The sequence below is a fragment of the Gammaproteobacteria bacterium genome, assembly GCA_029882975.1.
In the GTDB taxonomy this organism is placed as follows: Bacteria; Pseudomonadota; Gammaproteobacteria; order SZUA-152; family SZUA-152; genus JAJDNG01.
In genome coordinates this window covers 173,014-230,684 of record JAOUJW010000004.1, presented here as the reverse complement: position 1 = coordinate 230,684, position 57,671 = coordinate 173,014, and the positions used below count along the sequence as shown (strand labels likewise).

General features: G+C 47.5%; 51 protein-coding genes and 2 pseudogenes (1 of these 53 running past the window's edge). 11 read left to right on the top strand and 42 right to left on the bottom strand.

The window, feature by feature from the left end; genetic code table 11:
• The 20 genes from OEY58_05175 to OEY58_05080 all read right to left on the bottom strand — a co-directional run bounded on the left by OEY58_05175 (nucleotide 1) and on the right by OEY58_05080 (nucleotide 19,275).
• Nucleotides 1–1,116: a hypothetical protein gene (locus tag OEY58_05175; GenBank protein ID MDH5324835.1), complete on the bottom strand. Its 1,116-nt coding sequence runs from the start codon at nucleotides 1,114–1,116 to the stop codon at nucleotides 1–3.
• Entirely contained in the window at nucleotides 1,109–1,909 is an 801-nt protein-coding gene (locus OEY58_05170) for a ParA family protein (protein ID MDH5324834.1), read from the bottom strand. Before OEY58_05170 ends, OEY58_05175 begins: the two co-directional genes overlap by 8 nt.
• Nucleotides 1,906–2,949 carry a flagellar motor protein MotD gene (gene motD, locus OEY58_05165; GenBank protein ID MDH5324833.1) on the bottom strand — a complete coding sequence of 348 codons (1,044 nt, stop codon included), beginning with the start codon at nucleotides 2,947–2,949 and terminating at the stop codon, nucleotides 1,906–1,908. Before motD ends, OEY58_05170 begins: the two co-directional genes overlap by 4 nt.
• Before the next feature lie 11 nt (nucleotides 2,950–2,960).
• Entirely contained in the window at nucleotides 2,961–3,701 is a 741-nt protein-coding gene (locus OEY58_05160) for a flagellar motor protein (protein MDH5324832.1), read from the bottom strand.
• A 9-nt stretch (nucleotides 3,702–3,710) separates the two neighbouring features.
• Nucleotides 3,711–4,802, bottom strand: a complete 1,092-nt coding sequence (locus OEY58_05155; GenBank protein ID MDH5324831.1) for a chemotaxis response regulator protein-glutamate methylesterase — start codon at nucleotides 4,800–4,802, stop codon at nucleotides 3,711–3,713.
• 2 nt (nucleotides 4,803–4,804) lie between these two features.
• A complete protein-coding gene (locus tag OEY58_05150; GenBank protein MDH5324830.1) occupies nucleotides 4,805–6,895 on the bottom strand; it encodes a chemotaxis protein CheA in 2,091 nt (696 codons plus the stop codon).
• A gap of 28 nt (nucleotides 6,896–6,923) precedes the next feature.
• Nucleotides 6,924–7,673 carry a protein phosphatase CheZ gene (locus OEY58_05145; protein MDH5324829.1) on the bottom strand — a complete coding sequence of 250 codons (750 nt, stop codon included), beginning with the start codon at nucleotides 7,671–7,673 and terminating at the stop codon, nucleotides 6,924–6,926.
• 40 nt (nucleotides 7,674–7,713) lie between these two features.
• Nucleotides 7,714–8,115 (bottom strand): chemotaxis response regulator CheY, encoded by a 402-nt coding sequence (gene cheY, locus OEY58_05140; protein ID MDH5324828.1) that lies wholly within the window; start codon nucleotides 8,113–8,115, stop codon nucleotides 7,714–7,716.
• A 62-nt stretch (nucleotides 8,116–8,177) separates the two neighbouring features.
• Complete coding sequence (locus tag OEY58_05135; GenBank protein MDH5324827.1) at nucleotides 8,178–8,912, bottom strand: RNA polymerase sigma factor FliA; 735 nt, start codon at nucleotides 8,910–8,912, stop codon at nucleotides 8,178–8,180.
• A complete protein-coding gene (locus OEY58_05130; protein ID MDH5324826.1) occupies nucleotides 8,909–9,793 on the bottom strand; it encodes a MinD/ParA family protein in 885 nt (294 codons plus the stop codon). The genes OEY58_05135 and OEY58_05130 overlap by 4 nt, the downstream gene beginning before the upstream one ends.
• Nucleotides 9,780–11,642: a flagellar biosynthesis protein FlhF gene (flhF, locus tag OEY58_05125; GenBank protein ID MDH5324825.1), complete on the bottom strand. Its 1,863-nt coding sequence runs from the start codon at nucleotides 11,640–11,642 to the stop codon at nucleotides 9,780–9,782. The genes OEY58_05130 and flhF overlap by 14 nt, the downstream gene beginning before the upstream one ends.
• A gap of 58 nt (nucleotides 11,643–11,700) precedes the next feature.
• Nucleotides 11,701–13,764, bottom strand: a complete 2,064-nt coding sequence (flhA, locus tag OEY58_05120) for a flagellar biosynthesis protein FlhA (GenBank protein MDH5324824.1) — start codon at nucleotides 13,762–13,764, stop codon at nucleotides 11,701–11,703.
• A gap of 2 nt (nucleotides 13,765–13,766) precedes the next feature.
• A complete protein-coding gene (gene flhB / locus OEY58_05115; GenBank protein ID MDH5324823.1) occupies nucleotides 13,767–14,900 on the bottom strand; it encodes a flagellar biosynthesis protein FlhB in 1,134 nt (377 codons plus the stop codon).
• Nucleotides 14,901–14,909: 9 nt separating this feature from the next.
• A complete protein-coding gene (gene fliR, locus OEY58_05110) occupies nucleotides 14,910–15,680 on the bottom strand; it encodes a flagellar biosynthetic protein FliR (protein MDH5324822.1) in 771 nt (256 codons plus the stop codon).
• Nucleotides 15,681–15,704: 24 nt separating this feature from the next.
• Nucleotides 15,705–15,974, bottom strand: a complete 270-nt coding sequence (gene fliQ / locus OEY58_05105) for a flagellar biosynthesis protein FliQ (GenBank protein ID MDH5324821.1) — start codon at nucleotides 15,972–15,974, stop codon at nucleotides 15,705–15,707.
• A gap of 16 nt (nucleotides 15,975–15,990) precedes the next feature.
• Entirely contained in the window at nucleotides 15,991–16,740 is a 750-nt protein-coding gene (gene fliP / locus OEY58_05100) for a flagellar type III secretion system pore protein FliP (protein ID MDH5324820.1), read from the bottom strand.
• Between the two features lie 50 nt (nucleotides 16,741–16,790).
• On the bottom strand, nucleotides 16,791–17,378 hold the full coding sequence (fliO, locus tag OEY58_05095; GenBank protein ID MDH5324819.1) for a flagellar biosynthetic protein FliO: 588 nt from the start codon (nucleotides 17,376–17,378) through the stop codon (nucleotides 16,791–16,793).
• Nucleotides 17,375–17,779 carry a flagellar motor switch protein FliN gene (gene fliN, locus OEY58_05090; GenBank protein MDH5324818.1) on the bottom strand — a complete coding sequence of 135 codons (405 nt, stop codon included), beginning with the start codon at nucleotides 17,777–17,779 and terminating at the stop codon, nucleotides 17,375–17,377. The genes fliO and fliN overlap by 4 nt, the downstream gene beginning before the upstream one ends.
• Entirely contained in the window at nucleotides 17,766–18,782 is a 1,017-nt protein-coding gene (gene fliM / locus OEY58_05085) for a flagellar motor switch protein FliM (protein MDH5324817.1), read from the bottom strand. The genes fliN and fliM overlap by 14 nt, the downstream gene beginning before the upstream one ends.
• 1 nt (nucleotide 18,783) lies before the next feature.
• Nucleotides 18,784–19,275, bottom strand: coding sequence for a flagellar basal body-associated FliL family protein (locus OEY58_05080; protein MDH5324816.1), 492 nt, complete (start codon nucleotides 19,273–19,275; stop codon nucleotides 18,784–18,786).
• Between the two features lie 240 nt (nucleotides 19,276–19,515).
• Between OEY58_05080 and OEY58_05075 the strand changes: the two genes are divergently transcribed.
• Nucleotides 19,516–20,541 (top strand): c-type cytochrome, encoded by a 1,026-nt coding sequence (locus tag OEY58_05075; GenBank protein ID MDH5324815.1) that lies wholly within the window; start codon nucleotides 19,516–19,518, stop codon nucleotides 20,539–20,541.
• A gap of 14 nt (nucleotides 20,542–20,555) precedes the next feature.
• On the opposite strand, the gene OEY58_05070 is transcribed toward OEY58_05075, so the two are convergent.
• The 12 genes and pseudogenes from OEY58_05070 to OEY58_05015 all read right to left on the bottom strand — a co-directional run bounded on the left by OEY58_05070 (nucleotide 20,556) and on the right by OEY58_05015 (nucleotide 34,610).
• The gene (locus OEY58_05070; protein MDH5324814.1) at nucleotides 20,556–21,638 is read right to left on the bottom strand and encodes a chemotaxis response regulator protein-glutamate methylesterase; all 1,083 of its coding nucleotides are present in this window, start codon (nucleotides 21,636–21,638) and stop codon (nucleotides 20,556–20,558) included.
• Between the two features lie 10 nt (nucleotides 21,639–21,648).
• Nucleotides 21,649–22,296 (bottom strand): chemoreceptor glutamine deamidase CheD, encoded by a 648-nt coding sequence (gene cheD, locus OEY58_05065; protein ID MDH5324813.1) that lies wholly within the window; start codon nucleotides 22,294–22,296, stop codon nucleotides 21,649–21,651.
• Nucleotides 22,297–22,302: 6 nt separating this feature from the next.
• Nucleotides 22,303–23,130, bottom strand: a complete 828-nt coding sequence (locus OEY58_05060; GenBank protein MDH5324812.1) for a protein-glutamate O-methyltransferase CheR — start codon at nucleotides 23,128–23,130, stop codon at nucleotides 22,303–22,305.
• A gap of 225 nt (nucleotides 23,131–23,355) precedes the next feature.
• Nucleotides 23,356–24,297, bottom strand: a pseudogene (locus OEY58_05055) (methyl-accepting chemotaxis protein).
• Nucleotides 24,298–24,603: 306 nt separating this feature from the next.
• Nucleotides 24,604–26,034, bottom strand: a pseudogene (locus OEY58_05050) (PAS domain-containing protein).
• 26 nt (nucleotides 26,035–26,060) lie between these two features.
• The gene (locus OEY58_05045) at nucleotides 26,061–26,588 is read right to left on the bottom strand and encodes a chemotaxis protein CheW (GenBank protein MDH5324811.1); all 528 of its coding nucleotides are present in this window, start codon (nucleotides 26,586–26,588) and stop codon (nucleotides 26,061–26,063) included.
• Nucleotides 26,589–26,598: 10 nt separating this feature from the next.
• Nucleotides 26,599–28,692, bottom strand: a complete 2,094-nt coding sequence (locus OEY58_05040) for a chemotaxis protein CheA (GenBank protein ID MDH5324810.1) — start codon at nucleotides 28,690–28,692, stop codon at nucleotides 26,599–26,601.
• Nucleotides 28,693–28,696: 4 nt separating this feature from the next.
• The gene (locus OEY58_05035) at nucleotides 28,697–29,059 is read right to left on the bottom strand and encodes a response regulator (protein MDH5324809.1); all 363 of its coding nucleotides are present in this window, start codon (nucleotides 29,057–29,059) and stop codon (nucleotides 28,697–28,699) included.
• Between the two features lie 29 nt (nucleotides 29,060–29,088).
• The gene (locus OEY58_05030) at nucleotides 29,089–29,391 is read right to left on the bottom strand and encodes an STAS domain-containing protein (protein ID MDH5324808.1); all 303 of its coding nucleotides are present in this window, start codon (nucleotides 29,389–29,391) and stop codon (nucleotides 29,089–29,091) included.
• A gap of 108 nt (nucleotides 29,392–29,499) precedes the next feature.
• Nucleotides 29,500–30,936, bottom strand: a complete 1,437-nt coding sequence (locus OEY58_05025; protein ID MDH5324807.1) for a flagellar hook-length control protein FliK — start codon at nucleotides 30,934–30,936, stop codon at nucleotides 29,500–29,502.
• A gap of 188 nt (nucleotides 30,937–31,124) precedes the next feature.
• Nucleotides 31,125–31,577, bottom strand: coding sequence for a flagellar export protein FliJ (gene fliJ, locus OEY58_05020; GenBank protein MDH5324806.1), 453 nt, complete (start codon nucleotides 31,575–31,577; stop codon nucleotides 31,125–31,127).
• A gap of 39 nt (nucleotides 31,578–31,616) precedes the next feature.
• Complete coding sequence (locus OEY58_05015) at nucleotides 31,617–34,610, bottom strand: EAL domain-containing protein (GenBank protein ID MDH5324805.1); 2,994 nt, start codon at nucleotides 34,608–34,610, stop codon at nucleotides 31,617–31,619.
• Nucleotides 34,611–34,724: 114 nt separating this feature from the next.
• Between OEY58_05015 and OEY58_05010 the strand changes: the two genes are divergently transcribed.
• From OEY58_05010 to hflD, 3 genes are read left to right on the top strand one after another with little or no spacing between them, the layout of a single operon-like run.
• Entirely contained in the window at nucleotides 34,725–35,375 is a 651-nt protein-coding gene (locus OEY58_05010) for a pseudouridine synthase (GenBank protein ID MDH5324804.1), read from the top strand.
• Nucleotides 35,351–36,448: a tRNA 2-thiouridine(34) synthase MnmA gene (gene mnmA / locus OEY58_05005; GenBank protein MDH5324803.1), complete on the top strand. Its 1,098-nt coding sequence runs from the start codon at nucleotides 35,351–35,353 to the stop codon at nucleotides 36,446–36,448. The genes OEY58_05010 and mnmA overlap by 25 nt, the downstream gene beginning before the upstream one ends.
• 41 nt (nucleotides 36,449–36,489) lie before the next feature.
• Nucleotides 36,490–37,143, top strand: a complete 654-nt coding sequence (gene hflD / locus OEY58_05000) for a high frequency lysogenization protein HflD (protein MDH5324802.1) — start codon at nucleotides 36,490–36,492, stop codon at nucleotides 37,141–37,143.
• Between the two features lie 93 nt (nucleotides 37,144–37,236).
• On the opposite strand, the gene OEY58_04995 is transcribed toward hflD, so the two are convergent.
• Nucleotides 37,237–38,553, bottom strand: a complete 1,317-nt coding sequence (locus OEY58_04995; GenBank protein MDH5324801.1) for a CsgG/HfaB family protein — start codon at nucleotides 38,551–38,553, stop codon at nucleotides 37,237–37,239.
• Between the two features lie 793 nt (nucleotides 38,554–39,346).
• Complete coding sequence (gene acnB / locus OEY58_04990; protein MDH5324800.1) at nucleotides 39,347–41,908, bottom strand: bifunctional aconitate hydratase 2/2-methylisocitrate dehydratase; 2,562 nt, start codon at nucleotides 41,906–41,908, stop codon at nucleotides 39,347–39,349.
• A gap of 168 nt (nucleotides 41,909–42,076) precedes the next feature.
• Between acnB and purB the strand changes: the two genes are divergently transcribed.
• The 6 genes from purB (at nucleotide 42,077) to OEY58_04960 (ending at nucleotide 47,113) form a co-directional block, all read left to right on the top strand.
• Entirely contained in the window at nucleotides 42,077–43,444 is a 1,368-nt protein-coding gene (purB, locus tag OEY58_04985; protein MDH5324799.1) for an adenylosuccinate lyase, read from the top strand.
• Between the two features lie 648 nt (nucleotides 43,445–44,092).
• On the top strand, nucleotides 44,093–45,268 hold the full coding sequence (locus tag OEY58_04980) for a cupin domain-containing protein (protein MDH5324798.1): 1,176 nt from the start codon (nucleotides 44,093–44,095) through the stop codon (nucleotides 45,266–45,268).
• Nucleotides 45,249–45,686, top strand: a complete 438-nt coding sequence (locus OEY58_04975; GenBank protein MDH5324797.1) for a GNAT family N-acetyltransferase — start codon at nucleotides 45,249–45,251, stop codon at nucleotides 45,684–45,686. Before OEY58_04980 ends, OEY58_04975 begins: the two co-directional genes overlap by 20 nt.
• Before the next feature lie 69 nt (nucleotides 45,687–45,755).
• The gene (locus tag OEY58_04970) at nucleotides 45,756–46,268 is read left to right on the top strand and encodes a hypothetical protein (GenBank protein ID MDH5324796.1); all 513 of its coding nucleotides are present in this window, start codon (nucleotides 45,756–45,758) and stop codon (nucleotides 46,266–46,268) included.
• Nucleotides 46,269–46,313: 45 nt separating this feature from the next.
• On the top strand, nucleotides 46,314–46,598 hold the full coding sequence (locus OEY58_04965) for a hypothetical protein (GenBank protein MDH5324795.1): 285 nt from the start codon (nucleotides 46,314–46,316) through the stop codon (nucleotides 46,596–46,598).
• A 47-nt stretch (nucleotides 46,599–46,645) separates the two neighbouring features.
• The gene (locus tag OEY58_04960) at nucleotides 46,646–47,113 is read left to right on the top strand and encodes a DsrE family protein (protein MDH5324794.1); all 468 of its coding nucleotides are present in this window, start codon (nucleotides 46,646–46,648) and stop codon (nucleotides 47,111–47,113) included.
• Between the two features lie 6 nt (nucleotides 47,114–47,119).
• On the opposite strand, the gene OEY58_04955 is transcribed toward OEY58_04960, so the two are convergent.
• A complete protein-coding gene (locus OEY58_04955; GenBank protein ID MDH5324793.1) occupies nucleotides 47,120–47,515 on the bottom strand; it encodes a hypothetical protein in 396 nt (131 codons plus the stop codon).
• Between the two features lie 337 nt (nucleotides 47,516–47,852).
• Here OEY58_04955 and OEY58_04950 point away from each other — a divergent pair, with 337 nt between their 5' ends.
• Nucleotides 47,853–49,649, top strand: a complete 1,797-nt coding sequence (locus OEY58_04950) for a LysM peptidoglycan-binding domain-containing protein (protein ID MDH5324792.1) — start codon at nucleotides 47,853–47,855, stop codon at nucleotides 49,647–49,649.
• A 20-nt stretch (nucleotides 49,650–49,669) separates the two neighbouring features.
• On the opposite strand, the gene OEY58_04945 is transcribed toward OEY58_04950, so the two are convergent.
• The 7 genes from OEY58_04945 to mutL all read right to left on the bottom strand — a co-directional run.
• Entirely contained in the window at nucleotides 49,670–49,864 is a 195-nt protein-coding gene (locus OEY58_04945) for a hypothetical protein (protein ID MDH5324791.1), read from the bottom strand.
• A 139-nt stretch (nucleotides 49,865–50,003) separates the two neighbouring features.
• Nucleotides 50,004–51,809, bottom strand: a complete 1,806-nt coding sequence (locus tag OEY58_04940) for an ABC transporter ATP-binding protein/permease (GenBank protein MDH5324790.1) — start codon at nucleotides 51,807–51,809, stop codon at nucleotides 50,004–50,006.
• Between the two features lie 114 nt (nucleotides 51,810–51,923).
• Nucleotides 51,924–53,342: a DUF5666 domain-containing protein gene (locus tag OEY58_04935; protein MDH5324789.1), complete on the bottom strand. Its 1,419-nt coding sequence runs from the start codon at nucleotides 53,340–53,342 to the stop codon at nucleotides 51,924–51,926.
• Entirely contained in the window at nucleotides 53,339–54,193 is an 855-nt protein-coding gene (locus OEY58_04930; GenBank protein ID MDH5324788.1) for a DUF6502 family protein, read from the bottom strand. Before OEY58_04930 ends, OEY58_04935 begins: the two co-directional genes overlap by 4 nt.
• A 110-nt stretch (nucleotides 54,194–54,303) precedes the next feature.
• Nucleotides 54,304–55,512 (bottom strand): TraB/GumN family protein, encoded by a 1,209-nt coding sequence (locus OEY58_04925; GenBank protein MDH5324787.1) that lies wholly within the window; start codon nucleotides 55,510–55,512, stop codon nucleotides 54,304–54,306.
• 49 nt (nucleotides 55,513–55,561) lie between these two features.
• Nucleotides 55,562–57,382 carry an ABC transporter ATP-binding protein/permease gene (locus OEY58_04920; GenBank protein MDH5324786.1) on the bottom strand — a complete coding sequence of 607 codons (1,821 nt, stop codon included), beginning with the start codon at nucleotides 57,380–57,382 and terminating at the stop codon, nucleotides 55,562–55,564.
• 151 nt (nucleotides 57,383–57,533) lie between these two features.
• Nucleotides 57,534–57,671 carry the final stretch of a DNA mismatch repair endonuclease MutL gene (gene mutL, locus OEY58_04915; GenBank protein ID MDH5324785.1) on the bottom strand. 1,767 nt of this gene lie beyond the right edge of the window, so 138 of the gene's 1,905 nt are visible here — the last part of the coding sequence; the start codon falls outside the window, past its right edge — the gene reads right to left on this strand; its stop codon occupies nucleotides 57,534–57,536.

The following is a 57,671-nucleotide window of genomic DNA, read 5'->3' as shown; positions in this document are numbered from 1 at the left end:
CTATGAGCCTGAACCTCTGCTCTTGTCTTTTGTTGCATTCATAGCGAATGCTTTGAACAAAGAACTGGCCATGGGATACGCTTGTATTGCAGTTTTTGATGGTTTCGGTCCTGCATGAGTGGATTGAGGATCGGTTTGCCTGCTTTGTGGTTTTGTATCCTGTGTGACTGTTGCAGGTTTTGGTGTCGCGAACAAAGCTTCTACTTCAGGATCTAACTCTACATCCGCCTGTATCTCAACATCCGATTGCTCCTCTAAATCCGGTGACTCAGACTCCCATGAGGTTTCAGCGATTAACTTTGCATCCATTGGTTCAAATGATTGTGCACCATCGTCTTTCAAATCTCCGATCGTGTCCAATGGTAACGGCATAACTTCCTGTGGGCTTGGTCTGGACGAGGGTGCTGTGAAAAGCGCAGCCACTTCAGGATCCAGTTCATCGATTGAAGCATCGGGTTCATCCAAGGGCCCGTGCTTCAGATCATTTGTTGGAACGGGTTCCAACTCCAAATCCAGTGCACCCGCAGAGGCAGCATCACTGTCGGTATCTAAAGGTTCATCATAAGTCTCATTAAAGGCAGCAAGGAAAGATTTCGCAAAAGGCTCGGTTTCAACATCAGTTTCCGGTTCATCTTCCTCAAGTAATAAGGTATGGGGTTCACGGTCTGATATTGGCAATGCCGGTTCATGATCTGCTATCACTGTAGCTTTTTGGCCGTTTTTATCAAATAAAGGCCCGTTTATCTCCTCCATGAAGGATTGCGCAAAAGGATCTGCGCCAAACTCCGCTTCCGGTCCATCCGCTTCATGCAGTGGGGTATCCGGATCTGGCTGAGTAAGCTGTTCCAAAACCTCGGTCATTTCATCAGGGACATCAACGATGTCCCGTGGTGTTTCAATTAAGGAGAGTTCGAACCCGGACAATGCTTCGTTGGCCGGCACAATCAATTGCACTATCGCTTCCGAGTCAAGTGATACGACAGATACGTCTTCCCGGTCTGCATCTGAAGCAGTACCAACCGACGGTACTTGATCCGGATTGTATTTCAACAGATCACGCAAGTAGACATCTATGGCCTGTTCTTGCGCCAACACGGTGTATGCCCGCTTAACCATGCTTCAACTGCACCGATGGTAATTGCAGTTCCTGCCGTAAATCATGTAACAATTCAGCATACGCCTGTGAACCTCGATCGTTTGGCACCCGAAGTGTTAACGGTACGCCCAGCCTGCTGGCCTCACGAAACAAAGTATCCACCGGCACCACTTTATTCCACAAGGTCGTGGGATAAGTTTCCTGCAGTTTCTTCAATGTAGTACGTGACGCCCGGGTTCGGACATCATACATCGTTGGTAAAATAGTATATTGCAGATCTTTTTGTAGTGCTTTGCCCACCATCAACAGAGTTCGCATCATTCGTTCCAGGCCCTTAAGGGCAAGGAATTCCGTTTGTACGGGTATAATCAAGTGTTCACATGCCGCCAATGCATTTACCATTAATATTCCCAATTGAGGCGGACAATCAATAATGGCATAGTCAAACTGCTGCTCCACTGCCTGCAACGCCTGCAGCAAAACCAACCCCATACCTTCTTTGGCTCCCAATTGCCGATCCAGTGTCGCCATTGCAGTGGATGCCGGTAGCAGGAACAAATTTTCGAACTTAGTCTGTATTACCAGCTCTTTTACCGATAGCGGTGTCTGTGAGGATTCTTTGCGAAACAGTTGATACAAGCTGTTTTCTATGGAATCAGGGTCCAGTCCAAAGTAGGCGGTCATGGAACCGTGAGGATCCATGTCAATTAACAAGGTTCTTGCGTTTTCTGCACACAAGCACCCACCCAGGTTTACGACCGTGGTGGTCTTACCCACTCCACCTTTTTGATTGGCCACTGCCCACTTAATCACGGTTGCGACTCCTTTATCGTAGGATCCTTGGTTTGTATCTCTGTCTTAGACGGTGTTTCGTTTAAGGGCAATAACTGCGGTCTTGGCAATGTCACCGCCTGCCTTGGTTCTACCGGGATGGCTTGTGGTAAAGAAGTCACCGGGTTGACCAGGGAATCGTTCTGAAGCCTCCGACTACCCAATGCATTGTTGTCCAGCACTCTATTAATCACTGCTTTCTCGATTTGTGAACCAATTTTATTGGTTTCACCACGGTTCAATGCCCGATCCAAGTCCATTAAATTTTGCCTTTTCACGGCAGGTGCATTGCGAACCAAAATAACGACTCGACGGTTTTTCGACCGTCCATTGGTGGTTTCATTGCCGGCTATGGGTTTATGTTCGCCATAACCCACCGCTTTCATCTTGGCCGGATCCACACCATCGCGGGACAAAGCCCGCAACACACTGGCAGCCCGGGCGGCTGATAATTCCCAATTCGAAGGAAATATGGGACTGTTGATGGGTACGTTGTCCGTATAACCTTCCACATGTATTTCGTTCTGTTGGCTGCGTAGGACAGAGGCAATTTCCTGCAACACAACAATGGCGCTTCGAGATAGTGAAGCATCTCCACTGAGAAACAACAGATTCGATTTGATAACGATCTCAACGCCTTCATTGGTTTTGGTAACCCCGATCATATCCTTATCTTCCAATTTACTCAGTTTGCGCAACAACTCATCGGATAATTTCTGCATATCGGCAATTTGCTCCGAACTGGGCATATACGCTCCGGATCTCGAATTGATGGGAACGATAATCCTGGGCACAATGGGGTTCAGACTGCCGCCTTGTTGTTGAAGTGGACTTACCGCCTTAGGCGGATTACTAAAAGCAGAAACCAGTGAATCGGACAACACCCGATACTTGCCTTCGTTAACCGAAGAAATAGCGTACATAACAACAAAAAATGCAAATAATAAGGTAATGAAATCCGCATACGACACCAGCCACCGCTCGTGGTTAACATGTTCCTCTTGTTTGCGTTTGCGGGCCATAGCCAGTGCATCTAACCAACAAATCCCTGCAATTTGGTTTCAATACTTCTGGGGTTTTCACCTTCGGCTATGGAGATAACGCCTTCAACCATCATTTCGCTGACTAACATTTGCTTGCGCACCAAACTTTTCAGTTTGCTGGCGAACGGTAAAAATACAATATTGGCTAAACCCACACCATAAATTGTGGCCACAAATGCCGTGGCAATACCGCCACCCAATTTGCTGGGATCTGCCAGGTTTTCCATTACGTGGATCAAACCCATCACCGCACCAATAATACCAATGGTGGGACAATAGCCTCCCATGGCATCATAGACCTTGGCTGCCTCCAGATCATTCTGTTCTCTGGCATCCATTTCCACTTCCATGATGCGACGAATCACTTCCGGTTCACTGCCATCTACCAATAGTTGCAGGCCTTTACGGGCAAAAGGGTCTGATTCAGTCTCCGCAAGAGTTTCCAATCCCAGCAACCCTTCTTTGCGAGCAATATTGCTCCACGCGATAATTTTTTGAATGATTTGCTCACCACCGCTGCTGGGCGGAAAAAAAACCCATAACCCCATTCGCAGGGAACGCAGAAATATACGAAAGGGTGATTGCAACATGGCAGCACCCAGAGTACCGCCAAACACAATAACCAGCGCCGGCCCGTTCATCAAGGATTGAATATGCCCGCCTTCCAATTGTTGGCCAAGCAAAATAGCGCCCACCCCCAATAGCAATCCCAGTATGCTTAGTCCATCCATAGCGTTGCCTTAAGCCTTCCCGGTAGCCAACCCTGGCGGACGGTCGACAGAAAAAACGCTGCCCATGCTGTCCAAAGTTAGAATAAAATCTGCCAACCCTGCTTCAACCACCGCATGTGGCATACCGTATATCACACTACTGGATTCATCTTGAGCCCATATTGACGCGCCTGTGTTTTTCAGATCGCGCGCACCTTTACAACCGTCCGCACCCATTCCCGTAAGAACAATAGCCAGGTTATTACCCGGATTGTTGCGTGCTACTGACTCAAACAGTAAATCCACACTGGGCTTGTAACTTATTGCAGAGTCACCTTCGGATATCTTAACCACCAAATCCCGTCGTTGACGCACCACGGTCATTTGCATACCTCCGGGCGCAAGCAGGGCCGTGGCCGGTTGCACAATATCACCATCGGCGGCTTCTTTTACTTTGATGGCGCACATCCCATCCAAGCGCTTGGCAAATGCATCCGTAAAAGCCGCCGGCATATGTTGAGCAATCAGTATGGGCGCTTTGAAATCACCGGGTATCTTGCTTAACAGTTTTTGTAATGCAACAGGCCCGCCGGTGGAAGCACCAATGGCCACCAATTTATATTGCTTTTTTGGAACTGCTGCAGCGCGCGATACCCGTGGAGACTGAGTAGCTGAGACGCCGGGCTTCAGGGGTGTTACCGCTGTAGGTTCCTTACGAGTAACTCCCGCACCGACCACACTGAGTACTTTATCGCACAGCATTTTGCGCAATTGTTCCTTATTGCCGGATACATCTTCAAAATTCTTGGGAATGTAATCCAGCGCCCCGGCTTCCAGTGCGTCCAGTGTCGATTGTGCACCTTGTACAGTTAAGGAGGAGAACATAATAATGGGAATGCGACGCTGCTGGAGAATTTTTCGAGTAGCGGTTATCCCATCCATAAAAGGCATTTCGATGTCCATAGTGATAACATCGGGGTTTAAACGCAGAGCTTTTTCCACGGCATCTTCGCCGTTAACAGCGACTCCTATGACTTCAATGCGCCCGTCATGAGACAACATTTCCGTCAAGCGACGACGGAAAAATCCGGAATCGTCTACAACCAGTGCCCGCACTGCCATGGCTAGAACCGTCTGGCGTAACGTTGCATTAAACCGGGAATATCCAGAATCAGTGAAATACGCCCATCGCCAGTAATGGTGGCACCCGCCAATCCTTTCATACCATGTAACAAAGCGCCCAACGGCTTGATAACGACTTCTTCCTGTCCAATAAGACTATCCACCACAAAACCGATCTTTTGCGCCCCCATGCTGACCACAACCACATGACCTTTCTCCGGTACGCCTTCCCGCTCTGCCCCTTTTACCAACCAACGGCGCAAATAAAATAAGGGTAATGCTTTTTCTCGCACCAGTACCACCAACTGTCCGTCGACGACATTGGTCTTGGTTAAATCTAAGTGGAAAATCTCGTTAACATTAGCCAAAGGCAGAGCAAAAATTTGCCGGTTTAACATCACCATTAAGGTGGGCATGATAGCCAGGGTCAGCGGGACTTTGATCGTAATGACGCTGCCCCTACCTTTTTGCGAGTCGATATCCACACTGCCGTTTAACTGTACTATGCGGGTTTTAACCACGTCCATACCCACCCCCCGACCGGAAACATCGGAAATCTCGGTTTTAGTGGAAAATCCCGGAGCGAATATCAAGTTAAAGCAATCTTTGTCTTCCATGCGTGCCGCTGTTTCAGCATCAACAATTCCTTTACTAATTGCGGATTGTCGCAATTGATTGGCATCCATCCCTTTACCGTCATCTTGAATGGTTAAAAGAATATGATCACCTTCCTGTTGTGCGGCCAAAATTACGGTACCGACTTTCGGCTTACCAACTTGCTCCCGTTCCTCCGGCGTTTCGATACCATGGTCCACGGCATTTCGAACTAAATGTACCAATGGATCCGCCAGGGCTTCCACTAGGTTTTTATCCAGATCCGTCTCTTCACCTTGCAGCTCCAGATTGACCTGTTTATTGAGATTTCTGGCTAAATCACGTACGACACGTGGAAACCGACCGAATACTTTTTTGATAGGCTGCATCCGGGTTTTCATTACTGCGGCCTGTAAATCCGCGGTCACCAGATCCAGATTCGCTACAACCTTGGACATTTCTTCATCGGTTGAGGAGGTCTCCAGTGTGGCCATACGGTTACGGACCAACACCAACTCTCCCACCATATTCATAATGTCATCAAGACGTTTGGTATCCACCCGCACGGTGGTTTCTTGGGAAACGTCTTTTGATTTAGCATCTCCTTTCGCGTCGTTCTTTTTAGTATCCACCTTGGGCGCTGCTGCGGGCCGAACCGGTGTCGCTTGTTTGTCTGTGGGAGACGTGGCGGCTGGAGTTGCAACTGGGGTTGCGGTTGAAGTTGTGGGTTCTGCTGCTTTCGGTTCAGCTTGAGCCTGCTTGTTCCCGGCTTTACCATGCAACTCGTCTAATAGCGCTTCAAACTCTTCGCTGCTTATGACATCAGGATCCTCTGCAGGAGAAGACCTGCCCTGTGTTACAGGCTGTACTTCTACGGAACCTTGTTTCTTCTGGGCATCCAGATCGTCCAGTAATCTTTCAAATTCTTCTTCGGTGATTTCTTCGGTTGTAGAAGACTTACCAGGGGACTTTGAGACTGTGGCGGGCTTGTCGGCCAGTGAATCCAATAGGTGTTGAAACTCCTCCTCGGTAATCTCATCATCACCGCTCTGTGCAGGAACCTCGTCCGGTACAGGTGCTGTCACCGCAGGCGCTACCTGCCCAGGCGTTGAGTCTTGTGGTTTGGCCAATTGATCCAATTGTTGCAATAAACCGGGATCTGCTGATTCCGGTGCATCTCCCATACCTAAAGCATCGAACTGATTGTTCAATACATCCAAAACCGGTAGGATGACATCCATAACGTGAGCATCAACGGCACGTTCACCATTGCGTAACACATTGAAAACATCTTCGGCACGGTGGCACAAACCCACCAAGGGATCCAAACCCAGGAAACTGGCACCACCTTTGATCGTGTGAAAACCACGGAATACGGCGTTAAGCAGTGCACTATCGTCCGGCTGGTTTTCCAGATCAACCAGCTGCTCACCTAATTTCTCCAGAATCTCCCCGGCTTCAACCAGAAAATCCTGTAACAGTTCCGCATCATCATCCATAATTGATCGCTGCCACTGACTCTATTAGTTAAAATCCTAAACTGGAAAGCAAATCATCCACTTCATCCTGGCTGGAGACATTTTCCGAAACTGCTTTTGTACCGGGCACATAGGGTCCTTCCGCCTCAATTGCCGAGACCGAGCCCTCGTCCGCTGATTCCGGTTTACCGAACATACCACCGGTAAGACGCATCAGCTCCACCAGATTTCCTTCTACCTCTTCCACCAAGTCGATTACTTTCTTGAGTATCTGACTGGTTAAATCCTGAAATTCCTGAGCCATGAGTACTTGATTCAAATTTTGTTTCATAGCACCAGCGTCAGTTTCAATATCTCCAAGGAACTTTTCAATGGTTGAGCTCAACTCGCGAAACTGATCTACAGACAATTCTCGTCGTTTAAATTTTTTCCAGGCACTACTCAGTTCCCCCGCCTCTGTCGCAATAGACTCGGCCAAAGGCATACTGTTTTCAACAGCTGAAAGCGTTTGATCCGCTGACTTTTGAGTTAATTCAATCACGTGCAGCAAACGTTGCCGGGCATCGGGAATATCTTGCGCTGTCATACTGTCCAGGCGTGCATCCTCACGAAATCCCTGTAAGCTATTATGCAGTTGCCGAGTCATCTTCCCTACTTCCTGATACAGTAAGGATTCTCTTATGGATCCCAACTGCGCCAGCACTTGCGCGGTTTTCTCTTCATTACCCTCTTGCATTTCCATGATCAGCTGTTCTGCTTGATCAAGGACCTGCTTGGATCTATCGTCCGCATGTTCCATTAATATTCCCCGGCTCCCTTGGTCGCATTAACACGAATCCTCAGGCAGCTTCGATTCGTTCCCAGATTTTGTCAATTTTTTCTTTCAAAGTTTGCGCGGTGAAAGGTTTAACAATGTAACCATTCACACCCGCTTGCGCAGCTTCTACAATTTGTTCACGTTTGGATTCCGCCGTCACCATTAATACCGGTAAGTTCGCCAACTTTGCGTCAGCACGAACGGCTTTTAGAAGATCAATCCCTTGCATACCAGGCATATTCCAGTCCGTTACCAGGAAATCAAAGTCTCCGGCTTTTAACATAGGTAAAGCCGTAGCACCGTCATCCGCCTCGGATGTGTTGTTGAATCCCAGATCCCTAAGTAAGTTTTTGATTATCCGACGCATAGTGGAAAAATCATCCACAATGAGGATTTTCATATTCTTGTCCAAAACTACCTCCAGCCCGTTTCCGTACGATAGGATAAAACTTTTAAGCCATTGAATTACTGTAACTCAGCGCCTCCCTATTTGCCGACCCAGTGAGCCATGCGGGACTGTAACCGAATTACCGCCTGGCTGTGTATCTGGCAAACTCTGGATTCGCTTACCCCTATAACGGCACCAATCTCCCGTAAATTTAGCTCTTCATCGTAATAAAGTGACATAACCATTCTTTCCCGTTCCGGTAGCCCGGCGATGGCATCTGCCAGTCCCTTTTTAAAATCTTCATTTTGCAGTCCGTCCAAAGGACCCCGGTCTCGCTCCGAAATTCCAGCCACTCCGCCTTGAGACTCTACATCCAATTCTTCGTAACTAAATACCCTGTGCCCGCTGGCATCCTGTAACAGTTGGTGATAATCGTCCAGTGACATGTTTAGGGCTTTGGCAATTTCCACATCTCTGGCATCTCGACCGGTATTGTTTTCAATTTCGCGAACCACTTCCGCTACCATCCTGGCCTTGCGATGCACTGATCGGGGTGCCCAATCATTCTTACGAATTTCATCGAGCATAGCGCCCCTGATACGAATACGCGCATAGGTCTGAAAGCTGGCTCCTTGACTTGCGTCATAATTTCTCAATGCTTCCAGTAATCCTATTAGACCTGCCTGGATCAAATCGTCTTGCTGTACGCTGGGCGGTAACCGAGACATCAGATGGTAGGCAATTCTTTTCACGAGCGGTGTGTACGTCTCGATTTGTTCATTGTCGCTCACATCTGTTTTATGGGTTTCAGCGTAAATGGCCATACCATTCATATCGCAACTCCTGTTTCTCGCCGACTAGCCAATATGAGTTTTTCTACGAAAAACTCGATACGGCCACCGGCGTTTCCGGATAAAGGCCAAGCATCGGCTTTTTGGGCTAATTTTTTAAATGCTAATGAAGACTTGCTACGCGGGTAGGCGTCTGAAACAGCTCTTTGTCTCTGTACGGCTTTTTTGAGCATTTCGTCGTGTGGAACCATACCCATAAAATCCAGGGACACATCCAGAAACCGATCCGTAACTGCTACAAACTTTTGATACAGCTCCCTGCCGTTTTGAATACTTTCGACCATATTGGCCAAAATGCGAAATCGGTGGATTCCATAATCCCGGTTTAACAACTTAATCAACGCATACGCGTCGGTAATCGATGTGGGTTCATCACAAATAACCACCACTACCTCCTGAGACGCTTTGGCATAACTCACCACACTGTCCGAGATTCCGGCTGCGGTATCAATTAACAACACATCAGGAGAGCTGGTCATCTCGCTGAAAGCTCGAATCAAGGTACCGTGTTGCAGCGGTCCTAATTCTGCCATGGCCTGTAAGCCGGAAGCTGCCGGAATAATGCGTAAATTTTCCGGACCTCGTATCGCTATTTGATCCAATGATTTTTCGCCTTTTATAACATGGGACAAATTGTACTTGCCGTGCAATCCCAACATTACGTCCACATTAGCTAGACCCAAATCCGCATCCATGAGCATGACTTCGCGTCCCATTCTCGCCAAACCGATACCCAGGTTAACGGAAACATTGGTTTTTCCAACTCCCCCTTTTCCACTGGTGATGGCGATAACTCTGACCGGATTGTGATATGACATACGTCTTAAACCGGTTGCCTGATCTATCAAGTTACGCACTAGCATAGTTGTTGCCACCGCCCAGCGTGTTTTCCTGCGCCACTCGCGCCTGATGCATTTTGCGCGCGATAACCAGGGCGCGGTTAATCAGCATGTGCGCTCTGGCCAAATGCAGGTCTTCAGGTACTTTTTGACCGTCGCTGATATAAGTCACCGGTAGCTTGTGCTTGGAAACCACGGATAACGCACAACCTAAATTTGTGGTTTCATCCACCTTAGTAAGAATGGTACCGGTAATATTAATATTGCTAAAAGTACGAATAATCTCATCCAACGCAGCACCTTGTGTGGTCGTAGACATGACCAGGTAATTTTTTACATTAGAAACACAATCCTTAATTAGGGAAAACTGTTCCATCAAGCGCGAATCTCTCTGACTCATCCCTGCTGTATCTATCAAAACAAATTTCTTGTGTGCAATTTGGCGCAGATTCTCTTCCATCTGGCGTTTGTTATTGGCAATCTTTACGGGTATCCCCAATATCTTGCCGTAGGTTCTCAACTGCTCTAATGCACCTATTCGGTAGTTATCCGTGGTGATCAATGCCACATTCTCCCGACCGTGACGTAAAGCATAACGCGCGGCCAACTTGGCAATGGTCGTAGTTTTACCTACGCCAGTAGACCCGACCAACGCGACGATTCCACCCTGCGCCACCAAGTCATCGTCACTAATGGGAATCAAACGAGCGAAAGTCGATAATGCCGCTTGCCAAGCACCATGGAAATCCGCGTCCGGTGCGATGGAACCGACTACTTGGTCAATGATCGGTTGACTCACTTCCATTTCCGTTAACTGACGGGTGACTCTGGCTTGAATACTGGTACCGCCGGGTTTGGCTATACCACCGGAGACGCCATGCCGGTCTGGATTGGCCTGACCGTGGCTTGACTGAAATCCAGCTTTCTCCGTACCAAAAGCCGTTAATTCGGGAATGCTGTTGCTTTCGCTTAGACCTGGACGAATCGACTGATTCGGAGTCGGTATTGCGTTCTCACGCACGGGCCTGGGATTTTGTTCCAGGCTTTCGGCCGCTCTACTTTTCAGTCGATCCGTAATCGGCCTTGGCGGACTGCTGCGAAAGTGTTTGGATTTGGGTTTCGCTTCAGATATAAAATTGGAAAAAGATTCCGCATCAATGATAGGCATGTCCAAAGAATCGTTCTCTACCGATACCGGCCAGTCTTCCATTGTGGAGTTATCACCAATTTTGTATTTCAGATAGGGCGACCGTGACTGTCCTCCCGCTGGTTTGAAAGCATCATCAATTTTGTTTTGTGGACGCCTGTTTTGTTGTAAATGATTCACCGAGGGATTTATTAAATCGTAGGCCCAGTTTTCCTCGTCGGTTTCAAACTCCGAATCATATTCCTCATCGTCATAGACGAACTCAGGAGCGCTCTCCTGTATTCTGGGTTCCTGTATTCTGGGTTCCTGTATTCTGGGTTCCTGTATTCTGGGCTCTTGTATTCTGGGGGCTTGTTGCTTGGAAGCCGCTACTGGCGATACAGGTGGTTCCGGTATGCTTTTTTGCACACGTGATGCAGTCGGAATCGTTTGCTGTGGCCGCGCCGACGGCGATTTAGCTTTAGACGCTTCTGGTGATTGTGGCTGATGCAAATCAAACTGCACAGCTTCCACGGATTCACTGGACTCAGACGCTTGTGCTCCCACCTGAGTCTCATAAACGTTGTCGGTGTCAAACAGGGATTCATCGTAGTCTATCGCTGCGACCACTTCTATGCCACCGCTGACTTTGTTGTTAGATAGAATCACCGCATCCGGGCCAAGCTCGTCCCGAACCATGCGTATGGCGCTTCTCATATCTTGAGAAAAAAAGCGTTTTATCTTCATGTTCACACCTCAGACCGGAGTCTTTTCAGCCTGCAAGCATTAATGGAATCTAACCACATTACATTGCACCGACCGTCGCCGTAATTTTAATCTGCTTGTTATCCGGTATTTCGTTGAAAGCCAACACGCGCAAATTAGGAATGCTGTGACGAACAAACCGTGCTAACATTGCTCGTATGGAAGCTGCTACAAGTAATACGGGTGTGTGACCAGAGGCTTCCTGTCTTTGGGACTGTTCTGCCAGTGACTTAATTAGATTATCCGCTAATCCTGGTTCCAAACTCGGTGTACTATCAGCTCCACCTGAAACGCTCTGATGCAATATGTGTTCCAAATTGGGAGCCAGGGTCATCACGCCCAATTCTCCCGTACCCGCCACCTGTTGCACGATACTCCGCCCCAAAGCAACCCGCACAGCAGCCGTAAGCATGCCAGCGTCTTGACTGGCTGGAGCATACTCCGCCAGGGTTTCGGCTATGGTGCGGATATCCCGAATGGAAACACCTTCTGCAAGAAGGTTTTGCATGACTTTTACAACCACGCCCAGGGGTAAAACTTTTGGCACTAGATCTTCAACCAGCTTGGGCGCGAACTTGGTCAAATTGTTCAATAGGTGCTGCACTTCCTCATGGCCGAGTAGTTCATCCGCGTGAGTTTGCAACAACTGACTCAGGTGGGTAGCAGCCACCGTACTGGCGTCGACGACGGTATAACCTAGGCTTTGTGCCTGCTCTTTTTGACTTGCTTCCACCCATACCGCTTCCAGACCAAATGCAGGATCGCGACTGGCTATTCCCTGCACCACCCCAAAAGTTTGTCCCGGATTAATGGCCATATCCCTATCCGGATGTAATTCTGATTCGCCAATGTTGGCCCCCATGAGAGTGATTCGGTACTGATTGGGTGCCAAATCCAAATTGTCTCGGATGTGCACCGGTGGGATGAGAAAACCCAATTCCTGTGATAGTTTTTTGCGTACACCTTTGATTCGAGTCATGAGTTGCCCACCCTGGTTTTTATCCACCAGAGGAATCAAACGATACCCTACTTCCAGCCCAATTAAGTCGACGGGCGTCACATCATCCCAACTGAGTTCTTTTGGCTCTTGTGGAGCTTCTACCGGAGCAGCCCTCTCGGGTAACTCCGCCTGCTGCAGTTGTCTGCGACTGCGCCAATAAGCCCCGTATCCACAAGCCCCTGATAACACTAGGAAAGCCAGATTTGGCATACCCGGAATCAGACCCATCGTACCCAGAATCGCCGCGGTAACCGCTAAGGCTTTAGGATTGTCAAACAACTGACTGACGACTTGGGCGCTCATATCCTGCGAAGAGGACACTCGCGTCACCATCAGACCTGCTGCCGTGGATAAAAGTAAAGAGGGTATTTGCGCCACCAGACCATCCCCAATGGTCAGTAAGGTGTATTTTTGAATGGCGTCACTGAAATCCAGGCCGTGTTGCAGAATCCCCACCCCCAGACCACCGATGACCGTGATGATCAAAATAAGTATGCCGGCTACCGCATCTCCTCGAACAAATTTTCCCGCACCATCCATGGAACCGTAAAAATCCGCCTCCTGAGCGACTTCGTCTCGTCTTTCCTTGGCTTCTTCCTGGGATATGGTTCCTGCATTCAAGTCAGCGTCTATGGCCATTTGCTTACCCGGCATGGAATCCAGGGTAAATCGCGCACTGACCTCTGCCACACGGGTAGCTCCTTTGGTCACCACCACAAAATTAATAATGACCAAAATCATAAATATCACCAAGCCGACGGCTGTGTTTCCGCCCACAACAAACTCGCCAAACGCCTGAATCACTTTGCCGGCTGCGTCTGTGCCGGTGTGGCCTTCCAACAATACCACCCGAGTAGAAGCGATGTTTAAGCTCAATCTCAACAACGTAGCCAACAATAAAACAGTGGGAAACACAGCGAACTGCAGTGGTCGCTGCACATATACACCAGCCAGCAATATCACCAAAGCCAGGGAAATATTGAAAGAGAACAATATATCCAGCAAGAACGCGGGCAAAGGAACCACCATCATGGCCAATATGACAATCACCAATATGGGCGTACCTAAACCGTTTTGTAGAAAGTGGCGTATGGCTGGTATCATGGCTAATCCGTCCTGAATTCATCGGGTATCGGTAAATCATCCAGAGCGTTGGGCTTGTTTGCCCCCTTTTCCTGGTGCTGTCGCAGTTGGTAGATATAAGCCAGAACCTGGGCCACGGCCAAATACAAACCCGCCGGGATTTCTTCATTTATCTCGGAATGATAAAACAGCGCCCGTGCCAACACGGGTGATTCCAGTATTGGAACATCATTGGCTGTAGCAACTCGTCGAATTTGCAAGGCAACAAGATCAGCGCCCAGTGCGACAACCACAGGCGCAGCCATATTTAAGGCATCATATTTCAAAGCGACGGAGAAATGGGTGGGATTGGTGATGACCACATCAGCTTGCGGCACCATATCCATCATACGTCGCATGGATATTTCACGTTGCACACTGCGCTGTTTACTTTTTAATTCGGGATTACCTTCCGTTTCCTTGTGCTCATCTTTCAGCTCCTGCCGGGTCATTTTCTGCTGACGTTTGTAATCCCACATTTGAAACGGTACGTCCACCAATGCGACTACTATTAAGGTGCTACTAAGAAGGATAAACACCCAAATGAGTTCTTCGCCGGCTTGCGCCAATCCTTGATTAACCGGTTGCTGCCCTAAACCTAAAAACGATTCTAATTTGGTCTGCAACAACAAATACCCAACTGAAGCTACAATAACAAACTTTGCCAATGACTTGAGCAGCTCCACCAACCCTTTCCAGCCGAATATGCGTCCTAATCCCTTAATGGGATCCATTCGCTCCAGCTTCGGAATCAAGGCATCGTTGCTGAAATTCCAACCGCTTAACAGCAAGGGCGAAACCACTGCAGCAATTAACAACATGCCCAGCAAAGGTGAAATGGTTAACAACGATTCCTGAATACTATCCCATAAACGCGTTGCCATGACCCCCGGATCAAACAGTATTTGTCGCTCCATAACAAAGTTACTGCGCAACACATCCGCCAAACGGGCAACCATGCTCTGCCCTACCAGCAACAACCCAACACCCGCCACCAGTAACATGATGACGGTATTAAGCTCTCGAGAACGCGGTACCTGCCCTTTGGAACGAGCTTGTTGCAGCTTACGCGAACTGGGTTCTTCGGTTTTTTCCTGACCGCTGCCTGACTCTGCCATGGATGACTCCTAGCTCACCAAAGCCCGCATCAATGCAAAGGCAGACTCTAAGTAGGTATTGATATGTGACACAACCGTACTTAAAGTCATCATGATGACAAAAAATCCCATCATGATAGTTATAGGAAAACCGATGGAAAAGATATTGAATTGGGGCGCTGAGCGCGTCACCACCCCAAACGTCAAATTGATTAGCAATATGGATGCAATAGCAGGCAGCGCTATTTGCATGGCCCCGGAATACATTTGAGCGCTCCAGTGAATCAATGCCCAATAACTGTCACTGTTCAAGCCGCTGGTACCCAGGGGCATACTGACGAAACTATCGGCCAGAACCTGGACCAGCGCCAAATGACCATCAAAACTAAAAAACACCAGCGTCAACACAATGATGTAAAACTGGCTCACGACAGGAACCTGCATTCCCGATTGAGGATCTACCATTTGAGAAAATCCCAAACCCATCTGATAAGCAATGATTTGACCACCGACCACAAACATGGCAAACACCAACTGCAAAGCAAACCCCATCGCTATGCCGATCAATACTTGATGCAATGTAACGAACAGAGCCATTCCGCTTAATGGATCTATCGCCGGAGCCTTGGGTATAACCGGCACCAACACCAAGGTCAGCGCAATCGCTATACTCAGTTTGACTTTAACGGGAATGGTCCGTGAACCCAGTACCGGTGCAGCTGTAATCAAGGCCGTGATACGAATCAGAGTCCACATATAGGAACCAACCCAGGACCCGAGCATCTCTCCACTTAGCAACATCAGCAAAATCCACCCATGAAGTCCTCAGCCCAACACGCCGGGAATGGAATCAATCATTCCGCGAGAAAACTCCACCACCAGTTGCAACATCCAGGGGCCTGCAATGATTAAGGTGATAAAAGTGATCATCAATTTCGGAATGAAACTAAGTGTTTGTTCGTTGATTTGAGTGGCCGCTTGAAACATACTGACGATCAAACCCACCGCCAGGGCCGGTAAAAGAATCGTACTGGTTAGTATCAACGCCAACTTGACAGCTTGCTGTGCCAGGGTAATAACGAATTCCGGGGTCATGGCTAATTACTCCCGCTTACACGTAGAAACTGGAGGCCAGGGTACCCATGATCAAAGCCCAACCGTCCACTAGAACAAACAACATGATTTTGAACGGTAGCGAAATAATCATGGGCGACAGCATCATCATCCCCATAGCCATGAGCACACTGGCAACCACTAGATCGATAACCAGAAACGGAATAAAAATCATGAAGCCAATCTGATAGGCGGTTTTCAATTCACTGGTAACAAAGGCGGGTATGAGCGTGGTAAAACCAATATCTTTGGTACTATCTACGCCCGACTTTCCGGATATATTCAGAAACATACTCATATCCGCGTCCCGAGTCTGATTCATCATAAACTCACGAAACGGTTTTCCTGCAGCTTCCAGTGCAGGCACCAACTCCAATTTCTTATCCAAATAGGGTTGTACCGCTTCGGCATACACCCGATCAAATACCGGCGCCATCACAAAAAAAGTCAGGAACAACGACAATCCAATTAAAACCTGTCCGGATGGTGCCTGCGGTAACCCTACTGCTTGGCGCACAATTGCCAGAACAATAATTATGCGAGTAAAGGAGGTAAGCATCATTAAGGCGGCCGGCAGCAACGTCAACGCGGTCATCACGGCCAGTACTTGCAATGTCAGCGTATAAGTCTGCTCGCCTTTTCCGGAGGTGGTTACTGACAAAGCAGGTACGCCCAGGTCTTGAGCCTGTGCAAGCGAAGTGGCAAAGAAGCACAGAAGCAACACCGAAAGTTTGACTCCAAGCTTCAGCTGCAATTTTGTTTTTCGTTCACACATCCTTGTGATCACTCCAATCATCGCTATGTATCCTGACCTGGCCCTTGCGCTGACCTTTGTGTCAAAGCCGCTTTAAATTTCTCCAGAAAATCCCCCGCGCCTGTTCCACTACCCTGTTTGGGAGTAATGGGTTTTGCCAGCACATGCAGTTTACTGACACGACCAGGAGCTACTCCAAGCAATAGTTGCTCATCCGCCACCTGCACCACAAGTAATCGCTCTCTGGCGCCCAAGGCCAACCCGGCCACTACACGCAAATCACCACCCGCCGTCGAATGAAAATTGCCAAAACGACGAGCAAACCACGCGGCCGCACCGATTAACAACAACACCGCAACCAAACCGGAAGTTAGTTGAATCAGGCTTCGGTTAATATCGGGTTTCGCCACTGTCACTGCCGGGGGTATACGTAACTCGGGTTTACTTGTTTTTGTGCTCATACTCTCTGAAGAGGCAGACCGGCTGTTTTTCCTTGTTTCCTCATCTGTCACCGGAACAACATCAATCCCTACGGATGACTGATCAGAAAAAACCGTTACTGGATTCAAACACAGTGTCGACACTACACTCAGTGTCAATAGCGCTCGCTTTAGCCTGCTGTTCTTTTTCATTTGAGTTTTCGAATCCGCTCAGCAGCACTAATGACATCGGTAAGCCTGATGCCGTATTTCTCGTTAACAACGACAACTTCACCATGTGCAATCAAAGTTCCATTTACCAACACATCCAAAGGCTCCCCCGCCAATCGATCCAATTCAACAACAGAACCTTGATTGAGTTTCAACAAGTTTCGAATACTGATTTTGGTAGATCCTACTTGCATGGAAATAGTCACTGGAATATCTAAAATCACTTCCAGATTTTCGTCCTGCAAGGTAGGACCCACTGCGTTATCCGGCTTCAAGTCCAGCAATTCAGCTTTTGCTACTTCATTACCACCAGGTTCGCTTGCCGCCTGCTCTTCCATCGCTGCAGCCCAATCGTCTGTATTTGCGTCACTATTTTCTTCCATCGCCTACCTCGACTTTCAAACGGCCCTCTTTACTCGGATAAATCACCGGCTCCATCACTTTGATTGCAGCATTTCCCCGCGCGGCGCCATATACCCCTCGAAATACCGGCACATCTTCCACGCAAAGTGTGGCATACTTCGGCATCTCAATAGGTATTACGTCCCCCGGACTCAAACTCAGCATGTCTCTCAAGGACAGTTCTGATTCCCCAATTGTTGCGGATAGATTGACCCAAGCTGTTTCAATTTCATCCCTCAGTGATGTTACCCAACGATCATCAGAGTCCTCTATATCACTCTGCACACCCGCGTCTAACACTTCCCGAATGGGTTCCAACATGGAGTACGGCATAGTGATATGGAAGTCACCCCCGCTATTTTCCAGTTCTACGTGAAATACGGTTACCACAACCACTTCGGTAGGGCTCACAATATTGGCAAACTGTGGATTCACTTCAGAATTCATGTAATCAAAATTTAGATCCATCACCGGTGCCCAAGCTTCTTTTAAATCAACGAATACGGAATCCAACACTTTTTGAATGACCCGAAGTTCAGTGGGCGTAAACTCGCGACCTTCGATCTTAGTGTGGTACCGACCATCACCACCGAAGTAACTGTCCACCACAGCAAATACCAGTTTGGGATCCAAAACAAACAGAGCCGTTCCTCTTAGCGGTGACACCTTCACCATGTTTAAGCTGGTGGGTACAAACAGGCTGTGAATGTATTCTGAGAACTTCAACATTTGTACTCCGCCTACAGCAATTTCTGCACTGCGGCGTAAAAAGTTGAATAAGGAGATACGAAATAGTCGCGCATACCGCTCATTAATCATTTCCAGCGTGGGCATGCGACCACGAACAATGCGATCCTGGCTGGAAAAGTCGTAGTTGCGGGCTACGCCATCTTCGTCTTCCTGCGAGGTGTCGATGTCATCATTGGACACCCCGTGAAGCAGGGCATCTATCTCATCCTGTGATAATAAATCACTGCCCGACATATCATTGCATCACAAAGCTGGTAAAGTATACGGCTTCCACACCTATGTCGCCGCTCTCCTGCTGCAATATATCCTGTACCACCTGCAACACCTGGGCTCGCAACTCGTCCTTTCCTTCCGGGCTGGACACGGTTTGATAGCTCTGGTTACTGAACAGTAATATCAGATTATTGCGTATGGCCGGCATATGCATGCTCACCAAACCAGGTACTTCCACCTGTCTGGTCATGAACTCAAGTGTCACTTGAAGAAATTTAGCACCTTTATCGCCGGTAAAATTGACCACAAAGGGAGGATCAATGGGTATGTAGATAGCCGGTTTAGCAACAGGCTCCGCCTCTACTGCTTCATCCTGGTCTTTAGAACCGGAAAAAGCACCGGCCAAATACATGCCTGCGCCCAATCCGCTGATTAGAAAAACAACTACAATGAGCAGTACCAGCTTAATCGAAACACCACCACTGGCTTTGGTGTCTTCTGCATCGTCAGCCATAGACTTATTCCTTTCGGGCTTTTCCCTGAATCACTCTTCCGACTTTATGAGATTGCAAGTGCTGTGCCAGAGGGTATTATTCGTTATTTCAATAGCTTGGCAATGAATACCGTTGCACAAAGCCGGCCACGACAGTTTATTGACTGATTCCAGGTGGCTGCTTAAGTTCTTGTTCTGGCGCGGCTTTATCTCTTGCCGTACAATATGCGCCGTAACTGGGAACAAGATGGATGAACACAAATGAATTCCTTTAAAAAAATCCGCCAAATAGCACTTCTATGGTTGACCACCACGGGACTGGTTTTTAGTTATCCAGGCTTTGCCTTTGACTACTACCAACCGCTGCCCGAGCAGCCTATGATCCCTGGAGACAATCCGCTGAACGCTGCCAGTATTCGTTTGGGTAAGAAACTATTTTACGATACGGCTTTGTCTCCTGAACACACTCACTCCTGCAACAGTTGCCATAATTTACTGACCGGCGGTGACGATGACCAAGCGGTTTCCCAAGGCGTCAACGGTAAGTACAGCAAACGCTCCGCTCCGGGTCTATGGAATATTGGTTTACAAACCGTTCTGTTTTGGGATGGACGCGCAAAAACGCTGGAACAGCAATCGCTGGAACACATACCGGCTGCTAATATTCTCAACATGAAAATGAAACGCCTAAGCAAGCGCCTACAAAACATGCCTGAATATGTAAGCCTTTTTAAGCAGGCTTTTAATAAACCCATTTCACCGAAAACAATTGCTCAGGCGCTAGCCGGCTTTCAGCGTTCGCTAATGGCCCACAACAGCCCTTTTGATCGTTATATAAAAGGTGATAAAACCGCTCTTTCTCCATTGGCCATCGAGGGAATGCAACAGTTCAATGATGTTGGTTGTCTGGCCTGTCATTTTGGAACTAACTTTGCCGGCCCCGCACCCGGTCCGGCTATGGGCATGGGTGACGGTTTCTATGAATTGTTCCCCAACCATTTAGGCAGCCGCTATGACAAAAGCCATCAGCTGACAGAAGATGTAGGGCGCATGGGGTTCTCGAAAGATCCAGCCGACAAATATTTGTGGCGTGTTCCACCTCTACGCAATATTGCGATTACCGGACCTTATTTTCATAACGGCTCCGCCAAAACTTTAAGAGAAGCGGTCAAAATTATGGCTGTCACGCAATTGCAAAAAGAGTTATCGGAGAAACAATTGGACCAGCTGGTCGCGTTTCTTAACAGCTTAACAGGTGAAATACCTGAGGTGATTAGAAAACACTAAGGTAAGAAATTACCTTACTTCAGCAAAGAAAGAATCTTGGATGCAACCCTTGACAAGGGCAAAACATAATCCACACAGCCGGTAGCCACTGCTTCTCCAGGCATACCCCATACCACACTGGTTTTTTCATCCTGGGCAATGGTGGGGGCACCGGCTTGTTTCATTTCCACCATCCCTTTGGCACCGTCATCTCCCATCCCGGTTAAAATCACGGAAATGGCATTGGAACCGGCATTTTGCGCCACCGATCTAAATAAAACATCGACCGAAGGTTTGTGACGATTGACTCTGGGTCCATCATTTAGGCGGCATATGTAGCGAGCACCATCGCGCTCCACCATCAAATGATGGCTTCCCGGTGCGATATACACACAACCAGGGAGAATTTGCTGACCATCTTTAGCTTCACAAACCGTCATGGCGGACACACCGTCCATACGTTTAGCAAAGGGTCCGCTAAATGCTTCAGGAATATGTTGCGTAATCACTATACCGGGGGTATCTGCCGGTAACTGCATTAAAACCTCTTTGATCGCCTCTGTTCCCCCAGTGGACGCTCCAATGGCAATAATTTTATCTGTGGTTTTGAACATGCGAGGGGCTTTATTGGCCAGCACCGCATCGGCTGAATGTTTAACATCAACTTGCGAGGAAACGGTTGTAGACTTAGCCTTGCTGTTCGCAGTTGCAGAAACCTTGGCTTTTGAAGCAACGCGAACTTTCTCGATAATTTCTTCAGTGTATTCCGCAAAGGTATGCGCCAAATCACTTTTGGGCTTGGAAACAAAATCCACTGCACCCAGTTCCAGTGCCTGTAAGGTGATGTCAGCCCCTTTTTCCGTAAGCGAGGAAACCATAACCACAGGCATGGGGCGCAATCGCATGAGATTGCTAAGAAAGGTAACACCGTCCATTTTCGGCATTTCGACGTCCAGCGTCAGCACATCCGGATTCAATGCCTTTATTTTGTCGCGCGCCATCAAAGGATCGTGCGCCACACCCACCACCTCAATGTCGGGTGCACTGTTAAGAATTTCACTCAGCATCTGACGTACCAGTGCCGAGTCATCCACTATGAGTACTTTTATCTTTGCCATACAATAATCTTTAAAACAAGTCGATTTCGCCCGATGGTTGTTCCTTGCTGATACTGTTCATGTACTCAGTTTCGCGTTGAGTGATAGTATCATTATGCATGGAGCGGAGTTTCTTTACTTTGACTTTACCGGTTTTAGGGTTATATACCACTTTGCGAGGATAAATATCGCCCAAATCCTCACCACTGATGCGCAAAGATTCCGTTTTCAGGTATTCACGTACGAAGCGGATGTTTTTGTCACCGATATCAGTCATTTGCGCCAGTATTTTCCCACCCCCAAACAACTTCACTTCCAGGTTTTTCCTGGCTCCACCATTTTTCAATATTTCATTAATCAGGTGTTCCATCGCATAGTTACCATAGCGGGTAGATAAACCCAAGCCGTTTCTGTCCCAGCTGCTGTTACCATTGGAGAGAGGCAACATAAAATGATTCATTCCACCTATACCAAATACCGGATCTCTAATACAAGCGGAGACACAGGAACCCAGCACCGTGACAATCAACTCGTTCCGAACCGTTACATAAAATTCACCGGGCAAAATTTTTGCCGCAACGACATTTTGGAGCTTATCCCAGTAACGGTTGATCGTTTCAAAGCCAGTTAAGCACCTTTCAAACGGAGGGCTGTCTTTTCTATGCGGCAAACCCATCATTTTTTCCTATTTAATTTTCTTATATATGGTATTTCCAATGAGCTTATACCGGTCACAAACTTTAAACAGGCTTTCCGAGTGCCCGATAAACAGATAGCCATCCGGTACGGTCAAATCGGCGTAGCGTTCAAACAACTTGCGCTGTGTTTCCTTATTAAAATAAATAACCACATTGCGACAAAAAATAAAATCAAATGGACCTCTCATGGGCCAATCGTGCATCAAGTTTAGCTGTTTGAAAGTGATCAACTCTTTGAGTTCCGGTTTCGCGGTTACGCTTCCGTTACCGGATCGGTTGAAGTATTTCGTGAGCAATGATTTGGACATACCATCGACCCGTTCCTCGCGGTAAACTCCATTTTTCGCCGTGGTAACCACATTGGAATCCAGATCCGTTGCCAGGATCTTAGCATCCCAATTGGAGTATTTTGGCAAGGCTTCACGCAATACCATAGCCAATGTGTAAGGTTCCTCGCCAGTGGAACAACCGGCGGACCAAATACGAATTCTTTTTTCAGTTTTGTGCTTAAATATTTCCGGAAAAACGGTTTTAGACAGATAGTCAAAATGGTGTTTTTCTCGAAAAAATGAAGTCAAGTTGGTAGTGATGGCATTAATAAAGTTAACCAGCTCATCAGATTCCCGGTCTTTCAACATATCAAGGTAGTCCGTGAACTTCTCAATATTTAAACTTCGCAAACGCCGGGACAATCGACTGTACACCATATCCGATTTGGCTTCAGACAGCGCAATACCCGTTTCCTGTGCCACCAAACTTCGAATAAAGTTGAAATCCTTACTGGTAAAGTGAAACTCACGATCTTTTTCAATCATTTAGACATCCCGCGCGTAATCGAAAGTAGCTCTAAACATTTAGCCGGTTGCTGTAAGAATACAGCAACCGGTACGGTTGTTACGTTAGAACTCTTCCCACTCGTTATCCCCGTCACTGGAACGAGATTTTCTGGATGGAGCGGATCTTTGTTGTCGGTTTGATCGACTGGCAGGAGCTCTGTTCGTCCCTTGCGCCGGACGGTGGTTGGAACTGGTGTTTTCCCCAACTTTGAAAAATGAGATCAGCTCGTCCAGATTATTGGCTTGTTCATCCAAAGACTCGCTGGATGCTGCTGCCTCTTCCACTAATGCCGCGTTTTGCTGAGTCACTTCATCCATTTGAGTAATGGCCTTATTCACCTGCTCGATACCGGAGGCCTGTTCCTGACTCGCGGAGGCGATCTCGGCAACAATATCACTTACCTTCTTGATGGACTCAACGATTTCACCCAAGGTGGCACCGGATTGATCTACTAATTTGGTTCCCTCTTCAACTTTTTCCACGCTGTCTTTAATCAATGCTTTGATTTCTTTGGCGGCGGCCGCACTGCGCTGCGCCAGGTTGCGAACTTCCGCAGCAACCACCGCAAAACCTCGTCCCTGCTCGCCCGCTCTTGCCGCTTCCACGGCAGCGTTTAAGGCCAAAAGGTTAGTTTGGAAAGCAATCTCATCGATCACCCCGATAATATCCGAGATCTTCTTACTGGAGTTATTGATTTCCGCCATAGCGTCCACAGCCTTATTAACCACATCACCGCCCTTGGTTGCATAGTCCCTCGCACCCGTGGCTAACTGGTTCGCTTGTCTGGCATTATCCGCATTTTGATTCACCGTACTGGTCAACTGCTCCATACTGGAAGCCGTTTCTTCCAACGAGGATGCCTGCTCTTCAGTACGTTGACTCAGGTCAGCATTACCTTGCGCAATTTCTCCCGCAGAGGAAGCAATACTTGCGCTGCCTTCTTTGATTTTGTTGACCATGTCGTACAGGTTGGTCATAGATGCATTGATAGCTGCACTCAACTCAGAGAATTCACCACGGAAATCACCTTGCATCGTTTGCGTCAAATCACCGTCCGCCAACAATCCGGCAACTCGTTTGGTTTCTCGTACCGGTGTCACAATAGCATCCATCAATTTATTAATCCCTACTCCAAGAATACGCATGAATCCTTCATACGTATCGTAGGAGATGCGAGTATTCAAATCACCCTCTATGGCAGACTCGATCAAATTTTCAATTTGCCGTTCGGCATCCTTTTGCTCGGTAATATCGACCCATTCCACCATATTGCCCATATACTCGCCTTTGGGACCAACAATGGCTGTAGCGTTTACCTGAAACTCCAAATCCGCCACTTTGATCTCGGCTTTGGCCGGTAATCGATTGGTATCCTTCAACAAGGAACGCTGATGCGCCGGGTTTTTGTGGAACTGATCGATATTGGTACCAATCAAGTTACGTGGATCAAACCCGGGAAAATGCTGGCGTAGTACGGACTGGCGTTTCACCAGCATCTCAACGACAGAGGGGTTTACATAAGTGATATTCAAATCATCGTCACACATCATCAAATTGGTTTGGGCTCCATCCACTGCAGACTGCAACCGAGCCACATCCAATTCCTTACGACGCAATTCCGTGACATCACCCCACTCCAGCGTATTGCCCACATAGTTTCCCGCCACATCATGAATGGCAGAAACACGAATATGAAATACTAGAGGTCCTACTTGTATATCAGTTTCGTAGGGCAAATTGGCCGGATTAGACAAAATGCGGCGTTGGTGATCCGGATTTTTATGGAAAATATCAATGCAAGTGCCTATTACTTTGTCTGCGGAAAATCCGGGATACAGGCTGCGCAACGTAGTTTCGTTTTCTTTCAATATTCTTCTTGTTGTATCATTTGCATACTCAATGACCAAATCCCTGTTTATGGTCATCATAGCAGTCTGCGCTCCATCCACCGCTTTCTGTAAACGATTGGATTGCTCCGCTGCTGCGCGTTGTTGAGTCACATCATTCCATTGCACCACATACCCCAGCAAATTTCCCGATCTGCCGTACAAAGGTCTGGTTTCGTGTTCGAAGATAAAAGGTCCGGGTGTAATTTCGCCTCGACGCACATCGTTTGGCCCCAATCCTGCGAGCAGATGGCGAATTGCCGAGGGATCCTTGTGGTAACGGTGTATGCTGCCATGCAAAACGTCACTGACACGAAACCCCGGTAAGTAGGTTGCCAACTCACTCTCTATGCTACTCAATACATCACGGGCTTTTTTATTGACAAAAACTATATTGTGCTCAGCATCGGCCATCATAATGTTAATGGGTGCATACTCCAATATACTGGTGAGTGCATTCAAGTCTTCCAACAAGCCGGACTCCTCTTGGATCCGATTCTCAATATCCGATTTTCGTGTTGCCATCTCTGATTCCTCCGGCGCTTGATAGGCGTTTAACATTGTTTCCGCAATCGTATTCAGTGCATTACTCCAGGCATCGTGAATCGAGTCGGTCCACGCATCGCCTGCAAATTCTTCTAACACATCCAATAGGGTACTGGCTACCGCCGGATAATGAGCTGCAATGGCACCATAGTTCTGATGCCGAGCACCTAATCCCTGTAAGGCGTTGACCAGCGTATCGGGTTTTCTCAAATTGTTGATCACCAACTTTAAGGCAGTCAGCAACTTCTTTTGTTGTTTTTGCGGTGTGGTGTTAGCAAACATCGGCCGAACATCCGGAAACCGGTCAAACAATTCCTCATAGAATCTGGCCACCAGTTCCTCTGCTCTAGGGGCCAGAAGACTGAATGTTTGCTCCAGAGTGACTACATCCAAGCCCAAAGGACATTGGTAATTATCCGCTTTCGCGGCCCCGCTGCTTGCACTTGCCATAATACTTTTTAACTCCCTAAGTTAACTCACTCAGACTTCGCATCAGAAGCCTTGGCTAGCATGGCCATGTCATCCGCGTTAAGCATGTGATCGATATTAAGTACTATCACCATTTTCTCGTCCACACTCACCAATCCCTTAAGAAACTCTATCGAGATTGCCCCGCCAAAATTGGGCGGTGCTTTCATAGTGTTTTCGTCTATGTTGTAAACATCAGATACAGCATCCACAACAATTCCCATTACCCGACTTTTGTCAACACACTGGACCTTAAGTACAATCACAACAGTTGTAGGACCGTAGGGTATCGCCGGCAACCCGAATCTAAGACGCAGATCCACAATTGGAACAATGGTGCCACGCAAATTGATTACACCGCGGATATGGGCCGGTGTGTTGGGTATTGGAGTGACGGAGTCCCATCCTTTAATCTCCTGCACTCTAAGTATGTCAACACCATACTCTTCCCCGGCAAGAATAAAGGTAAGTAATTGATCGCCCTCTTCGGCACCGTTTCCGATTTGAAGATTGGTGAGTTTTTGAACTGCTTCCACAAATGCCTCCTTAAGCGGCTATTTCCTTACCCGCGCACCGGTACGAATACTCCGGATGAGCTGAGTTGGACAATCGTATAATTCCCGCCACATCAACAATCAAAGCGACTTTTCCGTCACCCAAAATTGTCGCCCCGGACAAACCTTCTACGCGTTTAAAATTGGTTTCCAGGCTCTTAATGACAACCTGCTGCTGAGCCAATAAGTCATCGACTAGAATTCCCGCCTTTTGACCATCGCCTTCTACAACAACCAGCAAACCATTGACCAGTTCATTTGAAGACGGCTCTACATCAAATGCCCGGTACAAGCGCACGATAGGAATGTATTCGTCACGTAACTGGTACAACTCCGCTTTACCCGCGATGGCATTGACGTACTCCCGCCGCACCTGTAAAGACTCAATAATGGAAACTAAGGGTATGATGTATATGTGCTCTCCCACCCGAACCAACTGGCCGTCCAAAATAGCCAGCGTCAGCGGTAGTCGAACCGTAAAGGTTGTCCCTTTACCGTCTTCTGAATTCACTTCAACAGAGCCGCCTAGAGCCTGAATGTTTTTTCGCACGACATCCATACCCACGCCGCGACCGGACACATCGGTGATTTTCTCTGCTGTGGAAAACCCGGGCAAAAACAACAGATCGTAGATTCGTGCATCCGACAGTTCTACCCCCGGCTCCACCAATCCCCTTTCCACCGCTTTGCTCATTATCCGGCTTCTATTTAGTCCGGCACCGTCGTCCTTAATTTCTATAACGATGTTTCCACCTTGATGAAATGCATTTAGATGTAATGTCCCGGTTTCAGATTTTCCGTTAGCTTTACGAACTTCCGGCATTTCAATACCATGATCCATGGCATTGCGTACCAGATGCACCAATGGATCACCTATTTTCTCCATAACAGTTTTGTCCAACTCAGTGGCTTCACCGGAAAGTTTGAGCTCCACTTTTTTGCCAAACTTATTACACATATCGTGTATCATCCGCGGAAACCGATTGAATGCAAAACTGATGGGTATCATACGGATGCGCATGACACTCTCTTGTAACTCTCTGGTATTGCGTTCCAACTGCGAAATACCGTCCAGCATTTTCTCCAGTCGATCCATTTCGAAGTCTTCGCCTAACTGTGTCAACATTGACTGGGTTATAACCAACTCGCCCACCATATTGATCAGGGCATCGATTTTTTCGATATCCACCCGAATCGATGAGCTTTCCTTGCTGGTAGAGACTTTTGCTTTCGCTTTATTTGCCTCAACCGGTTTACTCGCATCTGTCACAGGAACTTGTGTCGGCGGCTCGAATTCCGAATCCGTGCTAACGTGATCATCCCGAACGTTTGCTACGACAGGAGCTTCGACAGTAGAATTCTCGGATGTAATTTCAAGATCACACTCGTCTTCCACCCACAAAAATACGTCCTGTATATCTTTTAATTCACACTCGGCTTCCAGGTGGACGTTCCATTCAAGATAGCTCTCGTCCGGTTGCACATTCGATAAAACCGGTAGTCGTTCCAGATTTACATCTACACGCATTTCCCCCAATTCATTCAACTCACGGAACATACGTACGACATCGTTACCGGTACTCAACATATCCGGATGTGGCTTAAATTTTATATTCCAAGTGTTTCCGCTTTCGCTATTACCGGCGTTGCTCTCTCCGGAAACGCCATTATCTATATTATCCGCAGCAACCCCTGGTTTGGTATCCAGCATTGCCTGTAAATTCAAACGCAGCTCTTCAATACCCTCTTCATCCAAGGGTTCTCCAGATTGGGATGCCGCTAACATTTCACGAATACAATCCACCGACTGTAGGAACAAAAATATGGCTTCTTGGGTAATTTCTCTATCACCGCAGCGGATTTCATCCAATAGCGTTTCCACTACATGTGTAAAATTGGATACTTCATTAAAACCAAATGTACCACCGCCTCCTTTTATGGAATGGGCAGCTCTAAATATCAAATTAATCGCGTCGTCGTCCGTGTCTCCCGGAGACAGGTTCAGAAGCGTGGACTCCATAACATCGAGTCCTTCAAGACTCTCCTCAATGTACGTTGCCTTAAACTGCTCCATATCTATGGTCATTGTGTTATCCTAGTACCTTGCTTACAGTGGCCAACAACTGATCCGGATTAAATGGTTTTACAATCCAGCCGGTGGCACCCGCTGACTTCCCGTCTTGCTTTTTATCAGTACCTGACTCGGTCGTTAACATTAAAATCGGGGTGTATTTAAAATTTGGCAGGTTGCGTAATTCTCTAGTTAAGGAAATCCCATCCATTTTTGGCATATTGACATCTGACAACACCAGATCGTATTTGTTTGACTTAGCCAAGCCCAACGCTTCCTCGCCATCCGATGCTTCAGTCACGGTATGGCCTGCGCCTTTTAACGTAAAACTCACCATCTGCCGCATCGACGCCGAATCATCCACTGCCAAAATGTGCGCCATAGTTTTGTCTCCTAATCCGACTGTTTAGTTTACAATCTTAAAATTTGTTCCAATCCCAGCAAACCGGCTCCCTGCCGAATTACTTCGGAGTCACCTTGCCATACAAGCTTCGATCCCTGTGTCTCCAAGTCTCGAACAAAAGCTGCCAGTACCTGCAGCGATGCCGTATCCACACGAGAGACATTGGCCGCATCTATATAGCAGTCTTGCTTACTTTCCAGTGCTTTCAGCAACTCATCTTTCAGGATTGCGGAATAGGCAATATCCAATGAACTTCCCCAACAGATTCGGTAGCCCGTATTCACGCCTTCCGAAGATGTATTGTTTGTCATTTTTCCTGTTCCTCTAATCAACCCGGTTCTGAATTTAAAAATTGAAGAGTCGGTCGCAAAGTGAATATCGTCCCTTTATATTTGGTCTTTAGCAATGTGAAATAAGGTTCACACATAGAAATCTACAAGACCGCTGGCTCGGGAGATAACGCCATCGCCGCCAAATCCTTCTTCCATCGATTTAACAGATTTGTCATGTTCTGACTCAAATAAGGAGTCATTTGATGATTCACCGTAAGGTTGTTGCTCTTGTCTTTTTTGATAATTTTTGTGAGAGTGGTTATCCGTAATATCCACGTTACCAAGGTTTAGACCTTGCTGTTCAAACATTTCACGCAATCGTGGCAAAGCCGCATCCACAGCTTCTTTCGTGCTTGCATGGGTAACCACCATTTGAATATTAACCGTTTGATCTGCCCCCACTGATACACTGACTTTCATGGGCCCCATATTTTGTGGATTCAGGTGGATATCAGCCTGACGTACATTGTTTCCAACCATCCATGTTAGACGCCCACCTAAGTCATTTGCCCATGCGTGGCTTTGTATGGGTGAGGAGATCGTTAAACTCATGGACTTTATGTTGTTGCTCCCGGGTTCCTGAGGGCTTACAGAACCCCAGGAAGCCAAACCGGTGGGCTCTGATGCTTTATATTCCTGATTACCATTCAACTTGTCCAGGGCTAGTCGCAGACGATTGAAACTGGAAACTATTTGGCCAGCGCCCGTTACTTGATTTCCATTGAAATATGAACCGTAGGTATGACCACTTGATTGAACTCCGGTCGATATCATTCGCGGTTCTGATTTGGTGAGCACGTCAACTGAAACTTCTTCCGCTGCCATTCCTGTCGCATGCAGGTGTCCAGGGTTGTTTTGGTTTCTTATTACTGCCGCGCGCATCCATTGCCGTTCCACAAAACTTAAAGATCTGTATTCCTCTGAACCTGCCGTGGCCGAATTTCCCGCTTCTGAATTCCCTGTTGCCAAATTCCCTGTTGCTGAACCAACCACTGCACCTTGACCTTCCCATTTTTCTGCGGTCGGAGACTGTAACAACAAACCGGAAGCACTCCCTTTACTCGGGCCTGCCACTTCACTCCCACTATTGGGATTGGACACTGTCAGGCCATGCTGTGATTGTAAAGAAGCGGGTATCGATGCGGGTATTGTGTACGACGTCTTCTCGGTTAAGGGAACGGCCGTCGATAGATCACTTTGATTGGATACTTTTGGTTCGGCCCCGTCCGTTCCCGCTTGATTCGACAGGGAAGCGGCAAGTTCTGATGGTGACCACTGCAAGACTTTGCCGCCAGGATAGCGTAACGCCGGCTTCAAATTCGGATCATGCACCGGTTCGTTGGTGTTATGTGAATCTGAGATATCACTCGAGGATTTTTCATAGGCCTCCGTTTCGCCGGCCACAAGTGCGCCAAACGCTGTATTATCACCGTTTTCGCTTTGCCCAGCCGTTTTTGGTTGCAACGCAGTTGCGGCCGGAATACCTTCCATGGAACCCGTTTGCGCCAATATCACATCCGCCATGATTACTGCTTCCCTCTGTATACTAACTTCTTTGCATGAAATAGCAGCAAGCATGCCGGGGTACGGATATTGACGAAGACTAATACAGGAATTTACAAAGCCTTAACAGTTAGGAAAAAATGGACAGAAATCTATAGGTCGGATGCGAGGAAAATTTTACAAAGTTTAACAATCTCGACTGGGGAGTCTCAAGCGACTTCATCATTTTTTGGAGTAAAAAAACGCAAACTTCTTTCGTCATTGTCTTTCTGTTCTTTAACCGCTTCGTTCCTTTGTTCTTGTTTGCTATAGCTATCGACGACTTTTAGCAAAGTTTTCTTATTGCGCCGCGATTCAAACCAGTTTAATTTTTTGTTCTGTAACATGGACTCTGCATCACGTACCTGCTGCTCCTGCGCCTGAATGGCCGTGTGCAACTTTTCGGTGAATTCTTTGATACTCAACAGCATAGCAGCGCCACTGCCACCACTACCGACACTATGCATGCGTAGTAAATATTCTTGATAATACTGTCGTAGCTCTTCCAAGCGGGATTCTTGCTGCCGTAAATGGTACTGCGCCTGCCCTAATGCTGCAGTTGCCCGTTGTTGCCGCGTATCCGCCATTTCTACAATGGGTTGTAACCGCACTGATTTTTTCATATTACATTTCCTGATCCAATACTCACAGTGGCGAACGAATTAAGCCGATATTAACGCAGCTTTCCTGTTAAAATTCTTTCGCATACTAGGGTAATTAATAATACTGGGCTTGCCTGTATAGAACCCTTGCAGATAATCCACACCCATTTCTTTCAACTGAGTGTAGCTTTCCTTATTATCCACGTATTCGGCCACTGTGGATTTTCCTAAAGCGTGAGCAATGTCATTCATAGATCGTACCATGGCCAATTGTAAAATATCTTTTTGCATATTACGTACAAATGAGCCATCAATTTTCACCAAGTCCACGGGTAAATCTTTTAAATAGGTAAAAGAGGAATAGCCCACTCCAAAATCATCCAGCGCAGTTTGGCAACCCAGTTCCCGTAAGTGATTTAAAAAATCTACGGCTGTATTTAAGTTCGCGATTGCCACATTTTCCGTTATTTCAAAAGTGATGGATTTTGGGTTGACGCCATGTAGTCGCAAAGCATCCGTAATCACTTGCAACATAGTAGCGTCCTCCAAAGACTTCGCAGAAAGGTTAATGGAGAAACAAATACTGGGATCACGTCTGGAACGTATACCCAGGGTTTCTATAGCATGTTGTATTACCCAGCGGTCGATGGAACGCATCAACCCAAAACGTTCCGCAGAGGACAAAAAACCGGATGGATGGATAATGTTTCCGTCATCACCCAACAATCTTAGCAAAACCTCATGGCGGCTGATTTTATTGGTATTGGCATCGACGATCGGTTGGCAGGCAATTAAAAAACGGTCTTCATCAATGGCCCGTTTTATTCTAGCCGCCCAGCCCATGTCCTCTGACATGGCCGCCATGTTTTCTTTATCATCGGATCTATACACATGGATACGATTTCGACCTGAACGCTTGGCGATGTGGCAGGCGATATCCGCCTGCACCAGTATATCCTCTCGCACCATGAGTTCCTGACCGAACATGGCCACACCGATGGAACAACCGATATTTACGGTCTTGCCATCGTATTTGAAATTGTAGTCCGCCAATAACTGTCGGTAGGATTCCGCCGCATGGATAACCTGCTCTTTATCGGAACCATAAATCAACAATGCAAACTCGTCCCCGCCCAGACGAGCCAACATATCACTCTTTCGGGTTCTGCGACTAAGCATTCCCGTTACCTCCACCAGCAACTGATCACCCGCCAAATGACCCAGGGTATCGTTTACAAACTTAAAATTATCCAAATCCAAATAGAGTAATGCATAGTCATTCCGCGTACCGCGTTTAATGTTTTCCACCAATCGATCCAGTTCAATCATGAAATATTCTCGATTGTACAATCCCGTCAACGAATCGTGTTCAGCCATGGTCCGCAGGTTTTCCATTAAAGCCATGCGTTCGCTGATATCTTCGACGATCGCTATAAATAACTGTCTACCTTCCACCCATAGATCACTGACATTAATAGACATGGGAAAGGAATTTCCATCCTTGTGTTTTACCGACAACACCGTCTCGTTAATTCGTTTGTTTCCATAGGGCGAGTGAAATTTACAAAACTGTAGAAATCCACCGTGCAAATGGGTTTCGGTCAGGCGAATTATCCTGTCTGCATGCTGACCCAAGGCCTGCCGAGCACCGTACCCAAACAACTGTTGCGCCGCACCATTGAAGGTTTCGATAATGCCATCCGCGTCCAGAGTGATAATGCCTTCACCGGCATTATCCAGTATGGACTCAAGACGTTTTTGTCTGGACCGGACTTGCTCACGCATCTTACGAAAGGCATGAACCAAAACATCAGTCTCATTGGTGGAATAACTGGATACGGACGGCAAATAGGTTTCACCCCGCCCTTCCGCCTCCAATGCTTTGGTGACCTCTACAATAGGACGTCGAATCACAAATTCCATCAGCAGAAAACCCAGCAATATCATTAAACCCACAAAGAAAATTAGTAGCAAAAAAATATCGCTTAGGGAGTTAGAAACTTTCACCAGCATGCTGACGTTGCCTGTGGACATGGAATCCATGCCCTTTTCAACGTTGGCAAGGGTTCCCCAAACACTGCGAAAAATCGGCCTGATTCGGTTACGTAAAATGGGGACATCAGCACGCCAATTATCGGAGGTATATATATCCGCGGCCCGCAAAAAATCTCTTTCATACTGTTTGACTGAACGTATCATGCGCAACAATGATACGGATTGCTGAAATGCCAACTGTCCATTTTTCTCATAGTCCTGCAATAACCTGAGCAGTTCCAAGACACGTTCAGCGTAAAGTTTACGATTCACAGAGTTATCCGCCATGCTCTTTTCCGGTTGGCCGAAAATCCCGGAACGATTGGCGATATACACTCGCACCGAACTGATCTGCTGTGCCCAGGCATAGCGAATTTCCCGAAACAACAGCAAGACTTTCTTCTGTATGGGGTCTTCTCCCGCTTCCACTCCTTCGCTTATGGCCAATTCGATTGCCGACATGAAATCCTCGCTGGCCGGTTGCAAGCTTTCCATTAGAATGGGTGCCGCCGGGTAACGGGTTTCCACTCTCGAAAGAACTCGAACCAGATTCCTGGTCTCCTTCTCCAAGGTCAACAATTCCACGGACAGAATCTTTAGTAACCCTGCCAATTGTTCATTATTACTGCTGACAGGATGTTGTAATAGTTGTCTTGATAGCCGCATGGCGTCATCGAGATTTTCGGTAAGACCTTGCAAGATGAGGGGTTCCAGGACCACGGTATAGTGATACAAGGAACTTTCCGTGATTTGGAGTGACCGTTCCAGGCTATTAATAATGTTTTGAAAACTGGTAAGATTGATATTTACCTGGGAACTGCGAGCCACAGCCTGACTCACCATTTTCTCGGTATGAAATACCACGGGTAATAGAAACAAAGACAGTAGCAAAGAGGTCGCAAAAAAACGTACTCTAAGACTACCGGCCCTGATGGACTTGATTAGTAATAGTAATTTATAAAACCACTGATTATTACCACGGTACGGATCGGGTGTGATTTTTTGCAATCCCTTATTCATATAAAGCTGCAATCATTCCTGACGCTAAGCCGGTCTACTGCATCATATTGGATTTAGCGTGCTTGTTATACGAAAACCATATAAAACACAAACCACATATCTCAGTAAGATATCATATATATGATAGTCCTATTCAACAAGCCATTCGATGTATTAACGCAATTTTCTGACAGAGATCAGAGAAAAACGCTTAAAAACTTTATTCCTTATAAATCCGTATATCCCGCCGGACGCCTGGATCGCGACAGTGAAGGTCTGGTTCTACTCACGGATGATGGTGTTTTGCAACATCTCATCAGTCATCCCAGCAGCAAATACCCAAAGACTTACTGGGTTCAGGTAGAAGGTACCCCGTCAGCGGCGGCTTTGGAACAATTGCGCCAAGGTATTGAATTAAAGGACGGGATGAGCAAACCGGCAAAGGTCCGACCGCTACCCCATCCTTCTGTTTGGTCTCGTACCCCACCGATACGCCACCGGGCTCAAATCCCCACCACTTGGTTACAAATCGAGCTAACTGAAGGAAGAAACCGTCAAGTTCGCCGCATGACCGCTGCGGTGGGCCATCCCACGCTGCGTTTGATCCGCACCTGTATTGGCCCCTGGTGTCTGGAAGACTTAGCGCCGGGGGAATTTCGTGTTATCGAGTTAAATTTTGACCAATTACCTGCGAAATGGCGTAAAATACTGCAAATCAATGAGACAGACAGAAAAAAGTCAGCACCACGCAACACAAAATCATGGAACAGAAAACACAAAAAGTAATGTTGGGTTTATCCGGTGGCGTGGATTCCTCGGTTAGCGCATTAGTATTGCAGCAACAAGGTCACGATGTGAGTGCCTTGTTTATGAAAAACTGGGAGGAAGACGATAATAATGGCTATTGTTCAGCAAGCGTGGATTTGGACGATGCTCAAAAAGTTGCCGACCGTTTAGGCATTTCTCTATTAACTCGTAATTTCTCCGGAGAATATTGGGACAAGGTATTTGAGTATTTTTTGACCGAATACAAACAAGGCCGAACCCCCAATCCGGACGTCATTTGCAACAAAGAAATCAAGTTCAAAACCTTTTTGGAACATGCTCTGAAACTGGGTGCGGAATCCATTGCCACAGGTCATTACGCTCGCAAAACATTCCGTGACGGTTATTACCGACTACTGAAAGGTGCCGACCCTAATAAAGACCAAAGCTATTTCTTATACACTTTAAACCAGTATCAGCTATCCAAAGTGCTGTTCCCCCTGGGTGATTTGGACAAGCAACAGGTACGGCAAATGGCGCACCAGGCCGGTTTGCATAACTTTTCTAAAAAAGACAGTACTGGTATTTGCTTTATTGGTGAACGCAATTTCAAAGAATTCTTGCAGAAATACCTGCCCGCTCAACCCGGATCGATTTGTGACCTGGACGGCAAAATCGTGGGCCGACACGATGGCCTGATGTATTACACCATGGGCCAACGTCAAGGCCTAGGTATCGGTGGACGCCAGGACAGTAATGGCCTGCCTTGGTTTGTCGTGGATAAAGATCTAGACAATAACCGACTCATTGTGACTCAGGGCCATGATCACCCCGCACTCATGAGCTCATCACTTATTGCCAAGGATCTGCACTGGGTCTGCCCGCCACCTGAGGCTCCCTTTGAATGCCGAGCTAAAACCCGGTACCGCCAAGAAGATCAGGAATGTCAAATTGTTCGCCTGGACCAATCGGAGTGCGAAGTGGTATTCCTCCATTCCCAACGTGCCATCACTCCGGGCCAATCGGTGGTATTTTATTCAGGTGAAGAATGTCTGGGTGGTGGTATCATTGATAAAATAAGCAAGGCTAAATAATAAAGTATTAACAATCACCGAACTTTTATTTGGAGGAAAGATTGTCGTACACCGCAAAAGATCGAACCCTGGCTCTGGCAGGCGTATTCCAAGCCACCAAACTGGTCCAACAGATTGCCCGCTCCGGCATGGTGGACCAGGAAGTTTATACCACCTGCATAAACAGTGTCTTGAAACTAAACGCCGACTCCACCGAAGCGGTTTTCGGTAGCCGTGAAAAACTGCTGGAAGGCTGTAAGGAGTTATTATCCCAACTGGGTGTCGCTAACGAGGGTGATCGAAAAAAATCCCGCGATATGGAGTTAACCAAATATGTGGTCAATATCATGTTGCTGGAGCGTAAGTTAATTAAACGTCCTGACCTATTGGAAAAAGTTCGCGACGGCGTTGATCGCGCCGCCGCACAAGCTGAGCATTTTTCGCCTACCCATGAAAATGTCATCGCCAATCTAGCCGACTTGTATACTAAAACCATCAGTACACTCAAACCAAGAATCATGGTTAGCGGAGAATCCCATTTACTCAGCAATCAGGATAACGCCAACAAAATTCGCGCACTTTTGCTGGCCGCCGTACGTGCTACCGTATTGTGGCGTCAATGCGGCGGTAGCCGTTGGCATATGTTATTTCAGCGGGAAAAACTCATTAGCGAAGCTAGAATAATTGTGGAGGAAGCACGACGGGTCTTGCACTAACTGTGTGACTACCCTCTGATTTGTAAAAAGGCCGGCACTTGTTCGGTGCCGGCCTTTCTTTCATCTCTTTCATCTTAACCGGAGGAAATTTTGTTACTCTTGGAACAGACTGACTTCGGTTACCAGCTCAACGCCCTTTAATCTATTCTTAACGCTATCATCAAGGTTTTCACTCGACAACAAAGTGTCTCTGTGCTTGAAGAACAGTTTATTGTACTTTTTAATCTTCCTACCCAAAATCTTCCAACCTTTTTGTTTTGCATCCATTGGCCAGGATTCCAGTTCAATTTTGGATGTTTCCAACTTTCCAGAGAAGCTGGGTGACCACAATATGGTCCATAAACTAATTCCGGTATTATTATGCCGTTCGAATGCATTAACTTGTGCGGGTGTCATAGCGGCAAATTGAGACAAGTGTTCAACCGCTTGCTTCAATGCCCCATAATACTCATTCAATGCCTGCTCATCATACTGATCCACCGTGACGTGACTGGTTCCGCTGCTTTTGACATTGATACTACCATTACTGTTAACTGCCACCGGTTTCATTGGTTTCGGTTTGACGCTTGCCTTTACTTGAGGTTGGGCATTGACTGCACCATCCACTTTCAAAGCACCACCGGTACCCAATCCACCTTCGACCACTTGAGGTTTATAATTACGCAATGCTTGAACCATTTGATTGTAGGAATCCGCAAAAGCCGCAATAATAACTTTACCTTCAGCTGAGTTGGCATAGCCGCTGCCACTGGCAAAACCTTTGCCACCCCAGGAAAAACCGGCAATACTGAAATCGAAGTTCTTGGCGCTGCCCACGGAAGATGACACTTGAACACCGGAACGGTTATCAATCATGAGCAAGGTTGTGGAAGCTTCATTGCTCTTCGATCCTACCGAAGCACCGCCAAACGGTAAGAAACTGCGCGCCGCTGCGGCGATACGTCCCATATTACTTTGCTCGAATGTCACGGATGGGCTTAAGGTGTAATCCGCTGCAGCCATTTGGCCTTTACCGAAATTGCTATTGCCTCGTAAATCGCCTGCCTGCATCAGCTGCCGCTCTCTTTGCATGGCTTGCATGGCCCGACCGCGCTCGACAATAACAAAACAGTTGGACTGTTGAATCATATTGCGAATTACGGGAACCGTGGAACCCAACTTGGGATAATGGTTTCTATAGTAACCCCACCAAGGCAGGCTCGTATCTTCAAATATAGTTAAGGTACCCAATGTTTTGTCGCAACTTGCCAATTTACTGTTTTTGTTGCCGGCGGCGCTCCCGGCAGCACCTCCGGTTACAACATTACCGGAACCGCCCCCCAGCATGGGCATAGAGCTTAAACAGCCGGACAACAATAAACTTCCGAATAAAATGACTAAAAGACGCTTTGAAGCAGGCAAATGATTCATGACAAATCCTCTTTGTTCTTACACAAATTCTTAACAATGGTTGACAACAACGGGGCAACTTAGGAAACGAAAAACCCGACGGCCTCTACTTCATTGACCCAAAGCTTCTCGTATCGATTATTGACTCCATTCTTAATCAATCACTCACCCAGGAAGATCAGCGGTTCCGTAGATGTGTTGAAAATAAAAATAGACAGATGACAAAGTTTCTAATTTTTTTAACAGGTCACTCACAAATCCAATTCGGCAATTCTTAGCACCCGAATCTATCACCAAAGTCTCACCGATTTATCACGCAGTCGCCACAGCAATTATCGGTTTCAGTTTGGTTGCTATGCCACAGCAACGGTATTTTACACCAATAACATTACTAATCGTGAACAGTTATAGAATATTTTAACTTCGCGTTTAAAATTTGCGCAAGAGTCGAAATATTTTACACATACAAAGATTGCTACTCAGATTTTCTGCTTAGTTTATTCTTTACCGTTATAAAAAGCGGCGCACTGAGGCAGGACGCCTGTAAGTAGGGTAACGCATTAAGGCAGGACGCCAGTAAGTAGGGTAACGCAGGAGCAGTTACCGAGGAGCAGTTACCGAGGAGCAGTTACCGAGAGCGGCTCTGTACCGGGTTGCGATGTGAGCGGATTTTCGAACTTGGGTGGTGTGGCACCGTCATTTGCGCTTTTGCGTGGCGGGTTAGGCGTCGCAGTCGCGGGCACAATTCTCTCTAAAAAAACCGTGCCCGCGCTACGATGACAATCACAAAATGCGTTCGCCGCATTACCTTAAATCAAGTTAATTGTACCGGTACCACCGAATCGGCGATGTCTTTATAGTCCGGCATTTGATCAAAGTTAAGATAGCGATATACATCCGCCGCCATGGGGGCCAAGCTCTTAACTGCTTCCTGGTACTGTTCCGGGGTAGGGATTTTACCCATCACGGCGGCTACCGCGGACAGTTCAGCAGACCCCAGGTAGACATTAGAATCTTTACCCATGCGGTTGGGAAAGTTTCGCGTGGACGTGGAAACGACAGTAGCACCGTCGGCAACTCGGGCCTGGTTACCCATACACAGAGAACAACCGGGCACTTCAGTACGTGCTCCTACTTTACCGTAAATGGAATAGTACCCTTCTTCGGTTAATTGATGCGCATCCATCTTGGTTGGTGGAACTATCCACAAACGTGTGGGCACGGCACCCGAAACGCTTTCCAGTACTTTGCCCGCTGCACGATAGTGACCGATATTGGTCATACAGGAACCGATAAACACTTCGTCCACGGGGGCACCGGCCACCGCGGATAACGGTTTAATATCATCCGGGTCATTGGGGCAGGCGAGCAAAGGCTCTGTAATTTGGTTCAAGTCAATTTCGATAATTTCCGCGTACTCAGCGTCCGCATCCGCCTCTAACAATTCCGGCTGATCCAACCAGGCCTGCATGGCATCAATGCGACGTTGCAGGGTACGCTGATCACCATAGTCCATGGCAATCATCCACTTGAGCAGGGTGACATTGGAATTGAGATATTCAATAACGGGGGCTTTGTTCAGCTTGATGGTACAACCACCGGCGGAACGCTCTGCCGAAGCATCAGATAATTCAAACGCCTGCTCCACTTTCAGATCGGGCAAACCTTCGATCTCTAAAATGCGACCGGAGAAAACGTTCTTTTTACCTTTTTTGTCTAAGGTCAACAAACCTTTTTGAATGGCAATATAGGGTATGGCATTGACCAAATCGCGCAGAGTAATGCCCGGTTGCATCTCACCTTTGAAACGAACTAATACAGACTCGGGCATATCCAAAGGCGTAACCCCGAGTGCCGCACCAAAAGCAACCAAGCCGGAGCCGGCAGGAAAACTGATACCAATAGGGAAACGGGTGTGAGAATCCCCCCCTGTACCAACGGTGTCCGGCAGTAACATACGATTGAGCCAGGAATGAATCACGCCATCACCGGGACGTAAGGATACACCACCGCGGTCTTGGATAAATTCAGGCAAATCGTGTTGCAGCTTAATGTCTACGGGTTTGGGATAGGCTGCCGTGTGACAAAAACTTTGCATGACCAAATCAGCTGAAAATCCCAGACAAGCCAATTCTTTTAACTCATCACGCGTCATTGCACCGGTGGTGTCTTGTGAACCTACGGTCGTCATACGCGGTTCGCAATAGGTGCCGGGGCGTATGCCCTCCACGCCACAAGCACGTCCCACCATTTTCTGCGCCAGAGTAAAACCCTTACCGGTATCCGCGGGAGCCACCGGTCGTTGAAACACATCAGAGACTGACAGCTTCAAGGCCTCGCGGGTTTTATCCGTCAAGGAACGCCCTATGATCAAAGGTATGCGGCCACCGGCTCGAACTTCGTCCGCCATGGTGGAGGGTTTCAGATCAAAACGGCTGATCACGTCGCCGTTTTCATTGAGAATCTCACCGGCGTACGGTTTGATGGTAATGACGTCACCGGTGTTGAGCTGACTCACATCACACTCAATGGGCAAAGCGCCGGAGTCCTCTGCTGTGTTAAAAAAGATAGGTGCTATCTTGCCGCCCAATACCACTCCACCCTGGCGTTTATTGGGCACATAGGGAATATCATCACCCATATGCCACAACACCGAGTTAATCGCTGATTTTCGCGATGAACCCGTACCTACCACATCGCCCACATAGGCTAAGGGATAATTCTTGTGTCGCAGTTGCTCAATTTGATCCAAGGCATCGGGTATTTTATTAACCAGCATACTCTTGGCGTGCAAGGGGATGTCCGGTCGACTCCAGGCTTCCGAAGCCGGCGATAAATCGTCCGTGTTGGTTTCACCGGGCACCTTAAACACAGTAACCTTGATCTCTTCCGCTAAAGCGGGACGATCCAGAAACCAACGCGCCTCCGCCCAAGCATCCACTACCAGCTTCGCGTGGGTGTTACTTTGAGACTTCGCCACCACATCATGATAAGCATCAAATATTAACAGGGTCTTGCTCAAAGCCTGTGCCGCCGTGGGTGCCAGAGCATCCACATCCAACAAGTCAATTAGGGATTGAATGTTGTAACCCCCAAACATGGTACCCAATAATTCCGTTGCTTTGACCGGATCAATCAGGGAACATTGGGTTTCACCTTTGGCGACAGCCGCCAAAAAACCCGCTTTGACATAGGCCGCCGCATCCACTCCAGGCGGTACCCGATGCGTCAATAAATCCAATAGGAAATTTTCTTCTCCGGCAGGCGGTTGTTTCAACAACTCCACCAGTGCGGCTACTTGCCCCGCATCCAAGGCTAATGGGGGCAGGCCTTGCGCCTGTCGCTCAGCTACGTGTTTTCTGTATTCTTCAATCATGATAGGTACGGTAAGAATCCAAAATTCAATTAAAAAGGGGCCAGATTATACCAAATTACTGCGGCGCGTGTATTTACAATATTGTTTTGACAGGGAAACTCAATTTCTTCCGACAGGATCAACGGAATACGGTATCATGTCGCCTTTTCTTAGTTGGACGGAGTGACAATGGAGCTATCATCTTTAACGGCCATTTCGCCGGTAGACGGAAGATATGCCAGTAAAAGCAAAGACTTACGCGAATATTTCAGTGAATTCGGGCTTATCAAGCACCGCGTTGAAGTGGAAATCAGGTGGTTATTGTTGTTGGCGGACTGCAGCGACATTGAAGAAGTCCCCAGCTTCAGCGACAAGGCACGCAAACACCTGACTCGTATCATGGATCAGTTCAGCGTGGATGATGCCCAAAAAATCAAAGAGATAGAGCGATTTACCAACCACGACGTCAAAGCGGTGGAATATTTCCTCAAGGAAGCCATTAAATCCAATAAAGAGTTGAATCGAGTCACCGAATTTCTCCATTTTGCCTGCACTTCTGAGGACATTAACAACCTGGCCTACGGTCTCATGCTCAACAGTGCCCGCAATGAAGTGCTGCTTCCGGCAATGGGTGCTTTAATCGATTCCATCGAAAACTTGGCACATGATCTTGCCGCGGTTCCCATGTTGGCGCGCACTCACGGACAACCCGCATCCCCCACTACCCTGGGCAAAGAAATGGCCAATGTGGTGCACCGTTTAAGGCGCCAATATATACAAATCGAAGAAACGCCCATTTTAGGCAAGATCAATGGCGCCGTCGGCAATTACAACGCGCACCAAGTGGCGTACCCTCTGGTGGACTGGCCCTCATTGGCCTGTGATTTTGTTACAGACTTGGGGCTGGTATGGAATCCTTATACCACTCAAATTGAACCGCACGACTATATTTCGGAATTGTTTGATGCCACAGCGCGATTCAATACCATACTTATCGATTTTTGCCGTGATATTTGGTCGTATATTTCCATCGCCTACTTTAAGCAAAAGACGGTAGCCGGTGAAGTGGGTTCTTCCACAATGCCGCACAAAGTTAATCCCATCGATTTTGAAAACGGCGAAGGTAATTTGGGTCTGGCCAATGCGCTGCTGACTCATTTAAGTCAAAAACTACCTATCTCTCGCTGGCAGCGGGATCTCACCGATTCAACGGTTTTACGAAATCTAGGGGTGGGTTTGGCTCATTCCATGATTGCCTACCAATCCATTCAGAAAGGCATAAGCAAACTGGAAGCGTCGGCCGAAACATTGCAAAAAGACCTGGATAACAATTGGGAAGTATTGGCTGAACCCATACAAACCGTCATGCGCCGCTATGGCATAGAAAAACCTTACGAGAAACTCAAAGACCTGACTCGGGGACGTAGGGTCAGTAAAGAAAACATTCAGGAATTTATTCAAACATTGGATATTCCCGATGTAGCCAAACGACAATTACTCGAATTGAGTCCCGATCTATACACGGGTTTAGCCGAACAATTGGCAAAAGAGATATAATACCGTCAGGCAACTGACAGCTTTGTTCGTTTTTTGACGCGAAATGGCAAAGCTAAAACCATGACTGCTCCCATCCCAACCAGGATGGGAGTTACTTAAGAAAGTATCACCCAAAAACTTACCCCTCTCTGCCTGCCCCCGGTCAATCCCGACTATATTGTCAGCCACATTACACCTCTCAAGCACTCTGACACCGCGCCACAATGACACAATAACTTTTGGCACACTCAATGCAACATCATTGGCGTGACCAACCTATCCCCCCCGATATTGGTCACACCTCCCCTTCTAAAAGGGGTGCACCTTTAGCACCCCTTTTTTTTTAATACTTCTTTTACACTCTTTTTAATTGGCCCCTCAGTGAACTGTGAAAGCCATCACAGAAAAGCCGGCGCGAATCTACCATACTCTATTGCAATGGGATTACGGCACCATCTCATTCCAGTCTCTCCCCAGGCTATCTGCTAAGCCCGTAGTCCATTCAAGCTGCACACCCCTTGGTGCAGCTTTTTTTATGGGGTCGAAAAAGTTTTGTGCTGTCACTGAAAATTGTAGCAGGTGGTTTCAACGCACCGGGAGTATGCGTGTTTCCGAAACGCGTACGCCAATCGTACCACCCTGCTTGTGCGCAGTGGTATACTGGTTCTTATGACGAAACCATCACCTTTAGGCACTTTGTCCCGAGAAACTTTTCTGCAGCAATATTGGCAAAAACGGCCTTTATTTGTGAAGGCAGCATTGGAGAACTATTCCTGCCCACTGACGCCGGAACAACTGGCTGGGCTGGCTTGTGACGAGGAAGTGGAATCGCGGATTGTGCGCGAGCTTTCCCAAGCGCCTTATTGGCAATGCGACTATGGCCCGTTCAGTGAGGCCGATTTTTTAGCCCTGCCGGACAGCCATTGGACTTTATTGGTACAGGAATGCAATAAATATCATACCGACCTTGCGCTGTTATTGGACCGGTTTAATTTTATACCCAATTGGCGCGTTGATGATGTCATGGTGAGTTTCGCGCCCAAGCACGGCTCTGTCGGCCCCCATCTGGATCAGTACGATGTGTTTCTGATACAAGCCATGGGAAAAAGACGTTGGCAAATTAACAGCAAAGTCTACGCCCCGGAAGATTTCTATGCCAATATTGACTTACACATCCTCAAATCTTTTGAGGCAGAGGACGAATGGATTGTAGAGCCGGGTGACATTTTGTATCTCCCACCCGGAGTCAGTCACTACGGGGTAGCCCTGGAAGACTGCATTACGATCTCTGTTGGATTTCGAGCCCCAACCTATGCAGATCTCTTGTCCGCTTATCTGGAGCAAGTTATCCGTCATATCAACCGACAGGGAGAGCTGCGTTACACCGACCCGGATCTGGAACTGCAGCGCTACAGTGGAGAAATTACTGCGCAGACATTGGAAAAAATCTCGGCAACGTTACAGACTCAATTCCAACAGGTTCCGAAAGACCGTTGGTTTGCCGAACTGGTTACCGAACCGGCCAATGATCCCTTACCGGAACCGGCACCCTGCTCCCCGCAACATTTTCTCCAAGAACTGGCTCAATCGGGTAAGCTGTATCGCAGCGAGTACAGCCGCTTTGCCTTCATGGATCTGCCGTCAAACCGCGAGTTAGTCATTGACGGAAATGGGATTCCCATAGACCGGGAACAACTGAAACTGGCTCGATTAATTTGCAACCAACGATGTTACCGTCACAACGAACTTGAGCCCTACTTAAATATGGACAATACTTTTAGTTTATTGCTGCACTTATATAATTCGGGAAAAGTTTACTTTGACGATGATGACACAGAAACATGAATTTCAAATTCAGCGTACCCACTGGGCACGGTCCGCACCCCAGTTGCAAAAAATACGAAAACAAGTCTTTGTGCACGAACAAAAGGTTCCTGAAGAATTGGAGTGGGACAATTTGGACGATGCCGCCGAGCATGTACTGGTATGCGATTCAAATGGCTCAGCCATTGCCACGGCCCGTTTGTTGGATACCGGCCAAATAGGCCGCATGGCAGTCTTGACACCGTACCGCGGCCGCGGCATTGGCCATTCCATGCTAAGCTTATTAATTGAAACTGCGAGACAGAAGGGCTTCTCGCAGGTATTCGTGCATGCGCAACAGTCGGCTTTGGGGTTTTACCAAAAACACGGCTTTGAAGCTGAGGGCGAGCTGTTTATGGAAGCGAACATCCCCCATCTACACATGATCCTCCCATTGTAATATGGCAATTAAAACATTTACCATGACAGTCGATAATTACATTAGGACAAGACAACAGAGTACAGTGCTATGACTGATTTTGAGAAATGCATACTGGGCGAAACGGACGATCTGATTCATGTGGACACCAAAGAAGAAAGCCGTCTGGCTGTGTTGTCCATGACGCGCCAAGCGCACAAATCTCTACACATCTATACTCATGACTTTGATACCCCGGTCTACGACAACGGCGAGTTTGTTGAAGCGGCTAAACAACTGGCCATACGCGTTCCTCACAGTTATGTCCACATCCTTATCCGCGACACCAGCCGCGTGGTTCTGCGCGGCCATCGCATCATAGAATTGGCTCGCCGCTTAGGTTCCCATATTTTAATCAAAAAGTTAGCCCCCCAGTTCAATACACATATAGAAGCATTCTGTATTGCTGATGAAACGGCCTTATTGCGTCGCCCCATTGCCGACCGATACGAAGGCCAAGTGAACTTTAACGATCGCCAAGATTGCAAAACCGCATTACGATTTTTTCATAATGCCTGGGAACATTCTTCCCCCGACCCGGAGCTGCGACGTCTGCATCTATAATCCGCCCCTGTTGCAATCACGACGCTACCGCGTTACATTGAGAATATGAAGTCTTTAAAAATCCTATGCGGCGTATTGCTGTTGCTTCTTTCCACCCAACACACGTACGCCATGGGTAATCACCCGGAAGCCTCAGCCTGTCCTCTAGACAAACCCTATGTGGTTTTTTGTTCCCATAGCCTGCACAACCTGGAAGGCTGGGTGGGCAAGTGCTACGCTAAACGCGAAGAGGCGGAACGCAATGCGGAACTACACGCCCAAAAGGAACACCAAGGTAATACACGCTGGACCGGGGTTTTGGAACCTGACAAGCGCAAAAAAACCTACTAGCAAACCCTGTTTAGCGCGGCTGTCCGGCCTTTTTCGGGAGGTTAACGATGATAAAACCCGGCTATTTTCACTTAATTGTATTGCTACTGTGCTTGCACTGGTCCACGAGTCTTTGGGCTCAATCCGATTCAACCAATAAAACCTACAAACCGGCAAAAGTGACGTACGATGTCAGCACTGCCGACCCCAAACAACTGGCGCATCTGCTCGACCGGATAAATCTTCTGCAAACTGTCTACAACCATAACAGTTTTGATGCATCCATTGTTTTGGTCATTCATGAAGGTGCCATTCCCTTGTTCACGAAAAAATACCCAAACCAGGAACAACTCATGCAACGCGCCCGCGGTCTAAGCCTGGGCGAAATGATTGAGTTTCGCATTTGTGAAGCCTCTGCAAAACAACAAGGCATTGGCGCGAATGACTTACATAATTTCGTCATTCTGGTGCCCATGGCAGATGCAGAACTCGTTCAACTCCAAACGCAAGGATATGCGTATCTTAAGGATTTTTAGTAAAAACTAAAAATTCTGCTCAATTGCCAACTCAAAGTCTTGTTTGAGATCAAACACGGTCAACATGATGTAGTAAGCCACACGAGCTGCAGCTGCGCACTCTTGGCCGAACTGCAGGTGGAATCCAAAATGAGCATCCACGATTTCCCCGCCCGGCCGATTCACCAGTGGCATGACCTCCAAATCACTGCCGTATTCCCTGAATACGGCTTGAGCCGTTTCAAATTCATGTTCGGATAAACTTTGAACCGGAAGATCCAATGTGAGTTTTTGATTTTGTGTACCGGCAAATTGAATATACCGACCACTGGCTTTATCCAGAAAAACCGTATACGCGTCGATAGACTGGTTTTGTAACAACGACATTAGCGCGTTTTGAATCTTCTCCAGATTGGTATTCAAAACACCCCCCCTTGATTAATCGGCAACTGGTTCTCCCCAAAAACCCTATGCTGTGGCGCATGCGTGTATTCGGGGCGGCACGTTTCCAAGTGCAATATAAAAATATAAACAAAATAGATAACAAAAGATTTACAGGGATATCCCGATGTAACGCTATGTAGATCAGGGGCTAAGCTAGAGGATATGGATAATTTTGTCAATCAGAACACGAGGCAGGACCGAGCCTGGCACCTCACTTGCTACAAAATAGTAACTTTTTGATCAATAATCGCACAGATCCAGAATCCTAATATAGGTACAATAGCCCACATCAGGGATAACACACAGTGATTGCAAAATGAGACATTGCATTTCTTTAATTTTCTTGGGCGTAGTATTAAACGCCTGTAGCCTCACGCAGCAAAACATCCAATCAGGCCCGGATACCGCCACATCAGTAAATGAGCGCGGTGAACTGACTGCATTGGATTCTACAGCCGGTTCAACGGATACAGTTGCGGAAGATAACGTAGATACCGAAGACGGCCACACGCAAGGCAGCAGCGAAGACCAAATTGATCTCGTCGGCGGGGAAGCGGAACGACAAAATACGGAGACCGAATCAAACGGTATAGCGCCGCTTGATATTGATAACCCAGCCGAAACGGCAGCGGGCGAACAGGAACTTGAAGACCGGGAAACGGAGAACCTGGGACAGACCGATTTATGGGACCGCATTCGCCGTGGTTTCACCCTGGATCACACTCATCCGGGAGTGGAAAATGATTTGCAATGGTACGCCTCCAATCAAGAATACCTGGATCGCGTGGTGGAACGTGCCACGCCGTTTTTGCACTTTATTGTTTCTGAAACTGAAAAGCGCGGTATGCCACTGGAAATTGCTCTGTTACCGGTTGTCGAGAGTGCATTTCAGACCTTTGCGTATTCCCATGGACGGGCCGCCGGTATCTGGCAGTTTATTCCCGGCACCGGACGACTCTATGGCTTAAAACAAAATTGGTGGTATGACGGCAGACGCGACATTTGGGCTTCCACGCATGCCGCATTAAATTATCTCAACGCTTTATATCAAAAGTTCAATGACTGGGAGCTGGCTTTGGCATCCTACAACTCCGGCTCCGGCACAGTTAGTAAAGCCATACGAAAAAACAAACGCAAAGGCCGTGACATAGACTTCTGGTCCCTACGCCGCAATCTACCTGTGGAAACCCGAGGTTATGTACCCCGACTGTTGGCAATATCCGCTATTGTTGCCGATCCGGAACGATACGGTATCACCTTGCTCTCCATCGCCGATGAACCTTACTTTGACCGGGTTCAACTGGATGGGCAACTGGACCTGGCCCTGGCCGCGGAAATGGCCGAACTTAGTGTGGAAGAGATGTATACCTTAAACCCGGCTTTCAACCGCTGGGCGACAGATCCTAATCAGGAAAACTCTTTGCTTATCCCTCTGGACAAAGTGGACCAATTTAAGTCGCAACTGGCACAGTTGCCCCCGGAAAATCGCATTCGCTGGATACGTCATAAAATCGGCAAAGGCGAGAGTATCGGTCAAATTGCTTCACGCTATAACACAACGGTCAAAGTTCTGAAAAAAGTCAATAAAATGCGCGGCAACACCATTCGCCAGGGACAACGACTGATCATACCGGTGGCGATGAAAGAACCTTCAGCCTATACCCATACTGCCGACAAACGCAAACGCCGCATTCAAAATACACAACGAAAAGGTCGATACAAACAAACTCATATTGTAGCCGAAGGCGATTCCTTCTGGACGCTTTCACGCAAATACAAAGTGGGTATGCGCCAATTGGCCAAGTGGAACGGCATGGCACCAAGAGACAAACTCTCTATAGGACAGAAACTGGTCATCTGGAGCAAACGCCAATCCAAAAAGATAACCGCGGTTGATATAGATACCAGCCGTATGATTACCCCACCTCACTCCAAGACCAAGCGCTGGATACGTTACATTGTTCGACGCGGAGACTCCATCGCCCGTATCGCGCAGAAATTCCGGGTGACAGTGGCTCAAATTCACAAATGGAATAAGGTCCTGCAATCGCTGAAATATCTGCAACCGGGTCAAAAAATCAAGCTATACGTCGATGTAACCCGGCAGTCATGAATGGGTAATTGAGCCAATCCCTATACCGGACAGCTCATGTCCTCACCACAACACATGGGAGATTTCACTTTTCCGTGACCGTTGGGACATTCAGAAATGGCCACCGTATTACCGTCATCCAGGGTTAAGGTGCTGTGTTTTAATTCTGCATCACATTCACCACAAGTCATGGTACCAATACTCATTCCGCATTTTTCGCATTTGTATACAGCCATGATGTATCTCCTTTTTCTCTATGGAAGCGTAATCTGCCGGTAATCTCCAAATCGTGGAGACTACTCAAACCCGCCAACCGCTTGGGCGCAATTCAACTGTAGCATAGGCGGATCGGTAGTTATAGCGAATGACAACATTTCATGAAACGGTTTTTTCTTTCTGTTGCAAGCGCCACAACTGCGCATAAACGCCATCGTTTTGCAGCAGATCTTCATGAGTACCACTTTCCGCTATTCTACCCTGCTCCAACACCATAATATAATCCGCATCAACAATAGTGGATAATCGATGGGCAATGACTAATGTCGTATGGTTTGTGGCAGTTTGGCGTAAGTCTTCCAATATTGCCTGCTCACTTTTGCTATCCAATGCCGAAGTGGCTTCATCAAACACCAGGATCTTGGGTGCCTTTAATATGATACGAGCAATCGCCACACGTTGCTTTTCCCCACCGGACAGTTTCAGGCCTCGCTCCCCCACCACCGTATCATAGCCCTGCGGTAGGCTGGAAATAAACTCGTGTATATGCGCCTTTTTGGCGGCTTGTATAATCTCTTCTTTGCCCGCATCGGGGTTAGCATAGGCCAGATTGTAGTAGATACTTTCATTAAACAACACCGTATCCTGTGGCACGATACCAATGGCCCTACGCACACTGTGCTGGGTAACTTCGCGCAAATCCTGTCCATCAATGCGGATACATCCTGAGTTAACATCGTAGAAACGAAACAACAACCGCGCCAGTGTGGACTTACCCGCCCCACTGGAACCCACCACCGCCAGTTTCTGACCGGGATTAATGGTAAAGCTGACGTCATGAAGAATTTGCCGTTCCGTTTGATAAGAAAACCCTACACGATCAAATTGAACCTCACCACCGCTAACCTGAAGTTCAGCCGCATTTTCCTTGTCGACAATTTCGGGGTTTTCATCCAGCAACTTGACCAGTTGATCCATGTCCGCCAAGGCATAGCGTATGGAACGGTATATAATGCCCAAGAAACCCAATGGAATGAACAATTGCAACAAAAAAGCATTCACCAACACAAAATCACCAATGCTCATATCCCCATCCACCACTTCACCAGCGGCAAAGAACATGATGAGCGTAACACCAACGGCAATAATGGCCCCTTGCCCGAAATTCAGCGCGGACATTCCCATCTGGTTTTTTACCGCATTGACTTCCCACAAGCCCAAGGTGTCATTGCAACGCTGAAACTCCATTGCTTCATTGTTGAAATATTTCACGGTTTCGTAGTTAATCAAACTGTCTATGGCTTCGTTGTTGGCTTTGGACTCCAAGCGGTTCATTTCGTGGCGGTATTCCACCCGCCAATTGGTTACTTTAAAGGTAAAAAGAATGTATATCGTAACGCTCACAAATATGACCAGTGTAAATACGATGTCGTATTGTGTAATCAGGTAGGCCGCTACCAGGCCAAATTCCACAAGAACAGGAATAATACTGAAGGTAAGATAGTTCAACAGCGAGCTTAAACTGACAGCGCCGCGCTGCAAATCCCGGCTGATGGCTCCGGTTTTACGGTCCAGGTGATAACGCAAGGAAAGTTCGTGTAAATGTTCCAACGTACGTATAGTCAGGCGTCGCATTGCTCTATACCGAACCTTGGTGAACAATACGTCTCTCAATTCATTAAACAGCGAACTGGCTAAACGCATCGCGCCGTAAGCCAGCAGTAAAGCCACCGGTAACACGATCTGCACCTGGGTATCACCGCTGACATTGATATTGAGCGTATCCACAATTTGTTTCAGGGCAATGGGTACGCCCACAATGGACAATTTAGATAAAACCAAGCAACTCATGGCCAACAATACGCGACCGCGAAATTCCCAGACATAGGGTAACAAGGATTGAATATTGGAAAAATTGTTGCGACTGGCGCTGGGAGTACTGGTGTATTTAAAATGGTGCGCCATGGAGACGGATTTTGACCGGTTTTTTTAACGATGGGAAAATGATAGTTGTTTTATCCGCGAATGGAAAGGAATGTGATAGCTTGAGCGGGAGTCGTGTTTGTGAAACACGACTCTTTATATTGAAAATTTAGTGGCCGTAAGTTCGTTTGTAATGCTGTCATACACTGCCGACTCAATGGTAATGGTTCTGCCCACATTACCCGCAAACCCGGCATCCGGGTCCGCATCGTCATCCACCACAACCACACCGGCAACGATGCCTTTACCGGTACCGGCGTCAAATGACAACAACTCCCCTTTGAGCCACACATTATTATCGGCGGCAACCACTTCAAGTCGTTTTAATTCGAGCACGCCCAATTGACCGTTTGCATCGATGTAGGCCTTGAGGGTAACACGGTTGCCCTGCTGCAGATTGCCCAGGTTAAACCTGCGCACGGAAGCTTCACTGTCGTCCTTGAACACGGTGAGGAAGCTCACGTTTAACGTTTGTCCCAATAAAGAAAAACTGTTCGAGGCACTGTCAACCGACTGGACAATGGCATTGAGTTCCACAGAAGGACGAACACGCCGTTCCACTTCCTCGGCGTACAAACTACCGTCATTCCTTACATAACCTTCGGCTTCCAGTTTCACATTGAGCAAAGAACCGACGGCAGCCGAATCAAACTGGGTTTGTTCGTCATAGTGGATCACTTGGCCGGCCAATACGAATGTCCGGTTTATCTCATCATGGGAAGAGACATAGCCTTCAAATTCAAATTCCGATCCCGCCTCAATTGTGGACAATGCTATGACGTCCACGGAATCCGCCGGCCATTGCAGAATAGTGTTTGCCCCCATTGTAATATCTTGAGTGCTTTGCACCTTAACCCACTGCCCCTGTTGCAACAAAACATTGGCGTTGGCATAGACGACGCTTAGATCGGCAATTTGAAATCCGGACTCAGCCACAGAGGACACCATACCGCGCAAGGACATATTCTGCCCCGTCCATTGTGCACTTTCCACTTTGATATAAGTAGCCTGAATTGTCTCCCCCACTGTGCGATAACCGCTCACCTCAATCAGCGCATCAGCGGCGATTTGAGCGGGATCGACCCAATCGGAAACACCAGTGGGATTGTAAAATTGGGTATGAGTACCATACACAACCGTCTGCCCCATCACTTGCAGTTGGGTGCCGTTATTACTTTGCACCTTACCCTTAATTTCGCTTTCATAAGCCACATGGGTGGCGCTGCCATTGGTAAAGTTATGCTTGGAACCACTCACCGTCACAACCATACCCACGGCCAGCTCGCTTTCTGCCCCAGCACCGCCATCCACACTCACTGTGGTATCTGCGGTTTCATAGCGAACACCATTTAAGTGGACACTGCCAAAGCCGGTTATAGCACCCACAGCAAATACTTTGCTTCTCAAACCCGTACCGGTTTCACCACCGCTGCAGGACAACAGTGTACCGACAACAAGGGCGATCCACAGAGGAGGGAATCTATTTAGTCTATTACTTACCTGATGGAGAATCATGGGGACTCCGATGAATCGTCTACGTCTTCTTCAAAAAAATACAAGCCCACACCGATGGCGCGACGTCCTTCACCACCGGCATCTGGATTGACATCCCGGTCTTTGGAAGCCATCCACTGATCGAACTCCTGGAGTAAAGCCTGGCCTTTTTGCGACAACATCTTGTGCGTTTGTTCGGCGGCCTCATCGGACAAATTGTCATAAAATACTTTGCGTTGAAACCTGGGTTGGTCCACACCATGAATATTTCTATCCATGGTATCGATTAGTCCGGAGACATCCTGGCCCAATAAGGCCAGTTTTTCCGCAGCACCGGTTTTGGGAATATATGCTGGAGCCAGCAAACGAATCATTCCATCCACTCGTTCTGCCACCCCTACTTGCAGTAACTCATCTAAAATAGCCCGGGGAGGCACATCGCCACTATAGTGCTTTACCAGGGAACTAAAACTGACGCCGCCGCCGGTTTCGTTTTCACTTTTAGATTCAAAGGCAAGCTCCGCCAATTCACCTGTTTCGGTATGATAGGTAGCGTCATGAACCCAGCCATAAACAACACGGGCCGCCCGGTTGTATCGCACCACCATATCTCTATTGTCAGTATCTTCAATTTGCAATACTCGTTGAATTTCCTTGCGCGACAAACCGGTGATAGTGGATATGCGAGACTTGGTTTGTTTCTTTCCGGACACACCAAATTCATTCAAGGCCACATCCACATAAGCCCGTTTGGCAATATCCGTAAAAGCGCCGTATGGCACGCCATTACGCAGTAGAATACGCACTAAAGGACGCATCAGCTTGAAAATTGCAGCGAAAAGCGCCTGTTGTGAGTCTGAAGAACCTGCCATTTATACCCTAATTTGGGATATGCTTCCCAAAAACACGAAAGGTTGATTATAAAATGAATAATTCCGGCAGGTAAAGTAGAAAAAATCGGCAGTATTATGCCCTATCTTAGCTAAGTTGTTGCAATACTTTCAAAAATTTTAAATCCGGCAATATAGGTACCCGCAGCCGAACCCAAAGTACATAGAATAAATACCAATAGTACCCGCGTCACTCGATTTTTCCACCAACCCCGGAAGTGAGTTGTATCTTGGCGTAAGTGACTGAAATCCTGAACTTTTGGTTTTCGTAACCAAGTTTCCATGGCAGCGGTTACCATTCCGGCGCCGATTGTTGGGTTCAAGGAAGTGATCGGCGCAGCCACAAAAGCGCCAATTATCGTTAAGGGATGGGCCAGCGCAATTAACGCTCCGAGAGAACACAAAGCACCGTTGATCACTATCCAATACCATACCAGCTGCAAGCCTAAATCGGCGTTTCGGCTAAAACCCACCGCAAACCCGGCTATAATTAAGGCAACAATTGCCCAGGGAATAAATCGTGGCCAACGCTTGGGTTTGGGCAACTGGTCCAATCGCGCTATTTTTTGCTCCGGCCCCTCCTCATCCTGGCGCCATTTTTCAATATAGTTACCAATACCTTTCATATGCCCGGCACCCACAACCGCTAACATACGCCCGTACTCGCCGGTGAGGTCTTCCTGCTGGATGCGTGCGGCCATGTACTGATCCCGTTCATCCACCAAGGGCAGATAGATATTTTCAGCTTCTTCTGCAAACTGGGCAAATGTGGATTCCAGTATATCGCCTTCTTTCAAACGCTCGATTTCCTCTTCGGTCACTTTTTGACGTGACACGACGCTGCCCAATAATCCACTGGCAAGATTCATTTTCTGCCACCATGGCACATTACCGTACACTCTTTTTAACGTGGTGGTAATTTCTCGATCGATGAGCAAAACGGGTATTTTCAGTTCAGCGGCAATATCAATTGCCATACGCATTTCCGCACCCGGTTTTATACCGAATTCATCCGCCATGCGTTGTTGAAACGCACCCAAAGCCAGATTGGCAGTCACCATCAACGCTTTACCTTCTTTGATGACCTGAAACAAGTCCATCTTGGCTAACGCATCTGGATTAACGATGGAATTGTGACGACTGGGGCACAATTCCACTGCAACGCAATCGTATTGGCCCGTTTGCAGCATTTCCTTGACCTTATCAGCGCTGGCTTTGGAAATATGGGCAGTACCTAAAAGATCTACTTCAACATGGTTTAGCTTGAAATTTATCAGGGGTTCTTGTTCGCTATTTTGCATTATTGTTTCCGCTTTTACTTTTACCAACCACTTTGTAAATTACCAACTATTATAGCTGTTTGGCATATAATCGCTGATACAAGCCATTGCTTTTAATCAAGTGTTCATGCACACCTTCTTCTATGATGTGTCCATCCTCGAACACGTAAACCCGATCCGCTTGCTTAACCGCACTCAATCGATGGGCGATAATCAATGTGGTGCGCTGCTGCAAAAACCCAGCCAAGGCTTCATGCAAACGGGCTTCGGTCTCCGCATCCAACGCGGAAGTCGCTTCATCCAGTATGACAACTTTAGGCTGGGATAATACCATTCGGGCAATCGCCAAACGTTGCCTTTGACCGCCTGACAAGCGTACACCTTGACGTCCGATCAGCGTATCCAAACCGGCAGGCAAGGCGGCAATAGTATCATGTAATTGAGCCACTTCCAGTGCTCGGTTCAATTGAGTCTCCGTGTAGCTGCGTCCCATGCTCAGATTCATGCGTACTGTATCGTTAAACATGGCCGGATGTTGCAATACAGTGGCAACGTGTTCCCGCACGACGTCCAAACCAATTTGGGTCACAGGAATCCGGTCAAAACTCAAACAACCGCTTTGATGCGGATACAAACCCAACATCACCTGAACTAAAGTGGATTTACCACCGCCACTGGCTCCTACTAAGGCTACTTTTTCACCGGCTGCAATATTCAGATTCACATCTTTAAGCACCCATTCGGGACCTGCCTCAGGCCCCAGGTTTACCTCATCGCCGTGAGAGGTATAGGCGAAAGACAAATTCTCCACCTGTACCGATACCGTGGTTTTATTTCGAAAGGGATTGTGCACATGAGGGTAACGGGGTTCCTGCTTAAGAGCAGCCAGTTGATTGATACGAGTCAACGCCGCTTTAGCCGCATAAAAGGCATATTGCACGTTCAAAATATCCTGTACAGGACTCATCATGAACCACAAATACCCGAATACTGCCATCATTTCTCCAATACTTAAATCGGAGAATACAACCATCAGCATGGTGATGGCGCGAAAAATATCAAAACCAAATAAAAACACACCAAAAGAAAAACGGTTCGCCGCGTCGCTGCGCCAGGAATATGCAGCGGAGTGGGTTTTAATTTGTGCGGCTCGACGGATAACCTCGCCGATATAACTTTGTTCCCGATTGTTAGCCCGAATCTCCTGAATGGCATCCAGCGTTTCCGCTAATGCATGCTGAAACAGCTCAACGGCGATGTTTTCATTTTTTTTCAGGTGTTTGACTTTTTTCCCCAGTGTCACCGTGAAATAAATCACCAGAGGATTCATAAACAGAATAAACAATGCCAGTTGCCAGTGCATCCATAACAACACCACGCTGATTCCCAGCAAACTTAATACGGCAACCAGAGTCTTGCTGATACTCTCTCCCACAAATTGATCAATAGCATTAATATCGGTAACAAAATGCGAGGTAACGGCACCACTACCCAGGGTTTCGTAACGAGCCATGGAAATGAATTGCAGTTTTTCCAGTAACAAACGCCGAATCCGGTAGGTGATATCCTTTGCAATCAAGGCGAACTGCTTCAGCTGCCACACGATACAGATCAACATTCCCACACGCAAAAACAAAGTCAACGCCAGAGTCGCCAGTATAAACAAGGTAGGACCGTGCCATGCAGATGGAAACAATGGCCCCAACATGGCCAGCAAAGCCCCAGGTTCCTGCAACAGAACCTCATCCACCAAAAGTGGCATCAATAATGGAATGGGTACGCCTAAAACAACGGCCATTAATGCCACCCAATGAGCAACGATCAAGGCCCGTTTATGCTCCAAGGCAATAGCACCCAGCGAGGACCAAGTGAAAGTATCGGTTCCTGACATTAAAAGCCTACGTTTGACTCGATCTTATCCATTGACACTTCTTTATTGTGTTTTTCGATTACGGCTATAGGTAAACGCCTCTGGTGGAAAGACCGTAAAATAGCAAAATATTGAAATTGAAACCGGCTTGAAAACAATGGAATGATAAGCGTTATTGACCGCGTAAAAACAATTTATCCAGTTCACCCAGCTTCAGTTGAATCCAAGTCGGGCGACCGTGGTTACATTGTCCACTGCGTTCGGTGCGCTCCATGTCCCGCAACAAGGCATTCATCTCCTGCAAAGACAG

Bases quoted from the DNA above. Each gene is read 5' to 3' on its own strand.
- OEY58_05175 (MDH5324835.1), bottom strand. From the start codon at position 1,116: ATGGTTAAGCGGGCATACACCGTGTTGGCGCAAGAACAGGCCATAGAT.
- motD (MDH5324833.1), bottom strand. From the start codon at position 2,949: ATGGCCCGCAAACGCAAACAAGAGGAACATGTTAACCACGAGCGGTGG.
- OEY58_05160 (MDH5324832.1), bottom strand. From the start codon at position 3,701: ATGGATGGACTAAGCATACTGGGATTGCTATTGGGGGTGGGCGCTATT.
- OEY58_05155 (MDH5324831.1), bottom strand. From the start codon at position 4,802: ATGGCAGTGCGGGCACTGGTTGTAGACGATTCCGGATTTTTCCGTCGT.
- OEY58_05150 (MDH5324830.1), bottom strand. From the start codon at position 6,895: ATGGATGATGATGCGGAACTGTTACAGGATTTTCTGGTTGAAGCCGGG.
- OEY58_05145 (MDH5324829.1), bottom strand. From the start codon at position 7,673: ATGGAACATGCGGACGATAGATCCAAGCAGGTCCTTGATCAAGCAGAA.
- OEY58_05135 (MDH5324827.1), bottom strand. From the start codon at position 8,912: ATGAATGGTATGGCCATTTACGCTGAAACCCATAAAACAGATGTGAGC.
- OEY58_05130 (MDH5324826.1), bottom strand. From the start codon at position 9,793: ATGCTAGTGCGTAACTTGATAGATCAGGCAACCGGTTTAAGACGTATG.
- flhF (MDH5324825.1), bottom strand. From the start codon at position 11,642: ATGAAGATAAAACGCTTTTTTTCTCAAGATATGAGAAGCGCCATACGC.
- flhA (MDH5324824.1), bottom strand. From the start codon at position 13,764: ATGATACCAGCCATACGCCACTTTCTACAAAACGGTTTAGGTACGCCC.
- flhB (MDH5324823.1), bottom strand. From the start codon at position 14,900: ATGGCAGAGTCAGGCAGCGGTCAGGAAAAAACCGAAGAACCCAGTTCG.
- fliR (MDH5324822.1), bottom strand. From the start codon at position 15,680: ATGTTGCTAAGTGGAGAGATGCTCGGGTCCTGGGTTGGTTCCTATATG.
- fliQ (MDH5324821.1), bottom strand. From the start codon at position 15,974: ATGACCCCGGAATTCGTTATTACCCTGGCACAGCAAGCTGTCAAGTTG.
- fliO (MDH5324819.1), bottom strand. From the start codon at position 17,378: ATGAAAAAGAACAGCAGGCTAAAGCGAGCGCTATTGACACTGAGTGTA.
- fliN (MDH5324818.1), bottom strand. From the start codon at position 17,779: ATGGAAGAAAATAGTGACGCAAATACAGACGATTGGGCTGCAGCGATG.
- fliM (MDH5324817.1), bottom strand. From the start codon at position 18,782: ATGTCGGGCAGTGATTTATTATCACAGGATGAGATAGATGCCCTGCTT.
- OEY58_05080 (MDH5324816.1), bottom strand. From the start codon at position 19,275: ATGGCTGACGATGCAGAAGACACCAAAGCCAGTGGTGGTGTTTCGATT.
- OEY58_05075 (MDH5324815.1), top strand. From the start codon at position 19,516: ATGAATTCCTTTAAAAAAATCCGCCAAATAGCACTTCTATGGTTGACC.
- OEY58_05070 (MDH5324814.1), bottom strand. From the start codon at position 21,638: ATGGCAAAGATAAAAGTACTCATAGTGGATGACTCGGCACTGGTACGT.
- cheD (MDH5324813.1), bottom strand. From the start codon at position 22,296: ATGATGGGTTTGCCGCATAGAAAAGACAGCCCTCCGTTTGAAAGGTGC.
- OEY58_05060 (MDH5324812.1), bottom strand. From the start codon at position 23,130: ATGATTGAAAAAGATCGTGAGTTTCACTTTACCAGTAAGGATTTCAAC.
- OEY58_05040 (MDH5324810.1), bottom strand. From the start codon at position 28,692: ATGACCATAGATATGGAGCAGTTTAAGGCAACGTACATTGAGGAGAGT.
- OEY58_05035 (MDH5324809.1), bottom strand. From the start codon at position 29,059: ATGGCGCACATTTTGGCAGTGGATGATTCGGCGTCGATGCGGCAGATG.
- OEY58_05030 (MDH5324808.1), bottom strand. From the start codon at position 29,391: ATGACAAACAATACATCTTCGGAAGGCGTGAATACGGGCTACCGAATC.
- OEY58_05025 (MDH5324807.1), bottom strand. From the start codon at position 30,936: ATGGCGGATGTGATATTGGCGCAAACGGGTTCCATGGAAGGTATTCCG.
- fliJ (MDH5324806.1), bottom strand. From the start codon at position 31,577: ATGAAAAAATCAGTGCGGTTACAACCCATTGTAGAAATGGCGGATACG.
- OEY58_05015 (MDH5324805.1), bottom strand. From the start codon at position 34,610: ATGAATAAGGGATTGCAAAAAATCACACCCGATCCGTACCGTGGTAAT.
- mnmA (MDH5324803.1), top strand. From the start codon at position 35,351: ATGGAACAGAAAACACAAAAAGTAATGTTGGGTTTATCCGGTGGCGTG.
- OEY58_04995 (MDH5324801.1), bottom strand. From the start codon at position 38,553: ATGAATCATTTGCCTGCTTCAAAGCGTCTTTTAGTCATTTTATTCGGA.
- acnB (MDH5324800.1), bottom strand. From the start codon at position 41,908: ATGATTGAAGAATACAGAAAACACGTAGCTGAGCGACAGGCGCAAGGC.
- purB (MDH5324799.1), top strand. From the start codon at position 42,077: ATGGAGCTATCATCTTTAACGGCCATTTCGCCGGTAGACGGAAGATAT.
- OEY58_04980 (MDH5324798.1), top strand. From the start codon at position 44,093: ATGACGAAACCATCACCTTTAGGCACTTTGTCCCGAGAAACTTTTCTG.
- OEY58_04975 (MDH5324797.1), top strand. From the start codon at position 45,249: ATGATGACACAGAAACATGAATTTCAAATTCAGCGTACCCACTGGGCA.
- OEY58_04970 (MDH5324796.1), top strand. From the start codon at position 45,756: ATGACTGATTTTGAGAAATGCATACTGGGCGAAACGGACGATCTGATT.
- OEY58_04965 (MDH5324795.1), top strand. From the start codon at position 46,314: ATGAAGTCTTTAAAAATCCTATGCGGCGTATTGCTGTTGCTTCTTTCC.
- OEY58_04960 (MDH5324794.1), top strand. From the start codon at position 46,646: ATGATAAAACCCGGCTATTTTCACTTAATTGTATTGCTACTGTGCTTG.
- OEY58_04950 (MDH5324792.1), top strand. From the start codon at position 47,853: ATGAGACATTGCATTTCTTTAATTTTCTTGGGCGTAGTATTAAACGCC.
- OEY58_04945 (MDH5324791.1), bottom strand. From the start codon at position 49,864: ATGGCTGTATACAAATGCGAAAAATGCGGAATGAGTATTGGTACCATG.
- OEY58_04940 (MDH5324790.1), bottom strand. From the start codon at position 51,809: ATGGCGCACCATTTTAAATACACCAGTACTCCCAGCGCCAGTCGCAAC.
- OEY58_04935 (MDH5324789.1), bottom strand. From the start codon at position 53,342: ATGATTCTCCATCAGGTAAGTAATAGACTAAATAGATTCCCTCCTCTG.
- OEY58_04930 (MDH5324788.1), bottom strand. From the start codon at position 54,193: ATGGCAGGTTCTTCAGACTCACAACAGGCGCTTTTCGCTGCAATTTTC.
- OEY58_04925 (MDH5324787.1), bottom strand. From the start codon at position 55,512: ATGCAAAATAGCGAACAAGAACCCCTGATAAATTTCAAGCTAAACCAT.
- OEY58_04920 (MDH5324786.1), bottom strand. From the start codon at position 57,382: ATGTCAGGAACCGATACTTTCACTTGGTCCTCGCTGGGTGCTATTGCC.